Origin of the sequence: Paenibacillus brasilensis (genome assembly GCF_009363115.1) — a bacterium.
GTDB classification, from domain to species: Bacteria; Bacillota; Bacilli; order Paenibacillales; family Paenibacillaceae; genus Paenibacillus; species Paenibacillus brasilensis.
Genome location: NZ_CP045298.1, coordinates 1,347,759 through 1,405,429 on the forward strand (window position 1 = coordinate 1,347,759; position 57,671 = coordinate 1,405,429).

Here is a 57,671-nt window from a genome sequence, read left to right on the forward strand (position 1 = left end):
GCTCTTCATCGTGGAGCTCCCTCCCTATCGGGTGCCGCAAGCTCTTACACTATTTCGCAGCACATGGGAGAAGGTCAAGGGCTTCGTTCGTAAGGCCGGAACGATTATTCTTGCCGGCTCCGTCGGCATCTGGCTATTGTCCAATTTTGGTCCGCAAGGCTTCGGTGCAGAAATGGATGACAGTCTGCTCGCCACGGTTGGAGGATGGTTTGCACCCATATTGGCCCCTCTCGGTTTCGGCACCTGGCAAGCAGGCGCGTCTCTGCTTACGGGCTTTATGGCCAAGGAGGTTATCGTATCCACGATGAATATCATTTACCACGTTCCTGATATGCAGGGACTGGAGCTGCAGGTTAGCCATGCCTTTACACCGCTTGCTTCCTTTAGCTTTATGGTGTTCATTCTGTTGTATGTGCCGTGTCTGGCTACGGTAGCGGTTATTCGTAAAGAGACACTTTCCTGGCGCTGGACCGCATTTTCTGTGATCTATCCTTTGACCGTCGCATATATCATCGCCGTCTTCATTTATCAGTGTGGCAGATTATTAGGTTGGGGTTAAGCTAGACCCTATGAATATAAAAGGAAGTGGATTCCATGATTAATATTATTATTTTATTGGCGATCCTTGGTTATAGCGCATGGGTGTTGGTACGCTTTTTGCGAAAAAGCCGCCAAGGTGCCTGTGCCGGGTGCTCATCGAGTAAGTCATGTCCGGGCTGTGCCGCGAGTACTGTGAATGAAGATCATGCCAACATTAAGAGAAACATCTAATCCGGCTAAGCATCCCATGAAAAAAGCGTCTGCAGGTTGATCCTAACCCGCAAACGCTTTTCCTTTACACTCATAGCTCACCCTATCTAGCGATACTCTGCCAAATGCTCATTGAGTTCGCGCGTGTGCTGGTAAACTTCACGATACAGCTCATACAGGCCTTCATATCGAGCCACACGCTCGGGGTTCGGTGAATATCTCGCCGCCTCACGAAGGAAAGCTTCAGCACACGCTTGCAGCGATTCAAACCAGTCGCTACCGTATGCAGCCAGCATGGCCGCCCCCAGGGCAGGTCCCTGCTCACTCTCCAGCTTGATGATATCCGCATTGAAAATATCTGCCTGCATTTGCAGCCACGCCTCATTACGCGCCCCACCGCCGATGGAGATGACTTCCTTCACCGTCTTGCCTGTTCCTCTGAGAATATCAATGGATTCCTTGAGCGAGAACGTAATTCCCTCCAGCACCGCCCGTGTAAAATGCGCGAGCTTATGTCCCGTATCCATCCCGATAAAGCTGCCTCGAATGGTAGCATCCGGATGAGGGGTACGTTCGCCGACAATATAAGGCGTAAACAGCAGCCCGCGGCTACCCGGCTCAACCGAGTCTACACCTTCCAACAATGCATCAAAGGAATGCTCCGGTGCAAAGGTATCCTTAAACCAGGTCAGGCTGTAGCCGGCCGCGAGTGTAACGCCCATGATATAATAAGCATCCTGCTCGCTATGGTTGAAAAAATGCGCCCGGCCCTGCACATCTATGTCCTTGCGCTCCTCATAGGAAAGCACGACGCCTGAGGTACCGATGCTGCATAAGGTGCGGCCTTCGCTCAAAATACCTGCGCCAATCGCACCGCATGCGTTGTCCGCTCCCCCTGCATACACCTTCGTTGCAGGCGAAAGTCCGCTCTGCTCGGCAATCTCCGAAGTGAAAAGAACATGAATGTCACCGGCGATCAGGCGCTTGTCAAAAAGCTGAATAAATCCATTGTGCTGGAGCGCATCCGCCTCCATGCCCCGCTATCCCGAGCACAATTATCAAGTCAAACCGGGTTAAACAAGGCCACCGTCTCCAATCTGGTAGCAGAGCTGATCACCGAGGGACTTGTATATGAAACGGGTTTAGGTGAATCCAGTGGCGGGCGCAAGCCTTTAATGCTGCTGTTTAACAGCCGTGCTGGCTTTGTGCTTGGCATCGAGGTTAGTGTGCAGTATATCAAGGGTGCTCTGACTGATTTGGCGGGAGCCATTGAGACAGAGCTTTCCCTCCCCCTGAGACAGCATGATCCTGCCTTTGTCATGGAGCAGATTCAAAAGCTGGTTCAGGAGCTTATGCAGGTCACTCCTCCCTCCCCTCACGGTATCGTCGGCATTGGACTGGGGGTGCCGGGTATGGTGGATGAATCAGGAATGGTTTTGTTCGCACCCAATCTGGGCTGGGAAGAGGTCCCTCTGCGGCAGCAGCTTGAGACTGCGCTTGACCTTCCCGTCATCGTGGATAACGAGGCCAACGTCGGTGCGCAGGGCGAGCTGTACTATGGTATGGACGGCGAACATCGACAGCTGGTACGGGATCTAGTCTACATCAGTGCAGGGTCCGGGATCGGGGCCGGAATTATCATTGACGGCAAGCCGTACCAAGGAGCCTGGGGGTACGCCGGAGAGACAGGTCATATGACCATTGACTGGAATGGACGGCTCTGCTCCTGCGGCAGCCGGGGCTGCTGGGAGCTGTATGCTTCGGAGAAGGCATATGCGACATCCACTTTCAAGCTGCCCGCGCGCAGTACAGCGGAATTACTGCCGTTCGCCCGGCAAGGTGACGCGGATACGTTAAGCGTCTTTCATGATATCGGGCGATATTTGGGTGTGGGCATTACCAACATTGTGAACAGTCTCAACCCCGGAATGCTTATTATTGGCGGTCCACTGGCGGAAGCCAGACCATGGCTGGAAGAGAGAATGCGTGAGGTGATTGATGAACGTGCCCTGCCCTATCATCGTCGGCAACTGCAAATCCGTTTTTCCACGCTGGGCAGCCGTTCGACCATGTTAGGCGCTGCCTATGCAGCAACAGCCCCTTTTCTCGGGTGTGTACGGGTATCTCTGTAAAAAAAGGGCGTACAGGAACATTATAGTTCCTATACGCCCATTTATTTTGATTATTCCCCAGTTGATTAAGCGTTCAGCACTTTTTCAAACTTGGTTTTGTTCATACCGGAAATACGTTCTTCCCCGATCAAAGTCAATGGAACGGCACGAATGCCCATATCCCAAACCTCTTGTGCGAACGCTTCATTTGTTTCAATGTTGCGTTCTTCGTACTCCACGCCTTTTTCGCTCAAATAGCTTTTGACTTGACGGCAATGCGGGCAGTTTGTAGATGTGTATACAATTGCTTTTTCCATGATAGATCACCTCATCAATTATTGTTGTAAATAATATATTTATTCATACTTGTAACGAAATATTACAGAGCCAATGCGCTGTGCTCCAGGCTTTCGATATACTTCTCGCTGTCCATAGCGGCCATGCAGCCGCTGCCTGCTGCTGTAATCGCTTGTCTGTAGCGTGTATCCTGTACGTCGCCACAAGCGAATACCCCGGGTACGTTCGTTTCGGAAGTACCAGGATTTACGACGATATAACCGTTCGCATCGGTTGTAATTTGACCCTCGAGGAAGCCTGTGTTCGGATGGTGACCGATGGCCACGAATACACCGCTAACCGTAATGATTTCTTCTTCGCCTGTAGCATTGTTCAGTACCTTTAAGCCGGTTACTCCGTTCTCGTCAGCAATCACTTCTACAGGAGTACGATTGAGCGCCCACTCAATTTTACTGTTGGCACGAGCACGATCCTGCATAATTTTGGAGGCGCGCAGTTCTTCACGGCGATGTATCAACGTTACTTTGGAGGCAAAACGTGTCAGGAAGTTAGCTTCCTCCAGCGCGGAATCCCCACCACCGATGACCACAATTTCCTTGCCACGGAAAAAGAATCCATCACAGGTCGCGCAAGTGCTCACGCCGCGTCCGATGTTATCCTGTTCGCCGGGAATCCCCAGGTATTTTGCAGTTGCGCCTGTGGAAATGATCAGCGTGTCAGTAACCAATTCACCCAAGCCCTCTACATCCAATGTAAAAGGACGAGCGGTTGTATCGACCTTGTTCACCCAGCCTGTACGGAATTCAGCACCAAAACGCTCCGCTTGCTTACGCATATTGTCCATCAAATCGGGTCCCATGATTCCTTCCGGAAAACCTGGGAAATTTTCGACCTCAGTAGTCGTGGTCAATTGTCCGCCTGGCTGTGGTCCTTCGATCACCAATGGGTTCATGTTGGCACGTGCCAGATAGATCGCAGCGGTCAGACCGGCAGGGCCGGTACCTATAATAATGGACTTGTACATATCTTGGTTCCTCCTAAAATATCATAAGTATTATATAGCGAGTTTCGTTACCGGGCGCTGGGCTACTGCATATACTCTAAAAGCAGTTCTTCCAGCAGCCTATCCAAAATGTGGACACCCGGCTGATGTAAAAATGAATCCCTTGTTTAATAACATCCTATGACTTAGACTGATTCTAAATCCTAATTTCATTATGCGGAAATAGCTGTAAACAGTCAAATGAAGTTTTCATGAAGCGACGCTGGAAGATTAATCAGGTATGGAGGGGTTATCCCGATTATGAATGATGTTTTTGTAGGCAGTCTGATTTCCGCCCTGTCCACCGGACTCGGCGCCGTGCCCATATTATTTATGCGCAATATTACCCATCGACTTCGCGATGTTTTGCTGGCTTATGCCGCAGGAATCATGACCTCTGCATCCGTGTATAACCTGATTCCCGAAGCCATCCGGCATTCCAATTGGTTTGTGCTGTCTGCCGGCATTTTGCTCGGCTGTCTCGTATTACTGGTAATGGAAATGTATATCCCCCATGCCGACCTGGAGGACCCGGATTCCAAGACCTTTCAGCTGGAGTCCAAATCTTTTCTCATTATTGCGGCTATTACGCTGCACAATTTGCCGGAGGGGCTTTCCGTCGGAGTCAGCTACGCGAGTGAAACCCAAAATCTCGGCAATTTGATCGCCTTTTCCATCGGCCTGCAAAATGCCCCGGAGGGCTTTATCGTAGCCTTATTTCTCGTGAATCAAAACATCGGTCGTTTCAAGGCATTGGGCATTGCCACCCTCACCGGAGCTGTGGAAATCATTACGAGTCTGGTCGGATTTTATTTGAGCAGCTGGGTCAACGGACTGGTTCCTTACGGCTTAGCTTTTGCCGCCGGAGCTATGATGTTTATCGTCTACAAGGAGCTAATCCCTGAAAGTCACGGGGACGGCAATCAGCGGATCGCCACATTCTCTTTTATTCTCGGCTTGATTACGATGATTGGGCTGACCGAATGGCTATAGCCGGAAACACAAAAAGACTGCCTTCTGCCTGTAAACCAGACAGAAAAGCAGCCTTTTTGGCGTGTTCAATGGAGAACCCTCATTTTTTCCGGTTCATGGAGCGCAATGCCTCACGATACTGCTCGTCCTCGCTTTTCAGAGCCTCATTCTCCCCATGGGTCATTGGAGAGCGTCCATCCTCTTCCTTGCCCTTTCCAGCAAATCCGCGTAAAGCCGCTCGGTAATCCTGATCATCGTAAGTAGCCTGGTGTTTATCTGGGTTACCAGCTAGATTAGTAGCATGTTGATCTTCACGCTCCCTTTCCACCTTCACATCCGCATGTTTACCAGGCACCTTGTGATGTTCCTCGACATGATGTTGTTCGCTGGCATCAACAGCCTTATGCTGTGCCTCTCGCGTATGATCCGGCAACTCTCGTACCTCAGGCTCCACCTGCACAGGATAAGGACGTTTGCTTCTTTGCCGTGAATCCTCATCGGCTTGGCGAGCCTTGGGAGGGGACTTGCGCGCCATCTTCGTATTAAATACCAGCAAAAAGATAAGGGCAACCGCAGCTACTCCGATAAAAGCAATGGTCATGGGCGGCCTCCTATTCTTTTGCAGCGTTACGGTACCGTCCCGCCATCTCAGCGACCCGTTTGCCCAGAGAGCGACCTAATGCAAGATCATCACCTGTTGGAAAATTTGGTGGCCCATTCGGGTCTGTCTCCACCGGACAGGTTATCCCCACGCCATAATAAGAGCCGTAGAGTGCATTTTCCGTAACATTGGCGGGCAGTCCTACAATAACCATGCCTTGATGAAGCATCGGGGTGATCAGATTGAGAAGTGTTGATTCCAGGCCGCCATGAACCGTAGCGGTTGTGCAGAACACCGCACCGATTTTATCCACCAGCTTGCCCTGCGCCCACAGATACCCTAGCTTATCAATCCAGCTTTTCAGACCGCTGCTGATTGTGCCAAAATGGCCCGGGCATCCCCATATGATCGCGTCTACACTCCCTAGTTCTTTCACATCGGCCTCTTTCACATGCTTTAGCAGTACTTCCGTATTCTCCTGGCGCGCGCCTTCTGCGATCGAACGAGCCAGACGCTCGGTATGCCCATTTTCACTGTCATATACAATCATGATTCTGGTTGTCATTATGCGCCTCATCCTTTGTCTGCAAAATCATCCTTTTCGCATGCGCTCTTATCTTCTCCCAAAATCCATCTGAATATTATGAAACATATGGCGCATACTTTGAAAATCCAAGAACTAGGGAGGCATGCAATATGAATTCACGCGCCATATTAGTCAACCTGCTGGTTATTATCATTATTCTGGCAGGAGGCGGAGCCGCCGCCTATTACTACAATCAATCCGCCAACTACATAAAGACCGACAATGCCCAAGTGAGCGGACAAGCGGTTACCGTTGCCTCTCCAGGCGCGGGCAAGCTCACAGGCTGGAATGCCGAGGTTGGTAAAACCTACACCGCCGGAAGTACACTCGGTACGGTAGAGGGAGGCGGAAGCCGGATTAGCATCACAATTCCAACCGATGGTACCATTGTGCAGCAATCGGCGGTTAACAACTCGATTGTTGGGGTAGGTACACCTTTGGCAAAGGCTTTTGATCTAAACAACTTATGGATTACCGCCAATATAGATGAAACAGCTGTAAGGGATCTTCAAGTTGGACAGGCCGTGGATGTATATATTGATGCATACCCGGATACGTCCCTTACTGGCAAGCTCGAAAAGATCGGTCTGGCGACCGCATCGACTTTTTCACTACTGCCCACTTCCAATACCACTGCCAACTACACCAAAGTGACACAGGTCGTGCCTGTCAACATATCCATTCAAGGCTATAAAGGGTTAGGGATTATCCCGGGGATGAGTGCAACCATCAGAGTTCACAAGTAGGAGGCTGTCATGGATCAAAAAATGTCCGTCGGGCGCATTCTGTCCGTACTGTTGTTAGGCGCCTTCATTTCGATTTTGAATCAAACGCTGCTAAACGTGGCCATCCCACACCTGATGAATGATTTTAATGTGTCGGCTACTACCGTTCAGTGGCTATCCACCGGGTATATGCTGACGAACGGGATTCTGATTCCAATCACCGCTTTCTTGATTGAGTCATTCGGAACCCGTGCGCTTTTTATCTCCGCGATGGGGTTGTTCACCGCCGGGTCTGTCGTCTGCGCTGCCAGTACCGGCTTTGCCCCCATGCTGGTCGGACGTGTCATTCAGGCCAGCGGAGCGGGCATCATCATGCCTGTGGTCATGAACGTATTCCTGACGGTGTTCCCCCCGGAAAAACGTGGCGCCGCCATGGGTACGATGGGTATCGCTATGATGTTTGCCCCGGCGGTCGGACCAACTTTATCCGGCTGGATCGTGGAGCATTATAGCTGGAGGCTGCTATTTTTGCTCGTTATTCCGCTGGCGATCATTGATATTCTGTTCGCCGTACGCTGGCTCAAAAATGTGTCCAAGCTAACGAAGCCGCAGTTTGACCTGCTGGGGACTATTTTTTCCACCCTTGGCTTCGGCCTTCTGTTGTATGGCTTTAGTTCTGCTGGAGATAAGGGCTGGAGCAGCAACATCGTCGTACTTTCCCTCGCTGCCGGGATCGTGTTTATTCTATTTTTTGTCGTGCGTGAGTTGAACATGATACAGCCCATGCTGGAGTTCCGTGTGTTTAAATATGATATTTTCACAGTATCAACGCTGGTTGGGGCTACGGTCAATATGACGATGTTCGGCGGGATGCTGCTACTACCGATCTATCTGCAAAATATACGCGGTTTTACGCCGCTGCAATCTGGTCTGCTACTGCTTCCGGGTGCATTGCTGATGGGTGTAATGTCACCGATATCGGGGGCCATTTTCGACCGAATTGGCGCAAGGCCGTTGGCGATTGTCGGACTGATCATTACAGCAGTGACGACATGGGAATTCAGTCTGCTGACCGATGCGACCACCTACGGGCACATTATGGTCATCTATACGATTCGCAGCTTTGGTATGTCCTTGCTGATGATGTCCGTACAGACGGAGGGACTAAATCAGCTTCCTCCCCATCTCGGCAGCCACGGCACAGCCATGTCCAATACGGTGCGGCAAATTGCTGGCTCCATTGGTACCGCTTGGCTTATTACTGTAATGAGCAGTCGGACTACGATTCATTTGGCGGATTATGCGAATGTGGCTACTACAGCCAATGCCTCCGTAGCGGAAGGGGTATCGCAGCTGGGACAAACCCTTGCGCAAACGGCAGGCGTTTCGGCGGAAACCGGCTCAGCGCTGGCACTACAGCAGGTATACCGAAGTGCCGTTACAGAATCGACGATCCATGGCATTAATGATGCCTTTATCATTGCCACAGGAATTGCGTTAGCAGGGCTTGTTTTCTCCCTGTTCTTGCGCCGCTCTACACCACGCCGAAGATAGCGTGCAGTACCTGGGCGAGCCAGATGTCTGAGATGGACAGAAGGAGCATTCACCCCTTGGATTTTAAGAGGGTGGAATGCTCCTTCTTGTTGGTCATCGTGTGATTTATTAGCTTATGAACGCAGCAAGCGCAAGCCGTTCAAAATAACAAGTATTGTGCTGCCCTCATGCCCAATAACACCAAATGGCAGGGCTATATTCTGCACAAAGTTGCTAACCACTAGCAGCAGAATGACACTTACGGCGAAGATCATATTTTGCTTGACCACCCGCTGCGCCTTGCGCGCCAGCGCTATCGTCGGCGCAATCTCTTCAATTCCGTCGTTCATCAGCACGACGTCTGCAACCTCCAGCGCGGCTCCGCTGCCGTGCATACCCATGCCTAGTCCGACGGTTGCCGCGGTCAACGCCGGAGCATCATTTACACCGTCGCCAACCATAACGACATGCCCATACTGCTCCCGCAGCATGCGAATATGGCTGACTTTGTCCTCCGGCATCAAGCCGGCATATACGGCGTCGACACCGGCCTGCGCCGCGATCACGGCGGCGGTTTCTGGCCGGTCTCCTGTAAGCATGACGACCCGGATGCCCTGTGCCTGCAGGCGTTTCACGGACTCCTGCGCCTGTGGACGCAGCTCGTCACGTAGTGCCAGCATCCCGGCAATCCGGTCATCCGCGAGGATGATGGATACGGTTTTGCCCTCAGCCTCCAGTCGGACGCGAGTCTCTATCCACTCCGGCTCTGCCAGAGGACCAGATTCATCCAGCACATTAGTGCGACCGATTTTCCACTTCACTCCGCCGATGATGCCCTCCATCCCCCATCCGGTGATTGCCTGTACCTGCTCGGCTGCGAGAGGCTCTCTCGATCCGAGCTCGGCTTCGGCTTTGGCTACAATCGCCCGGGCCAGCGGATGCAAAGAATAGCTTTCGATCGTGGCGACAATGTGCACAAGCTCATCCGTGTCGTAGTCTGAGGCGGTAATCCAATCGGTGACGACTGGCGTTCCCATCGTTAACGTGCCTGTTTTGTCAAAAGCAACAACAGAAGTCAATGCCATATTTTCCACATGCGCGCCACCTTTAAACAGGATACCCCGGCGGGCACGGTTGGAAATGGCCGACAGCATCACTGGCATGATGGAAGACACGAGGGCACATGGCGAGGCAACAACGAGAAACACCATCGCCTTGTAAAAGGCTGCTGCCCACGTCCAGCCTAATACGATGGGCGCACCTGCAATGACAATCAGCGTGACAACAACTACAATTCGGGCATACACCGACTCAAATGTTTTGATAAACCGCTGGGAATCGGGAACCTCGGTCTGGGCTTCTTCTACCATACGAATAATTTTTGAAAATAAAGTGTCTTCAGCGGACTGGCTAACCTCTACGTACAGCACGCCTTCCCCATTAATGGTGCCCGCATATACCTCGTCACCCGCCACCTTATTCACCGGAACGGATTCCCCGGTAATGGATGCCTGGTTTACCGCCGACATGCCCTTGGAAATTCGGCCGTCTGCTGGTATCAGCTCGCCCGGCTTCACCAGCAGCAGGTCGCCTGGCAGCAGCTGCTCAATGCCGACAGTTTCTGTCCCCTCGGAGGACAAACGCAAGGCCGTCTCCGGCTTCAGAGCCATCAGCTCGGAAATATCCTTGCTGCTGCGCTCGGTTGTATAGCTCTCCAAAGCACCGCTGAGTGCAAAAATGAAAATCAGCATGGCTCCTTCATTCCAATAGCCAATGGTCGCAGCTCCCAGAGACGCTGCAATCATAAGCAGATTAACATCCAGATCACGTTCTCGGATCAGTGTTTCGATCCCTTCTCTGGCCTTGGACCATCCCCCCAAAGCATAGGACACCACATACAGAATGACCGATAGCCATTGCGACCAATGCGAAATGCCCCATGCCATCAGCATCAGCATTCCGCTGCCCAGGGCAGCCTGCATCTCCTTGTTTTTCAGCATGCTTTTAAGCTGAAACTGTGGCTTGCGATTCGGGCCGGGTCGTCCGTTGCCACTTTTTTTTGAACGTATTTGATCAGAAGGCGATAGTGTCTTTTGAATTTGTTGTACAGCTTGCATCATGTCACGTTCCTTTCCATATTTGTTATTTGTGCCTGCATTTCATTGAGAATGATATCCATTGTTAAGGGCCTTAAAATAGCACATGCTGCTTCGGGAGGCCCGAAGCAGCATGTTTGGCAATGAGAATGATAATCATTTTTGCATTAATACAATTATTTTGGTTTAGTGAAACTTTTGCTTTATTATATACCCTTCTTTTCTTGTTGTAAACCCGTAATGGCCCAAATAAAAAAAGAATACCCGCGGCGACAACGCAGGTATTCTTTGTATTTTAAAGCAGTCATTGCTGTGCATTTTTGTGTAAAACGTCGGGAAACTGTTGTTGCTCTGCGTATTGCAAAAGTTTATAACGTGCAGCCGCCAGACGTGCCTTGGAGACTGCTTCGTCTGGACAAATGATACCCGTCAGACCGCTTCCCCAAATCGTATTTCCATCCAGAGACTGGCGAATTTCATCTAACGCCACCCAGATGGAAAGCTCTGGCTTTACACGCCGGATAGCATCTGTTATGCATTTTATCGTAGCATCAGCATTCATATGACCATCAGCGCAAGCTGGATTTAGCCGGTCCTCAGTCTCACTGCTATCGGATGGAATCGGTGCCACATTCAAAATCATCATATCGGCAAAACGTGTCATATCTGCGGCTTGAGTCGCCTGCTTGATCTGTTTCGCTTTCACTTCTGGCATATTATTGGCACTGGCGAACTCCCCGGAACGTACCGCCTGCCCATTCCATGATTGGCTTACGTCAGGCGTTAAAGGCGCATCTACCGTCAAAAGCACGCCTACCCGATATGGAATGCACCGCAAACGTCCGCATAAGGTTTGCTCCGCAACACCATCAATCCAGTCTCGGGTTGCCCGGAATTGATTAGCATCAGCCGGATTGCGTACTATAATCTCCAGCTGTGGTTCTCCCCCTTGGCGTACGTTTCGCAACGCTGCACGCAGCAATGCCTCCAATTGCATATCCTGCAGGCTTCCAATCCCTACTACGTTGGTTTGTTCGAGCAGGGCTATCGTGAGCGGTGATCCGTTGAGAGCCTCCAACAGGCCTTCATACTCTGTTTCAAGCAGGCCGATGATTCTCCGGGACAAATGCTCACACAATCCTGGCAAGCCAGAAGCCTGATTAAAGCTTTTGTAAATGTCTGATGCACAGGCACCGGGAATAAGGATGGGATTGGGCTTCCCGTCAGGGACATACTTCATCTGCCCAGACTCTGCGGCATCCAGGTAGGCATAGCATAATTCCGCTACACGGCTAGGTGTCTGTGACAAGGGGCCGTGCAGAAGGCAGTAGCCGTCAAGACTTTCTACTTCCAGTCTGGATGCTGGCCCTGTACCTATACGACTGACATTTGCAGAAGCATCCGCATAAATTCGTATAGGCGTGCGTCTGTATTCATCGCTCCATTTTAATAGTGAATCTATCGCTTCCCTGCCGTAGGTGTTCCCCTTATTCAGCGTGATTTCTTCAAGTAACTCCGGGTTCGCAGCCAGCAATGCCTCTTCCCGACTGATTAGGCCCTGATCGGCTAAATTGACCAGCCAGTTCAGCGGATCTGCCTCCTGCGAAGCAGAGATTTCATTGTACCCTGCCATAAACGAATTGACGATCAGCCTTCGCGCAGCAGCCTTGCTACCCGACCCTTGATCCTCGCGATCCCGGCTGTTTTGGCTGTCCAGCAGCTCTGCGAATACATGCATCAGTTTAGCCTCCATGCTACTAATCCATCCTTTCTTCCATCAGCAAGTTGGCACACACGAATTCGAGTAAACCACCCAAAAAAAGAGAGCGTTTACTCATTAATGGGCAAGCCAATTTCACATGGACCTTACCTGTAAAGTCCCTACCTTAACGTATTAGGTACACCCTGCTTTTATACATCTCTACACAACGATCAAAAATCATAAAACCACTCCATTACTGCCGACAGCAAACTCCATTCGAAACGTGCTGGTTATAAAAAAACACCCCCGGATTTCACAGGATGCATACATCCAATGTTAGTCCGGAAGTGTTCATTTTTTACTTGTAAGTTTTATTCGTAAGAGCGGGCCTTCAATACACGCATCACATTCAATACGGCCAGTAGTGTTACACCTACATCGGAAAATACAGCCTCCCACATGGTAGCAATACCAAACGCGCCCAACGTGAGAAATACCGCTTTGACACCCAACGCAAATATAATATTTTGCCATACGATACGACGCGTACGCTTGGCGATATGAATCGCCGTAACCAATCTTGAGGGCTCATCGTTCATAATTACGATATCTGCTGCCTCAATCGCAGCATCCGAACCCAAACCGCCCATCGCTACACCTACGTCTGCCAGTGCCAGCACAGGGGTATCATTAATGCCATCGCCCACAAATAAAACCTTGTCGCTCGTTTTCTTAGTTGCAGACAGCTGCTCAATCGCTTCTGCTTTATCCTGAGGCAACAGCTCTGCCCGTACTTCATCCAGACCCAGCTGGCGTCCTATAGCCTCAGCAACCGTCCGATTGTCACCCGTTAGCATGATCGTTTTCACCACACCCAGCTTTTTCAGCGAAGCAATCGTCCTCGCTGCGTCCTCCTTGACCTCATCCGAGATCAGAATGCATCCGGCATAAACTTTATCTACGGCTACATGAACGACCGTTCCTTCATCCAACGTCCCTGACTGCTGTGCTGCGTCAAAAGTAACATGCTCCCGCTCCATCAGCTTCGCATTTCCGGCCAACACCAGACGACCATCAATCTGTGCTTGAATTCCGTGACCGGATATTTCACTATATTGCTGAACCCGCTCTGTCAGAAGCTCTTTGCCATAGGATTCACGCAGAGATGCTGCGATAGGATGCGTGGAGTGCAGCTCCGCCAATGCGGCGGTTTCCAGCAGACTTTCCTTCGTAAAGGCTTCGGCAGGATAAATCCCTGTTACGCGGAAAACACCTTTGGTGAGCGTGCCTGTTTTATCAAAAACAGCGTACTTTACATCATTCAGAGCCTCAAGATAGTTCCCGCCCTTGATCAGCACACCTGAACGTGACGCTGCCCCGATTCCGCCAAAGAAACCCAGCGGAATAGATACCACCAGCGCACATGGACAAGAAATGACGAGGAAAACAAGCGCGCGGTATATCCAATCAGCAAACTGTGCACCCGGTACAACAAGCGGCGGAACGACCGCCAGCAGCAGTGCGACGATAACCACAACAGGGGTGTAGTATCGGGAAAACTTGGTGATAAATTTTTCAGTCGGCGCTTTCTTGGCGCTCGCATTTTGCACAAGCTCCAAAATTTTAGAGACTGTGGATTCGCCAAATTCCTTGCCGACCTCTACAGTCAAAAGCCCGTTCGTATTTATAAAACCGCTCAATACGCTGCTTCCCGGCTCAACGGTACGAGGCACAGATTCACCTGTCAACGCCGAGGTATCCACATGCGATTCACCGTCTACAACCTTACCATCCAGCGGAATCTTCTCGCCCGGCTTAATCACGATCAAATCACCTATGCGCACGTCCTCTGGCGAAACCCTCCGTACAGAGCCAGCCGTCTTCAGGTTGGCATAGTCCGGTCGAATATCCATCAGATCACCGATGGATTTGCGCGAACGGTTGACAGCAACGCCTTGAAACAGCTCTCCGATCTGATAAAAGAACATGACGGCTACGCCCTCAGGGTATTCTCCAATCGCAAATGCGCCTACCGTAGCCAGTGTCATCAGGAAATATTCGTCAAAGGCCATTCCCCGCACTAGACTGCGCGCAGCCTGTAGGACAACATCGCCGCCAACGATGATATATGCCAGCAAAAACAGAGCCAGCTTGCCCACACCCTCCACGGGCAACCACCAGGCAACAGCAGCAATGACTGCACCGGCAGCCAAGCGTGTAATCATAGGGCGCATACCTTCCGTACCATGATCATGGGTATGTCCGGCGTCGTTGTCATCTCCATGCGAATGCGAATGAGAATGAGTGGCATGACTATGACCATCCGCTGTGTGGTGGTCATGAGGCGCGTGTGCATGTTTACCATCTGCATGATCCTTATGGTCATGACCAGCATGCGAGTGATGATGTTCAGCATGCTCATGACCACCGCATGCGCAGTCCGCTGTGCTTCCTGCCTGCGCTGTGCCAGCCTCACTTCGACTGTCTTCACGCAAGCGTCCCCGGGCATTTTTGACAATCATCCGTATGTGAGGCTCCAGTCTGTGAACCTTGCGTTCCGTTTGACGAAGAACCTCTTCTTCTTGGTCCGGGCTTGCGGTCATCGTCAATGTTTTCGTAACAAAATTGACCGAGCAATCAAGAACACCTTCTATTTTACTGACTCCATTTTCAATCTTTAGAGCACAGTTGGCGCAATCTAAGCCTTCCAAAACCCATTCGTGACGTTCCGTTCTTTTCAGAGCATCCATATCATTGGCCTCCTGATAACTATACATGAGCATTTGTTCATATATTATTTGTTAAGGCCATTATATTCAGAATTAGGGGCAGAAGTCAATGATAATAGCCCTTTTTACCAAAAAAATCATTTTCAACGGACAAGCACCAAAAGAGCGCCAACCCTTGGCGCCCTGCTGTTTATTTATCCATAAAACTATTGATGTGAAATGTGCTGGTGGGTTTGCAAAAAGATCTGCTCCACATGATTATCATCCAGCGAATAAAACACCGTCTTGCCTTCCTTGCGCCGTTTGACAATACGCAGGTTGCGTAAGTAACGAAGCTGATGGGATACCGCAGATTGGCCCATGTTCAACACCTGAGTCAGATCATGAACACACAGTTCCTTTTGAGCCAGGGCGTATATTAGCTTAATCCGTGTCGGATCGCCCAGTGCTTTGAACAACTCCGACATTTTGTATGCGATGGAATCCTCAACAAGGGAAGATTTTATGCGCTCAATTTCTTGGTCTGAACCGTGACAAGCCGGCTCGCAATCCAAAGCTTCCGTTTCAGAATTCATCCTTTTCACCCCATGTGTTTCGACTTGATGCTCCTATTATAGCAAATTCGTAGAATTTACGAATAGCTTATATTACAGCTTGCCCTGTAACAGAGAAATTTCAAGCTTAATTTAACGATTTCAAAACTTCATCATTGTAAGGGATAATTGCTTCTATCTGTTGATCCCGCAGCTTGACCGCAAACGCCGGGTCTACCAGTAAAGCCCGCCCAACCGCGATCAGATCAACCTCTTCTCGCTCTACTAGCCCAACAAGCTGTTCTAGTCTCGCCTCAACGCTATTTGATTTATTGCTCTCACTATGATGAGATTTTTCCAGCTCACTCAAAAACGCCTTCTCCAAGCCAATGGAGCCTACAGTAATAACGGGCTTGCCTGTTAGCTTTTTGGTCCATGCTGCTAAAGTTAGATCAGAACCCTCAAACTCCGGTTCCCAGAAACGGCGGCTTGAGCAGTGGAATACATCTACCCCGGCCTTCACTAATGGAGCCAAAAACAGTTCAAGCTCCTGCGGTGTCTGTGCCAGCTTTTCTCCATAATGGTACATCTTCCACTGAGAAAATCGCAGTACAATCGGAAAATCCGGGCCCACTGCTCGGCGACAGGCCTCAATGACCTCTACCGCAAACCGGGTACGCTGAACCAAATTGCCTCCGTATTGATCTGTACGCTTATTCGTTTTGTCCCAGAAAAACTGATCAATTAAATAGCCGTGTGCTCCATGAAGCTCAATGCCGTCGAAGCCGATCCGTTTTGCATCTGCTGCCGCCTGGGCATAGGCTGTGATGATATCAGCAATCTCGGTCTCGGTCAACGGCTCAACTACCTTTTCACCGGCAGGAGAAATACCGGACGGGCCGACAGGCAATGCTTCGGGATTCGGTTGGTTATCCGCACCTATTTGGCGAGCTGTACCCACATGCCAGAGCTGCGGTATAATCTTGCCACCTGCCGCATGAACCTCCTCTACAACCTTCGCCCATCCCTTTAATCCCTCACCATAAAAGTTAGGAATACTCGTGTGCTCTACGGCTGATGGATGATTAATCGCAGTTCCCTCGGTAACAATCAAGCCCACTGCATTCTCCGCACGATGACGATAATACGCAGCAACCTCAGGGCCGGGAACACCTTGAGGGGAAAAATTCCGTGTCATTGGAGCCATAACAATCCGGTTGGGAAGAGATAAATTCCCTGCCTTAAAGGGCGCAAACAATAATTCGGTATTCATTACTTTGTTCCTCCGCTCTCCATTAGTATTATCGTTTTTAAACTTCTGCTATACAATTTTATTCTACACATACGCAAACTAGAGTGCAAGAAGCCACAGTTATATGTCCCGACATGTTTTACACAAAAAAAAGGAATCGGCTTAAAGCCGACCCCTCTTTTATACGGTGCTGCTTACACCATTCTATTAGTGTGCCACCATATTGTATTCCATAATCCATACGGAACCACCAACAATGGTCAACAGGATAACTACACCAAAAATCAAAGTCATGACATTCCAGCGTGGTCCATTGCTCTCACGGATGTGCATGAAGAAAAATAGCTGAACCAGAAATTGCAGCACTGCCGTGGCCAAAATAACGACCAAGGTTGAAGTGCGGCTCAACATATGATTCATAACCACACCGAGAGGAATGATGGTCAGTACGATGGACAGAATGAACCCGATAACATAGGATTTCACTGAACCGTGAGAATCATCATGACCATGCGAACCTGCTCCTGATTGATGCTGTGCCATCTACATCACCCCCATCAAATAAACGACTGACAGCAAGAAAATCCAGACAGCGTCCAAAAAGTGCCAGTACAAGCTCAGTGCTGAGACTTTACCCTTCGTTTCAGGAGTAAGCCCGCGCTTTTTCACCTGCAACATAAGCCCGATCATCCACACCAGACCCAAGGAAACGTGAAGTCCATGTGTACCGACCAGAGTGAAGAATGCCGACAGGAATGCACTGGTTCCATAATTGGCTCCTTCGTGTACCAATTCAACAAACTCGTAAACTTCAAAACCGATAAAACCAAGACCCAGGATCGCCGTCACGATTAACCAGCTGATTAATCCCTTCAGGCTTCCCTTGTTCATGGCCAACACGGCCAGACCACTTGTAAAGCTGCTTGTAAGCAAGAGGAACGTTTCAATAATAACGCCCGTCATGTTAAACAGCTCTGCGCCCCCCGGTCCTCCGGCTGTATTGTTCCGAAGGACGACGAAGGTAGCAAACAAGGTACTGAACAGGATCACGTCCGTTACGAGGAAGATCCAGAAACCAAGCATCTTCAATTCTTGCGGATCGTGATGTCCGTGGTCATGATCATGGCTTTGATGTGCTGCTGCTTGTGCCATTATACAGACCCCCTTATTGCGGCTTCCGTGCGTTTAACTTCATCCGCAGGGATATAGTAGTCGCCATCATAGGAGAAGAACGAACGGCAAATCATACAAATTGCCACACCGATCAGCCCTGGAATATAGAAGAACGACCAACCGAATACGAAGCCGAAGCCTGCGATGAAAAAGAATACCGCCATAATGAACGGAATCGCCGAGTTTTTCGGCATATGAATTGCTTCAATTGGCGGTTGCTTTCTGAAAATACCTTTTGCACGTTTATCTTTCTCTGCCCACCAGTCGTCACGTTCTTCCACTTGCGGGATGGTAGCAAAATTGTATTCCGGTGCAGGTGAAGGAATCGACCATTCCAACGTATGACCACCCCATGGGTCGCCTGTTGTATCCTTCAGCTTACGGAAATTCTTGATACCCAGCAGAATTTGGAGAACCTGGAACAAGAAACCAATCCCCATCAGGAAGGCCCCAATGGTTGAAACAAAGTTAAGCGGCTGCCAGCCAGTATCCCAGCCGTAAGTGCTCAGACGACGTGTCATACCCATTAAACCAAGGGAATATTGCGGAATGAAGCATACATAGAAACCGATGTTCCAGAACCAGAAAGCCCATTTGCCAGGCGTTTCAGGCAGCGTAAAGCCGAACATTTTAGGCCACCAATAGTACAGACCAGCCAGATAACCGAACACTACACCGCCAATCAGAGCGGAGTGAAAGTGAGCGATCAGGAAGTAACTGTTATGGAACTGGAAGTCAGCAGGCGCTACAGACAACATGACGCCCGTCAAACCTGCAATCAGGAAGTTCGGAATAAATGCGATAGACCACATCATCGGAGTTTTAAATTCGATTTTCCCCCGATACATCGTGAACAGCCAGTTAAACACCTTAACCCCTGTTGGGATTGCGATAACCATCGTGGAAATCGCAAAGAATGCATTCACATCTGCACCTGATCCCATCGTGAAGAAGTGATGCGCCCAGGTGAAGAAGGACAAGATCGCAATAATGAACATAGCGTAAACCATGGATTTGTAGCCAAACAATTTCTTTTTCGAGAATACACTGATGACCTCGGAATAAATACCGAAAGCAGGCAATACTACGATGTATACCTCAGGGTGACCCCACATCCAAATCAGGTTGATATACATCATCGGGTTGCCGCCAAGGTCAAGGGTAAAGAAGTGTCCTCCTCCGAAGCGATCAAGGAATAGCAAAGCCAAAGTAACCGTCAGAATCGGAAACGCGAAAATGATAATAACACATGATGAAAATACGGACCACGTAAAGACAGGCATTTTCATCCAAGTCATACCAGGTGCGCGCATTTTAATAATGGTAACAATAAAGTTGATCCCTGTAGCCAATGAACCTATACCGGAAATCTGAATACCCCAGATATAAAAGTTCTCGCCAACGCCGGGACTAAATTGCAGCTCGGAAAGCGGCGGGTAGCTCAACCAACCTGCATCCGGCGAACCGCCAATGACGAAGGACAGGTTGAACAGCATCGCTCCCATAAAGAAAAGCCAGAAGCTTAGTGCGTTCAGGAAAGGGAACGCCACATCGCGTGCACCAATTTGAAGAGGTACCGCGATATTAAACAAACCAAACATCAAAGGCATCGCCATAAACAAGATCATGATCGTGCCGTGTGTTGTAAATATCTGATTGTAATGCTCAGGATGCAGCAGTGTAACATCCGGTGTAGCAAGCTGAATACGCATCAATAATGCATCCACGCCTCCGCGGAATAGCATCAAGATGGACGCGAGGATATACATGATACCGACTTTTTTATGGTCAACGGTAGTCAACCAGTTTTTCCAAAGCCAGCCCCATTTTTTGAAATAAGTGAGCACAAACACGATCCCGATCGTCGCAAGAGCGATAGAAACGTCCGCTCCATAAATCATCGGATCTCCAGTAATGAAGAAAGTGGATGCAAACTCTTTTATTTTCTCAAGCATTGGGGGCCTCCTTCCCTATAATCATTTAATTGTGTCCGCTCATATTCATATGACTCATGTCCATTGCACTTTTATCCTCTGTGCCGGACTTGGAAGAATCCTCAGTGGATGCTCCTTCGCCATGTCCTGCATGCGGGTTAGAAGCACCGTCTACTACATACTTGGTTACGATGTCCTGGAACAATCCGTCAGGAATTGAAGAATACTCATCAGGCTGGGACAAACCTGGTTTTGCAAGTGCCAAATAGCCGTCCTTGGTCAACGGTTTGGACTGTTTCTTGATGTCAGCGACCCAGTTTTTATACTCTTCATCCGACTGGACTTCCACATTAAATCGCATTTGTCCAAAATGCTCACCGCTAAAGTTTGCACCCGAGCCAAAGTAAGTTCCTTCATGATCGGCCTGCAAATGCAGTTTCATAGCCATGCCTGACATGGTGTAGATTTGACCGCCTAATTGCGGAATCCAGAAAGAGTTCATCGGGGCATCGGCAGTCAGTTCAAAACGGACTGGAACACCTTTAGGAATGTGAACTTGGTTCACTGTAGCAATTCCTTCCTCCGGGTACATAAAGAGCCATTTCCAATCCAGTGAAGTCACTTGAATGGTTACTGGCTTTTGTGTACTCGCCAACGGCTTGGAAGGCTCCAGCAAGTAGGTATATCTCGCAGTGATCACTGCAATAATACAAATAACGATAATTGGAATAGCCCACCATACAGTCTCCAGCTTTCTGCTGTCATCCCAGTGGGGTTGATATTTGACCTTATTTGCCGGTGTGTCGCGATACCGCCAAACGATGAAGAAAGTCAAAATCATGACCGGTACAATTATAAGCGCAGACAATGCCGTTGAAAGAATGATCAATTCTTTTTGTGCTTGCCCAATGGGTCCTTTCGGATCGAAAACAACGTATTTTCCGCCAGCATAAAAACACGTCCAAATGAGCAATGCTACCGTGAGCACGGTCAAAACCAACGCAATAATCGCTTTTGGTTTTTTGTTCATGTTGTTCCCCTCTCCTTAAAATAATAAATTACTCAAAACTCTAACGAACTCCTGTAATGTTGCCCCTATATAAGATAGCAGAAAAGCGGCCACTTTTTTTATTGTTAACAGAATTGTCGATTATTTGTCCGTTTTTTGTGAAAAACCTCTCTTAAAATTAAATTTCTCTTGCAAATTTAAAATCTTTTATTACTAAAAAAATGACATAAAATACGCTAATTTTATATCGCAAAGAAGCTATATTAAAGCAAAAAGCGGACCTCCTTACAGTTATCATGTTACACTGCTCGAAGACCCACGATGTTGTTTTCATTGAATATGTTGTTTCATTTCTTGTTTATGTTAACTGCGACCGTTTTCCTGATCTTCCTTCTTACGGGCAATGACAAATGATTTCCCAACGAGAAAAATAAAAATTCCGGCAACTACGCACCCAATACCTACCATTAAATATATATTACGATCACTTAAATTTCCTAGATCAAACAAAATAAGGATAATACCTGCAATGCAGGCGATCCACCCGATAACAGATACCGTGCGGCTCATTTGCCTGTCAGTTGATCCAGATTTCCTAAAATTCGCAGCCATACCCTCCACTCCCCTTGGTTTAAAATAGTTTCAAACGTCCTCGTCAGGTATTTTGGTCAGTATGCACATATCTTCCTTTTTTTATTCCTGTGGCCGCTGCATACTTGGAACAACCTGTAGCACATCCTGACTATTATTACCCCAGGGGGCCTGATGTTCAAACAAAAGGGAGTGAAGACAGAACTAGCTCCGCTATGTCAAAGCAGCTTTTTTAGCGTCTGGTCTCCAGCCAGTTATTACTTACCACATTTTGATACCAATAGTAGCTTTCCTTAGGTGTGCGGACCTGTGTGCGAAAATCGACATGAATCATGCCAAATCTCATATTATATCCTTCTGCCCATTCAAAATTATCCATCAGGGACCATGCCATATATCCTTTGATATGAAGACCGTCATGAATAGCCCGGTGTACCTGTACCAAATGCTGCTGCATGTACGAAATACGGCGGTCATCCTGAATCTTGCCGTTTACGATGTCATCGTTGATACATGCTCCATTCTCTGTAATGTAAATGTCGATGTTGCCGTATTTTTGCAAATAATGTAATACCTCATACAGCCCTCGTGATTCTACTGGCCAGCCGATATCCGTGACAGGCAGCCCCATATTGATCTCCTCGGATTGAAGGAAACCGGCTTCTGGATTAAAGCGATTAACCGACATACTGTAGTAATTGATACCGATCATATCAATCGGTTCTCGAATGATGTCCATATCCCCGTCCTGAATCGGTACGCTGGCTCCCTGCTCCGCAAACCAGTCTACCAAAAACTGTGGATATGAGCCTTGATAGATAGGCTGGAGAAACCAGTCACTGTGCAGGGAAATCGTGCGCGCACAAGCGGCTTTGTCTTCCTCGGAAGTGCTGTAGGGTACAGCCCATGAGACATTGGGCGCGATGCCAATCTGACCACTGGTTCCCAGCTCGCGGAAACGACGCACAGATAGGCCATGTGCAACCAACAGATGATGTCCCACATCAATGGCTGTCTGGAGATTCGTCAGACCTGGGGCGTGAACGCCCAGCATATTGGATAAAAAAGCGATGCACCATGGTTCATTGAAGGTGAGCCAATGATGTATTTTTCCGTGAAACTCGCGGAACATCGTTTCCGCATATTGGACAAATGCCTGAATCGTGCGGCGATTTTCCCAGCCTCCCGCATCCTGAAGCACCTGTGGCAGATCCCAGTGATAGAGTGTGCAAAACGGTTCAATCCCGTTTTCGTTCAACAAATCAACGATGCGATGATAATAGTCCAAGCCTTCTTGATTGACTTCACCGTCACCATTCGGGAATATCCGCGGCCATGACACCGAAAAACGATATGTACGAATGCCCAGCTCCTTCATCAGCCGGATATCCTCCTCTTAGCGATGATAGCTGTCACAGGCTACATTTCCGTTATCTCCGTTGAACACCTTGCCTGACGTATGGGCAAAGGTATCCCAAATGGACAGACCTCTTCCTCCCTCCTGATAAGCGCCCTCGATTTGATAGGCTGCCGTTGCCGTTCCCCACATAAAGTCCTGCGGAAATTGAAAAATAGTCATATTTGATCTTCCTCTCCATGAATAATAATCGTATGTCCGTCTGATATTTCCTGCTCCTTGGTAAAAATCCATGACAGAATGAATCCGCCATGCTCTGAATCAGGCTGGGCCTGCCGGGCATCTGTGCTAAAGGGCTGTGCACTGCGAATGATGCAGCTTCCTGTCGGGACAGATGCAGTAAGTTCCCACGGACGAGCCGGGAACCCGTCCATTCCATGCTGACCGTCATTCCGCCACGCCCCCGTAATCCGTTGACCTTTCCCTGCGACCATGCCGCAGGCAGGGCAGGCAGTAAAGTCAATTCACCCGGACGGCTTTGCAGCAGCATTTCCGCGATCCCCGCCCCCTTGGTTGTCATTTCGTCTCTCCCTCCCTACATGATGCTTTCTTTAGTCAGTTTTTTGAATATACCGTTCGCCGTAAACAACAACAGAATACTGACCAATGAGTTGAAGATACCGATCAATAGTCGAGCGGATCCCCGGCAACGTAATATGCCACATCTGTCTCCAGCGGCTCGCCCCATCCACGCGCGAAACTTCATACTGTTCCTGGTCAATTCCGGTGATGGCGGCTAAGTAAATAATCGTATTCCAGCCTGTTTCCTTCCATATGTCGGAAGCGGTTACAATATACCAGAACCAACTCCCCTTGGCCATGAACTGAATCGGCTCATCCACAATATGCAGCGCTATTAATATATCGTTGACGACACCTCCGTCAATGGACAGCATCTTTGTGACCAATCCGGCAACCACCACCCAGGATACAAAATGCGGAAGGTAGGAGACCGTCTGCACGAAACGCTTGAACATCATTCCCCGCAGCTCATTTAGCAGAATTGCAAAAAAGATCGGTACAACAAAACCAAATACAATGCCCATCAGGCTCATCGCCAGCGTATTGCGTAATACCAGATAAAACCGTTCATCCTGAAAAAGCTCAATAAAGTTGTCCAACCCTACCCATTTCTGATCCAAAAACGATTTGGCCGGCTTATAATTTTGAAACGCCATCGTCCAGCCCCATAGTGGAAAATAACTAAAAACAAACACCCATATAACGAAAGGAATGGACATGAAATAAAGATACTTTTGCTGTTTCACGCTGTCCCACAAGCCTTTTCCACCGCGTTCGGGCTTTGACCCACGAGCCTTGCGCGGTCTTCCCCTATTGGATTCAGGAATCATGCCGCCAGAGTTGGAAACGGTTTCAATTGAAGATCCCATAACAAGCTCCTCCTCGTATGTGGTTACTACTATCACACAGTTATCATACTGTGCTGGATCAAAAGCTGATACCCGACGAATTAGGAGAAAAATCAGTTCAAAATTAGATATACGGGAGCTGGATTGGAAAAACAAATGCCCCCAGCACACAAAAGGTGTTGGAGGCTACAAGTTTACTCTATTCGTATACAAGCTTATTTTACTGTAATAGTCCCATAGAACATGTACATGCCACAATTATACTTATATACACCGGGCTTCAGGTCTTGAGTGTCAAAATAATTATTTTCATGATCCAGAAAAACATCCATTCCGATCTTCAGCGACTGTACTTCATCAATGCAGGTAAAAGATGTAGTTCTCTTGAAATTGATTTTTGTCGGGACACCCGCTTTTATCTCAATATTTTTAGGATAAAAGCCATCATCCTTGACTTCGACCGTTGCAATTTTGTATTTTGTAAGATCCGGTTGCTCTTGAAGTGGCTTGGATTGGCTAGCTGGAAACGACGACACATTCCCCTGAAAATAAAATAAGGCAAAACCGCCCACGATAAGCGCGACAAAACCAATGAGCACAAAGTGCCAGTTTTTTGAAAAGAATGTTTTCATTCTATCCATCCCTTCCAGTTGATTGTCCGCATGTGGCACATCAACTCTACTCAGTATATATAAATAAATCAAAATTTTAAATACCTTGCCCACACATTTTCACAGACGCGGATGATCCAGCTCGTACAGATTACGGTATCGGGCCTGCTCCTGCCAAAGCTGTGCATGACTGCCTCGCATGGAAATTACACCTTTTTCCATAAAGATCACCTCGTCCATATGCTCCATTCCCGTCAGATGGTGCGTGATCCAGACCAATGTTTTGCCCTCCAGCACCCGAAACATCGTCTGCATGAGTGCATGCTCTGTCAGTGGATCAAGCCCCACCGTTGGCTCATCCAGTAAAACAATCGGGTGATTTTGCAGCAAAATTCGCGCCAGGGCAATGCGCTGTCTTTCTCCACCCGAAAAACGTAGGCCCGTTTCCTGCATCCGGGTATCGTAGCCCTCCGGTAAAGAATCAATCAGGGCTCCAAGCCCCACCTGCTCCGTTACTGCACGAACCTCTTCCAGCGAAGCATCGGGGCGCGCCAGCCGAATATTGTTAGCTACCGTCGTATCAAACAAATACGGCTGCTGGTTTAACACCGCAAACAAGCTGGAGTATGCCCCACCGGTATATACGGGTACACCTGCGACAGTTACACTCCCTTCATCCGGCTGCAACGCTCCCTGAATCAGATTCAGCAGCGTGGACTTCCCCGCACCGCTGCGACCAAGCAGCGCAACCTTGCCTCCCTGCGGCACACGCAAGGAAATATGGTGCACGCTCCATTCTTGCGTTGCTGTATAGCGGTAGCTCACGTTGTTCAGCAGCAGCTCACCTGCGTTGCCCGATAGCTGGGCGGTAACATGTTCCGCCTCTATTTGGTCTGCTGTGCCTCCTGCTGCTTGCTGCCCTGTATGCACAGAAGCCGAGGCCGAAAACGGTGCAGATACAGCAGTTATAGGTGTATGTTTTTCCGAATCTTTCAACCGTCGTAGTGAATCCTGATACTCCGGTGCATGCACCACCGCTTCTCCAGCCCGTACAAAGGCATCCAAGAGCGGAAAGGCGACAAGTGCAAAGGAGGCCAGCCATGTTGCCTCAAGACCATTTTGTGCTACCAGTCCTCCGGCCCATACGGTCATGATCACAATTCCGCCGCCTACCACGCATTGTGCAATCCAATGGGAGCGCCATTCGCCCCGCCGAAGCGAATTTTCCACCATAGCAGCCTTGTTTTGACGCTGTGTAAAGGAGCCCAGGAAATGCCCGGTCCGTCCGCTCAACACCAGATCACTCATGCCGAAGATAGCATCGGTCAGCTCCTGATAAGCTTTGCTCCGTTCCTGCTTGAACGTTCGCCGTTTGGCGAGCGAAGCCCACAGTGAGATGGCCGGGGCGATAAAAAGCAGAAATGCACAATACAGCGCCATGAGCAGAGCAAATGTTCCGTCCATCCACCCCAGTGCTGAAATGCCTATTGCATAAATGAGCAATGCCGATAAGGCAGGCAGGACCAGCTTCAAATAGATATTTTGAAGCTGCTCAATATCCTCAGCAAGCAGTCCCAGCAGGTCCCCTGTACGGAATTTGCTGCGGATCATCAGTGCTTGCGGCTCCACTGCCCGATACAGTCTTACCCGCATACGGGACACCAGGCGCAGCGCTGCCTCATGTCCTACCAAGCGCTCCAGGTATTGAATGACCGCTTTACTAAAGCCGAAGGTTCGTACAAGCACTATCGGCACGTACACCATCAATATATTTTCCGGTTTTAACGCCGATCGGGTAATCAGGTGACCGGACGTAAAGAGCAACGCGCCTGCACATCCAATCGCCAGTGCGCCCAAAATCGCCGCCGCCAGAAAAGCCCAGAAATATTGTCTCAAATAAGACACAAACCAGCCTTGACCGCTATTGTCCGTCGCTCTCATATCGTCCGTCCCCTCCTTGCGCTGTTCCTGTAAGTAGCCGGAAATACATTCCCTTCTGGGCAACCAATTGCTCATGCGAGCCCGCTTCTTCCAAACGACCTTGATTCATCACCCAAACACAGTCCATATCCGGCATCCAATGAAGTCGATGGGTTGCGAGAAGCATTTTTTTGTGCTGCAAAACGGACAAAATCGTCTGCTTCAGCTCCCATTCCGTCTCAATATCCAGATGTGCTGTTGGCTCATCCAATAAAATGACCGGACGATTGCTCAGCAAAGCACGCGCCAATGCAATTCGCTGCGCTTGACCTCCGCTCAGCGTCCGTCCTGCTTCACCGATAGGCTCTTCCAGCCCACCTGGAAGTCCATCCACCAGCTCGCGAAGTCCTACCGCGTCAATCGCCCATTCCACCTGATCATTGGATGCCTCCGGCTCATAGAAGCGGATATTATCTGCCAGAGAAGCGCTGAACAGATATGGATGCTGTGGAATATAGGCAATATGCCGCTGCCATTCAGCTTTGGCATCACCGGCCAAAGGGCATCCATTCAGACTCAGCTCGCCCGAAGTCGGGTCGACAAAGCCGCCCAGTAAGCTGAGCAGCGTTGTTTTACCTGCACCGCTGGCTCCGACAATGCCGATCATGTTCATGTGCGGCTCGATGTTTGCAGATACATGGTCAAGCCTCGCGGAGCCGTCCTCATTGAGGAGGCACACATCCGACAGCCTCAGGGTTTCCTGCCCTGTGATGGCTGGACCATTATCTCTGCCGCCATTACCTTCGCCCTTAGCATGAACCTCGTTGTCTCCACTCGTGAATATCTCTGCGGTATGGATATTTCGCTCATCTTTGGTCAGAATAGAGCGCATCGCCCCCCAAGCCTCCTTGCCATCCAGTGAGGCATGATAGTCTGATCCCAGCTGACGAATCGGCATAAAATAATCCGGGGCCAAAATAAGTATCATAAGCGCTGCCTCCAGGCCGACCGATCCACTAATCAGGCGCAGACCCAAGCCTACCGCTACAAAAGCAACCGACAGCATGCTAAAAAAGTCGAGAGCAAACGAGGAAAGAAACGCTACTCGCAGCGTACGCATCGTTGCCGCCCGGTACTGGTCACTGACCTTCCCGACAGTCTCCCCATGCTCTCGACTGCGGCCCAGAAATCGTAAGGTCTGTAGCCCACGCAGCGAATCCGTGAAATGGTGCGATAGCAGACGATAGGAACGCCACTGCTTGTCTGCCTGCTTCCGCGCCGCCAAGCCGAGCAAAATAAAAAAGCCCACCAGGATCGGCATCGTAGTCGTCAAAATGATACCTGAAATGACATCCAATGTGAAAACATATACAAGCACAAGTAAAGTTACAGCCATCATGTCAATCATACGAGGGATGGACAGCTCCAAATACGTGCGAAAACGATCCACACCGTCCAGCGCCAGCGTTACCAGCTTGCCGCTGCCTTCCTTCGCCGCAAAGCCCGGCCCACGCTCGAACAAACGTGCAAGCAGACGCTCCCGCAAGGAAGCGCCTGCTGCTTCGGCGAAACGGCCTGCTGTTCGACGTTGCAGCCAGATCACCGTATGCCTTGCTGCAAAAGCCGCCAAAAACAAAGCCAGTGACGGCCAGGCCATCACCAGCGGATTTTTATTAAATAAAATCGTCACTGCCTTCGCCAAAAAAGTCGCTTGTGCAATCACAGCGGCCCCCTGGAGAAGGGAAAAGGCGGCCAGCAGCAGCATTACCGGCCGAATGCCCTTTAATTCAAACCATGCTTTATCCATTAATATTCCAAATGATCCTTTTCACTAAGACGCTTATGGAAAACAAAGTAGCTCCATGCCTGATAAGCCAATACAAAGGGTAAAAGCGTTGCTGCAACAATCGTCATGGCTTTCAGTGTGTAATGACTGGAGCTTGCATTATAAATCGTCAGATCAAATGCACTGTTGATTGAACTCACCATAAATCTCGGGAACAAGCCGACGAATAATGAAACGAAGGTCAGCAAAATCAAGGCACCCGTCATCCCGAAGGCCCAGCCTTCGCGGCGCTGCTTCAGGAAATACCAGGCCAGCACATAAGCGACCATTCCGACTGCGACCGCCGCATACATAAAGGGACCACGACGTGCGAATACATCGGTTGCAAAATAAGTCCATACCACCATTCCGGCGAGTAAAACACCTAATATCGGCAGGAATTTGGACGCGATCACACGAGCACGATCCCTCACCTCTCCGACCGTCCGCAGAGAAACAAACGTCAGTCCATGCATCAGGCACATCCCGACCACTGTCAGTCCGATCCATACCGTATATCCATTGAACACATCGGAAAATCCGGCTTTTAAATCCATGTTTTGCTGGATAGGTACACCTCTCACCAAAGCTGCAAAAGCCACACCGAACAGCATAGGCGGCAGGAAGCTGCCTATCAGAATGCAAGCATCCCACGTTCCTGTCCACCACTTGCCTTCTGCCTTGCCACGGAATTCAAAGGAAACCCCGCGTAAGATCAAACCTAGCAGAATGAACACAAATACCAGGTAATATCCGCTAAACATGGTCGCATAAAAGTGTGGGAAAGCGGCAAACATCGCACCGGCCGCTGTGATCAGCCATACCTCATTGGCATCCCAGAACGGACCAATCGTATTGATCATCAAGCGTTTTTGCTGGTCGTTACGGGGGACTAAACCTGTAGCCATCCCTACGCCAAAATCGAAGCCCTCCAGAAAGAAAAAGCCTGTAAATAGCACAGCAATCAACAAAAACCATAAATCATTTAGCGACATTGGTGTCACCTCCTTGAGCAAATGGATCATGAATTACCGTATGCTGATGCGGCTCGATATCCGGACCTTTGCGAGCTGTACGAACGAACAGGAATGCCAATACACCTGTCAAAACGACATACAGCGTCGTAAACGCAATCAGTGAGAACAGCACTTCTCCTGCCACAACGGTAGGTGAAACAGAATCCTTCGTTTGAAGCAAACCAAACACAGTCCATGGCTGGCGCCCCATTTCAGTCATAATCCAACCCGCCGTATTCCCAATGAATGGGAGCGATATCCCCCACAGCATAAGACGGAAGAACCACCGATGCGAGCCCTCCAATTTTTTGCGAAAGCTCAGGTAAGCACCGTATAAAGCGAGTGCGATCATGGCACATCCGGCCGCAATCATAATACGGAAGCTCCAGAAGGTAGTGCGTACTGGCGGAATATAATCACCCGGACCGTAGGTTTTTTCATACTGCGCCTGAAGCTCCTTCATACCAGGCACAGAGCCGGAAAACTTACTATACGACAGAAAGCTCAGTGCAAAAGGGACTTTAATTTCAAAGGTATTTTCCTGCTTTTCCGGATCAATACCTGCAATAACCGTCCAAGGCGCCGGGTCGCCACTTTTTCCCCACAAGGCTTCACTGGCAGCCATCTTCATGGGTTGTGTTTTGATCAAATATTGAGCCTGTCCATGACCAAACAAAGGAATAGCAATAGCACTGATTAGTGCAACAACAATACTCAACTTAAAAGAAGGCTTAAAAAAGTCCATATTCTTTTTATGCATCAGCTTCCATGCACTAATACCCGCTACGAGGAAAGCCCCGGTTGCAATGGCAGCAAATATGGTGTGAGGATACTCCCACAAAAGCTGCTCGTTCGTTAACAAAGCAGCGAAATCCTGCATTTCTGCACGTCCATTTTCGATCACATATCCTACGGGACGCTGCATGAATGAATTGGCAGCCAGAATCCACAAAGCCGAGAGCATCGTACCGATGGAAACCAGCCACATACAAGTTAAATGGACACCCTTGGACAACCTTTCCCAACCGAATACCCATAAGCCGATAAAGGTGGATTCCAGAAAAAAGGCAAGCAGCGCTTCAATCGCCAGCGGCGTACCAAATACATCTCCAACAAAACGGGAAAAGTCCGACCAGTTCATCCCGAACTGAAATTCCTGTAAAATCCCGGTGACCACGCCGACTGCAAAGTTGATTAGCAGAAACGTCCCCCAAAATTGAGCCATTTTTTTGTACAAATCATTTTTTTTGATTACATACATGGTCTCCATGATCGCCACCAACAATGACAATCCAATGGAGATCGGCACGTAAACAAAGTGCAGAATCGTCGTTGTCGCAAACTGCATTCGTGCCAATTCTAATACGTCCATGATGTTATTCCTCCCCCTGTACTTCTCCTAAGAACGATTGATAAATGAGTCTCCGAAGCCAATAATCCATCTTTGTGATAATATTCACATTTTTGCATATGAACTGATCATTTTTTAAGAATGGCTTGCCCAGTCACTTTCGCCATTGATTTCATGACCCGACTTCAGAATAACAACATTATATAGAATAGATTTGAATGAAATAGAATCGAAAGTGTGAACATCGTGTCAAAGTTGTGTCGTAACGATGGCGAATTTTTGAAATCAGCCCAAAACCACTAATAAGTGTGACTTTTTCGATTGATCTGCATATTTTCTGCGCAAAAAAATCTCTCGTGCAGATGTCAGAGAACCTTCTTCGACATCTGCACGAGAGACTTTGTAGAGTGCAGCCTAGAGAATCTATTAGCCATCCGTTCCTCCGTTCTTCTGAACCCGATTACGGTAGGAGGAAGGCGACATGCCTGCATACTTTTTGAATTTGCTATGGAAGTAATCAGCATTCGCATACCCCACACGACCTGCTACCTGATGCACCTTAATCCCCTGTGCAAGTAATTCCCTGGCTCGCTCAATCCTTAATTTATCCAGGTAGGCATTAAAAGCCTCGCCGGTATGGCTTTTGAACAGTTTACCTAAATAACCACTGTTGTAGTTGAACATGTCTGCCAATAACTCCAGCCGCAAATTTTCATTATAGTGACTATGTATGAAGTCCAGCATTTGCTTCATAATGATCTCCTTGCCGCCCGAGTCCGTCTGACCTATCCATTGTAATATATGCTCCACCGAGTGATCGACCAGTTCGCCCAATGTAGAATAGGCATATACATCGGTAATCAAGCTGGAATGGTCCTCCAACACCGCTCGGCTCTGATCCTGTCCAGCCACATACTTGTTCAGTGCCAATGTAAATGTCTGGGCAAATGCCGCCTTGATTGCAGCTTCTGTACCATAAGCCTGTGGAAATTGAACAGCCATTTCCTTTAATACACGCAACGCTGCTTCCCGGCTTGCCATATCCAGCGCATAGTAAAGCTTCTCTGCGTAACGCACGGGATCTGCTGTTTTATTGGACGCTTCGTCCATTCCGGTATTCATTGCTTCCAATGGGTGCAGATCACTGGGGAGCATCACTCTCTCCATCCCAAACAGAAAAGTACGCTCCAATAACCTCAGTGCCTGTTCAAAAGAGCGGGAATATCGGTTAATTCCGCCACCGGATCACCGGCTGCCACGTAAATCTCTGTTGCCCACGGCTTCAGCTTTTGCCGCCAGGATGCCAGCATCTGAACAGCGTTTTCCTTCGTTTTGACCGTAGCGGGAAGCAGCAGGCCCGTATAGATTCCGGTCTCAAATACCACACCTCTGCCCTGCTCCCGGTACATCTCCGCCAGATGCTGTTGGCTGCCGCTTGCCGGGCTTGGCGATCCCAGTCAGGTATCCGCAGATCCAGCAGAATGACTTGATAGCTGCCCCAATCCAAAGCAGGCAGCACCTGATGCTGCCCGTGCTGTTTGGCTTGTCGCGTCCATTCATCCAGAGGACTGCCGAATTCTATTGCATCGCGTTTAGCTAAATTCTCTTGAACTGAAAATAGCAGTGCCTCGATCCAATCACGCCCATGATGAGAAGCACCTCCCCACTTGCCGTTTTCTTTTTCGTCCTCAATGCTACGGCGTACCCGTTTCAGCTCTGTTGTCATTTCTTCCTCATCAACAGGCTTCAATAAATAACTATCTACCCCGAAGCCCATGGCTTGCCGGGCATAATCAAAGTCTGCATATCCGCTTAATATGAGAAAATGGAACGGTAACGTTCACCATACATCAACGTTAGACGTTGGTGGACATTACGCAGACCAATACTACTTCCTTCCGGCTCATCCGTTCCCTTGATACGTGCCAGTAAGCTGGCCAGTAAGCTGCTTCCATGCCAATTCCATCATCCGCTACTTTAATGTGCAGCTCCCGCAGTTCCATCGTAATATCCACTTCTTACCGTAACCGGCTCTCCTTGTTTTCAAGGCCATGAATAACTGCGTTCTCCACCAACGGCTGTATGTTTAAAGGAGGAATAGACATGTCCTCAGCCTGTTCTTCCAGATTCACTTCATAGATCAAACGATTTCCGAATCGGAACTGCTGAATTTGCAAATAGGAGCGCACCATATCCAGTTCCTGACGTATCGTCGTTTTACCGCTGCCAATCTCCAGATTCCGTCGCATCAGCTTGCCAAGCAAACGCACCGTCGTTGCAATCTCGGCTTCCCCGTTCAGGTGTGCTTTCATTCGGATCGACTCCAGTGCATTAAACAGGAAGTGGGGATTTATTTGACTGGCCATCATTTTGAGCTTGATGTCCTTTTGTGCCAGCTCGAGCCTGTTATTATGCTCACTCGCTTCATAGACCTGCGTCATGAGTTGGCGGATGCTGCTCACCATATAGTTGAAACGGCGGGATAAATCCCCGATCTCGTCCCTTCCCTCCACACTTGACACCACATGGAAATCGCCTGAGGCTACTTTACCCAATTCATAGCTCAACCGTTGTAGTCGTTTGGTAATAAGCCAGGAAATGATGGTAATTAAAATCAGCGCCATGATCAGTACCGCAAGAACACACAAAGCACCAATCAGGCTGATCCGGTTCGCCCCCTGTACGATATGTTCCGTCGAAAACACCGAAATAATTGTGAATCCAGTCACACTTGAGGTTGGCAGTAGCTCATCTACAATAATGTTCGAGGGCTTTCCGTTTATTTTTGCCTCATATATACCCTTACCCGCACGCTGGACGTCAAAGCCCAAATGCAAATCCGCCAACGTCTGACCCACCGACTGCGGATCAGTTGCTGCAACCACAATCCCGTTGTGATCGGCAATCAGTGTTTCAAACGGCTCCTTGCTCAGCATATGATTCAGCTCCGTCTGACTCAACGCTATCATCAGAACTCCCTTGGTATTGTATTCGGGAAACGGAATTTGCCGCACCAGACTCAAGCGATGGACCGGATTATCCTCCTTATCCTGAATATAAAACCAGTTAATCGCCGTCCCCTCCAAGGCGGCCTGGAACCATTGGCGCTGCTCAGTGCTGGATTCCACAGGAATAAATTCCAGATTATTGACAAGCGTCGGATTGTACGAATAAAACCGAATAGTAGCAATTTCTCGATACTGCTGTGTATACTCATTAAAATCCTTGTATTGATGGTACGCATTCATTAGCTCAACCATGCCCGAATAACGACGGTTCGCCATTTCCTTCAGCCTTTTATCGAACATGAGTCCATTTGAATTATCCGTTGGCACGCGCAGTAAATTTGCAGTCTGGCTCTTGATTTTTTCCACATTGTTTACCGCCTGGGCAATCGCACTGTCCAGTGCCTGCTGACGCAAATAAAAAGTAACACAGCCGCCCACCACCAGCACCGGATTATGACAATTAACACGTAGGAGAAGAGCAGCTTATTCCGCATACGCATATTGTTCATCAGATGCCGTACTCCACGATACATGCCATCCCTCCAGTAAGATAAGCGCTTACATTTTCATGTATACCTCAAATTCCATCACGACGTATATGGTTCCAGTTTAAAGCTTCGCAACATGTATATCCATATTTTCTTGCAAATTAAAAATGTGGCGAACGAAGTCACCACACTTTACGGATCATGAACTATTTACGCGCAAAAGGTTCAATATGCACTCCCTGCGGAAGCTTATGCGGATCTTCCGGGTTGATGCGGTCATAGAACATAATACCGTCCAAATGGTCCATTTCATGCTGTACTACAATCGCTGCATAACCTTTGAAGGTCAATAGTTCCTGGGTTCCATCCGGCAAATAGGCCTTAACGCGAATTTTTTCATAACGCGGAACATATCCGGCTATGTAACGATCCACTGACAAGCATCCTTCACCCTGTTCCAAATAAATCATGGATGTGGAGTGGCTGACCAGCTTCGGATTAAACAGCGCATACTCTATCGTTTGGTCTCCATCCTCATAATAGATAGCGCACATTCTTTTATTCAGACCTACCTGGTTAGCGGACAGCCCTACACCCGGGCGCAGCTCATAGCGGGTGGCCAGTTCTTCATTTTGGCTATTTTTCAGATAATCCAGCATCCATTGCATCTGTTGCAGGTCCTCTTCAGACAGCGGCAAGCATACCGGATCAACCTTCGTACGCAAAATTGGTTCCCCTTCACGCACGATATCCTTGGTAAGAAGCATGTCTATAGATTGATTGCTCATTTGTCAGCCTCGATTCATTTAAATAAATATATGATCATATGATGTACTGCAAAAGCCGGGAAATTCCCCGGTTTTCCGCAAGTTTTGTCCCATAAATTATATCTATCTATGAAATGAATTGTCAAAATAAAGCGGTAGGAGAGAGATTGGCGCAATAGCGGTCGCTACGCGGACGGATCATTCTTCCGATTGCTGTTGCCCCCGGATTTCCCGATTAAAATTTTCAAGGTAGAACTCCGGGGGCAAAGGCAAACGCTGACGCTTCTTCAGAACGATTCCGCCCTCTCCGCTGCTGTATTCGTTACACGATCATATTAACACTTGTATTGAAAATTTATTGTCAACTTACTTCTCTAAGCTATAGTTCGTATCTTTTTTTCTGAAATTCTAGCCATTAAATATTCATGAGCTTAATTGTTCACCAGCTTAACTAAATAATTTATATCACTTGTTTATGATAAAATACTATTTTTTTCTTGTTGCACAAATTTTTTATATAGACACTTCTTTTGAAAGTAAACCTGTGAAGCCTAGAAAGAAGCAATTTGAAGAATTATATAAACGGGATACAGTGCGGTTAGAAAATGATTTTAAAAAAAGCTTTGATGAGGAAGGCGCAGAAGGGAAAAAGGAAAAAAAAGAGGGAACTCGCATTATTAATGAGGCTCTTAGAATGTACTTTAAGGAAAATTGATATTTAATTTATGTAAAAGGCTCCCCAGAGTTTATTTAACTTGGAGGAAGCCTTTTCTGTTTCAGATCCTCCTGAGGCATATCCCCCTGAAACATCATTTGGAGTAATAACATGTTCTTCCTTTATTTTCGCGTTTGTAAGATCTATTGTTGACTGGATTACGGAACCATCAGGAAATGTGGTTCTTTGTATTTTCAAACCATCTGATGATTCTATTTCACTTGTAATACCAGTACCTTTTTTTTCTGGATTGTCAGAATCAGGAAGTTCACCTGCTTTAATCTTTTCTATTAGACTTTGTTGTACCTCTTTAGAAAGACCCAAATCATTTAAATGATCAGATATCTTATCTAAATCCTGACTTGAAGATGTAACAGAAGGGACCCCACTTGCAAAACTAACGGGTGCCACTGAAAGTAAAAGAGAAGCGGACAATATTGCAGATGCTAACTTTTTTCATGTTCTTCCTCCTCTAATATGGTATGATGCTATTGAAAATTAACATATTATAGCTTTATATGTCAAATATTATTAAAATTGGAGGTAATCTCTATGTTCGATGAATTATTTTTTCATGAAATGTCTCTACTTTTTCTCTTAGGAAGTGAAATACTGCTCTTAATTTTTGCGCTTATTTTTATCATTAACATTTTTAAAAAAAACAAAGCTATGCATCAATTAGATGAGATTTTAGCAGAAACAACCCAACTAACAAAATCGAAGTAAGGAGAGGATTCTAATAGGGACCTGGACTATATCTGTAACCATAATCTACTGGTTCTGCTTTATTCATATTTTTATATGTTCATGTGCGTTGATCTACCTCTTTAAAATAAGAAAAACAAATAAATTATTCCAAAGAAAAATAGAATTGCTCAGTAAGCATATAGAAATACTAAAAGAGCAGATAGACAAAAAATATTAAGTTGCCAGAGAGGTTATAATTTCCCGTTTAATTACATTTACTTTGCGGGTAGTGTCAGCTTCGCTGGTACTACCCATATATCATTGTAACCTCATATTCATACAAAAAAGAGTTGTAGATTTCTGTCAACAACATCAAATTAAAAATGTCTACGTAAACGTAGTTAATTACGTTTACGTAGACATTTTTAAAATCCAATATACCGTGATTAAGATTCATTAAAATGAAAACCCAAATGTTTACAATTACATTTATGTAAACATTTTTCCAATCATCTTCTTGTTTCTTTGATTATTATACATTTTTTCACATCACGTCTATAAGAGCACCAAGCTAAAACCCTCCTATACCACAAAGGGTCAGGAGGTTTTTTTAGAGTTTCCGTACGTTCAAAGCGACATTTCAATAATAATATTGCCTACCTTTAAGACAGCTGCTCCAGTGCGTCAGGTGCATCGTTAAACAGCCTCGCTTTGGGATTTGGCTGAGTCCAGGTATTATAATATTGCGAATTTTTTCCATAAGAATTATCAATGACTACATGCGGCATATCGAGCAGACAGGCCAGAATATGACCGTGCAGCCGTGAGGTGCGAACCTCGCGGTAAGAACTGAACAGCGTGACCGCCTTGTTCATAAGATGGTCAGTGTACTTGTACCAGAATGTACGCGTTGGCAACGGTCCACCGATCCTTTTGTTCAAACGGTAAAACTTCTGAAAGTAGACAATTCCCTTTACCTCCAGCGGAGTGAACAAAGTATCCCAATCCAGACGATGGGCTGCATCGGCCTCGTCGTCGAATTTTTTTTGTCCCCCTACCGTTTCAATATCCGTACGCAGGAAGTACAGTACATCCTTCACTGTTACTGTAGTCGGCTTTAACGGCCAGAGCTGGTGCGCCATATCAGGACATAACGTGATATGGCATTGATTCAGTTTGTCCTTGGCCCACTGATAAGAGCGTGTATCCCGCACAAACATATGTAGATCGGGGTGGGCGTTGAACAGAGCAGCGACCTCATTGGCCTTCTGTTCAGACTGAAAATGGATTGTCTGCGGCATGATTACAATCCGGTGATTAGGAAAATCCCGCACGATACGTTCTCGTAAGTTTTGATGATTTAAATACAGATCGCCGAAATTACCGCCGCCGTGGCATACGATAATCCAGTCGCCCGGAATGTGGAGCTGATCGGGAATGTCCATAGCGCTGTAACGGGCACGGACATGAATGCCGTTATCCTTGAAGAACGCCTCGGTGCCTTTCATGATGAGTACATCTCCACCGTTATTATAAACGGGATAATCGACATAAATGATATTCGAACCTTGAGGGACTACGTCGAGAATGACGCTCAGCTTATTTTTCAGTTTAGCCATGGGATGCGAATTCGGCATTTTTCAGTTCTCCCTTCCTGCGCTTCTTTTGTATAGTCTGAATGACAAACGTGATGTCACTTTTATCAAAAATGATCCGTGATAGCGGAACATTGAAAAACATAGGGAACGAAAACAATGAGAATGCCAACCGCACACAAGCACCTACGAGCAAAGCAATGGCGATGCCGTCCAGACCGAAAATCGGTGTACAAATAAAAAACAATCCGACGGTGATCGCATAGGCTACAAGTTGTCGGAACAATACAAGCCCCGGACGCCCCAGCGCGTTGAAGGCTGAAGCCAGAATCCATGAACCGCCACCGATAATACATTCCAGTGACAGCAGGTAGAACGTTAGCGACGCTTCCAGAAAAGCCGGCCCGTACAGCAAACCCAACATATATCGTCCAATGAAGAGGGCAGGTACGATGACGATCAACATGGCGGCCATCGAGATGCGGAAGGCACGGCCGACCGTTTCGACAATCTTGCTGTGCTCCATCCCGGTTACCTTGGGAAAAGTGACGTTCGTGACAGCGTTTTGCACCACATTGAATACGCGCGACAAGGCGTAAACAACAGAATATAAGCCGAAAGCTTTGGGAGACAGCAGCGCCACAATCACAATTTTGTCTGTTTGTGTCGACAGGGTCCCCATCAACTCCATCCCGTAGACTCTTGCCCCATAGCTATAATAAGGGCGAAGCACCTGGCGACGGGTAAACGGACGAAAAGCACGCAAATTCATATGCTTGCGCAAACGGAGGAACGCCCACACCAACGCAAGGAAACTCGCGACAAAATTCACAGCCCCTGCCAGCTGCACATTGAGCAAGCCCATCAACCACAGGGTCACCAGCCCGATGAAGTTCAGCAACGGGTAGTAAAACAACAAGCCGTTGTAGACGCTAAAGCGATCGAGCCCTTGCGACAGAGCCGTCGTCAGTGCTGTAAGCACCGCGAGCGGTACCGCTGCCGCACAATAGAGCTGAGACAGCTGGATAATATCCGCACCATAGCCATTCAGCCACATGGGCATGCATATCCAGGCCACAGCCCCTGCCAACAAGCTGGCAGGCAACTGAATCCACAGCGACAGCGACAGCAATTCTTCTGTCGTACCTGTTTTTTTCTTAATATTATAAATGAGTGACGTTGGCAAACCGAAGCTCAATACGCTGCCGATCAGCGTTGGCCAAAACAGAACCGCTGCCAGCTCCCCTTTCCCCTCTACTCCGAGCATACGCGCGGTCAGAATAGAAGTCAGAGTTGTAACGATCAGTATAAAAAAATTGTTAAAGCTCGTACGCATGATCGTTTTGGCAAGACTGTCACCCGTGAATACTTTCCTTGCTGCTGTCCATGTGCTCATGTCACGTCCAACTCCCATTCCTTATTAAGCCTTTTTTCCGCTCACATCGCGCCTTTCGCCGCACCTCCATTAACCTGCCATTTTTTTGGAATGGCGTTCAGATAGCCGCCCTCCGCCAAGAGGCTCCTCCTGACTTGAAAAAATCGCCTTTAGCGCTCTTTTGTAGCCTTGAATGGCAGCATGGTTTTTCCGGGGCTTCTCTCTCAAAATCTGATACAGTGTCGTCCAGTACAACGCTGCATAACCAATCGGTCCGGAACGCTCGTCCCGCAGCAGATGAATATGATTCATCACCCGCATATAAGTGACCTGCTCCATATTGTCGCGCGAGGACGGCGATTCGTGATGAAGCAACGTGAGCGCTGGATTGATGTACAATGGGCCGCTTTTCATCGCGATACGCGAAAGCAACAGATCCTCTCCTACGCTATAGCTTTGCAGCCAGGGTACGGGCTCCAGACCACGAATGGCCTCTCGGCGAAATGACATATTACACCCATGGAAAAACTCGGTTTTGAACGTCCTTTTCGCCTTGTGCCAGTTGTACATTGAGCCGGACTGACGGCTGAGGGACAACCTGCCTTTGGACCAAGACTGCTGGAATGACAGCAGACAACGAATCGTCCCCATGAAGCTGTTGCTCATTCCCTCTGCAATGCCGCCAATACCAGCGGCTTGCGGATAAGCTTCATAGGTACTCATTAACTCAGTCAAATAGTTGTTCGGCAACTCTACATCATCGTCAAGGAACAAAATAATGTCACCCTGCGCAAGCTCAACCGTCTTCACACGCGATAACCATAAGCCCGGCTGCTCCTTGCGATGATATCGGTAGGTAATACCCGCTCTGCCCAACTGACGCTCATAACGCTCCAGCACATGCTTCGGCAGTTCTCCATCGTCGATAACCCACAGCTCGGTTTCACATCCCTCCGGTGCTCCGCCAATCGCAATTGAATTGATGCATCGGGTCAGATCGTCAATCCGATTTCGGGTACACAGGGCAATGGACAAGCTTAACATCATACTCCCCCTTTATCCTGTAAATGTCTGTAGAACAGATTACTGAACCGCCGGGCCTAAATACTCGTTGTATTTTTGCTTGCGCGGATTCAGAATGAACAACACCCCCTGCATGTATCCGTCTGCGGCATTAAAATTGCGGCGCAGCGTTTCTTTGAGCATCAAGTAGGATAAGGTCCATAAAAGGGCTCCATACTGGATGGCTCCCGCCTTTTTCAGAGCGAGAAAATAATAGTGGTTGATCGCTGTAGCCTTGGCTACCTTGCCCGCCTTATCACGCGAGCTTGGAGATTCGTGATGGATGATGGTTAAGTCGGGATTTATAACGAGCTTGCCGTAACGACTCGCCAACTGACACATATACAGATCGTCAGCCACAGCATAGCTGGTCATCCACGGGTAGGGCTTCATATCCCGAAGCGCATCTTTTCGGAATGACATATTGCAGCCATGAAAAAATTCGGTGTCAAATATCTCCGTTGCTTCGTTCCAACGCAGTAACGAACCTGCCAGACTGCTGGGTGAAAGTTTGCCGAGGGATGGAGACATCTGAAATGTCAAAACGCCCAGCAGCTTTCCTGCCCGGCTCGAATGTAGTCCCTTTGCAATCCCTCCAACACCCACAATCGTTTCATCCTGGTCATAGGTATCGAGCAAGCGCCGGATATAGAGTTGATCGTCCAGTTCAGCATCATCGTCAAAATACAGCACAATCTCATACCGCACGAGAGACAAGGCTTCATAGCGGGATAGCCAAACACCGGGACGAGTTTTTTTATGATACTTGAGCACGCCTTGGGGCAAGCCGGAAACCATGTCACGATACTGCTCGACTTGTTGGCCGGAAATATCACCGTCATCAACAATCAGCAGTTCTACAGCCGTATGCTCCAGCTGCTGCTGTGCTGCAATAGACTGTATACAGCGTGTCAGGTCTTCGATCCGGTTGCGGGTACAAATGATGATGGAGACATCGGACATGCCATTACCTCCTGTGTGTGTATCCAAAGCTTTGGAAGGGATATTTAAAGTTTTTCCAATTGCTGGATTATATATGTTTATTGTATCTTTGACAGCGTTTGAGTGTATATACCTCTTTTGTATACTTTTTGAGTCTCCAAAAGGGTAGACTATACTCGAAAAAGGGCAAAAAAAAGAGGATCGGCTTCTAATGCCAATCCTGATCTAACCTTGAAAGTCCAGAAACAACGTCGCATTTACATACCGGCGTGCCATGGACAAAAAATAACTGTTTTGCACCGATACCGCTGCTACCAGCAATGTATTACGTACCGCCTCACGCTGGCTGGAGTTCAAATACGGTAAACGACGGGTGTATTGATCAGCTGCCTGAATCAGCAGTTCCTCTGTGGCACCTTCCTGACGCTGCTGTCCTGTAGTAAAATTCCCGTTTTCTTTTGCATGCCCGACCCCTGTCACATCCAGCAGTTGATCTCCGTTCGCATCCAGCTCCTCAAACAAGGTTGAATACGCAGCGTACAAATCCACTGGCTGGATCAGATCATCTGCATCATCTTCAGGCTGTTGGAACAGGATATGAAATAGCTGTCGGATGGATTCAAAATCAAGGCATGATTTTAAATCCTCCACAATGAGCAAAATAGCTGCCTGGTTAACCGAGTATTTTTTGCCGATCTTAGGGGCGCCGAGAAATTCCTTGAAATCACGTTTGACCCAATTTTGCATGGAGGCCAGTGAAACATGGCTATATTCGACCAATTGACCTAGCGAAACGATCTCCTGGAGCGAAAAGGCGGCACTGTGCTTGCCCTTGATGATTTTATCCAACACAGGCGTCACTTCTGTGTACAAAAATGCTGGCATCGTGCTGCCGGAACGGTCCAGTTGACTATGAGTCCGTCTCCAGGCATCCTGAAGAACAGCCAAAGGCTGCAATTCGCGGCGACCTTCCATGGCCAGCAGCAAATGGGCCATATCACGGCGAGTGAGGGTAAAAGACTCCATCTGCTTTCCTCCCTTTAAACCATTTCAAGTTCATTTGAACCCATCATACGCCCTCGAACTAGGCTTGTAAAGCAAAGCAATGTGCCGTGCGGGTTCTATAATGCCTTGTTTTCTGATCAAATTGGAGGTAGGTGACCCGCCACACTTCCATATGAACCTTGTATATTTTCTTTTAAGTTCTTAAAATAAGTTCAAGTGAACTTAAAATGGAGTTCCTTAAAAATTTGAACGAAAAAGGGATGAGTGAAAATTATATGGGTATAGGTGTCAGTCTATTTTTGTTTGCGGTGTTGATTTTATTTAGTGCTTTCTTCGTGGCTACCGAGTTTGCGATTATTAAAATCCGTTCCAGCCGGGTTGATCAGCTGGTAGTGGAAAACCGTAAAAATGCACTGGCGTTACAAAAGGTCGTCAATAATCTGGACGGCTACTTGTCCGCCTGTCAGCTTGGTATTACGATTACAGCCCTGGGACTCGGCTGGCTCGGTGAACCGACCGTGGTCAAATTGCTGGAGCCTCTCTTTCAACAGCTCAACATCAATGGGGATTTTTCACATATCCTGGCCTTTATTATTTCATTTGTCATTGTAACTTACCTGCACGTGGTGATCGGTGAACTGGCTCCCAAAACATTGGCTATCCGCAAAGCGGAAGCAATCAGCCTCTTAACCTCTCCCGTTATCGTGTGGTTTAATCGGATTATGTATCCGTTTATCTGGCTCCTTAACGGCTCTGCCAACCGTCTGGTTCGTCTGTTCGGTCTTCAACCGGCAAGCGAACACGAAGAAGCGCATTCTCAGGAAGAAATTCAAATCATTTTGTCCGAAAGCGTGGAAAGTGGTAAGATCAATAACACCGAATATGGCTACGTGAATCGGATCTTTGCTTTTGACGAGACCGTTGCCAAAGAAATTATGGTACCACGTACAGATATGGTATGCTTGTTTACGAATCGCTCGCTGAAAGAAAACATGCTGACTATTCATGAAGAGCAGTATACCCGTTTTCCAGTGGCGACAGATAGCAAGGATCAGATCATCGGTATGATTAATACCAAGCAGCTGTTCCTTCAGTATGATCGCAACCAGGAGCTTGATTTCAATAGTTTGATTCAGCCGATCCTGACCGTTCCGGAAGTTATACCCGTTAACACGCTGCTGAAACGCATGCAGAAGGAGCAGGTCCATATTGCTCTTCTCGTCGATGAATACGGCGGAACCTCCGGTCTCATTACTATTGAGGACATTTTGGAGGAAATTGTTGGCGAAATCCGAGACGAATTTGATAAGGATGAACGGAAGGAAATCGAGAAACTGACGGAGAACAGTTATTTGATGGATGGTAAAGTACTGCTTTCCGAGCTGAGTGATTTGACTGGCTTGACATTGGACGATGAAGACGTGGATACTGTCGGAGGGTGGGTGTATAGCCGGGTTCCGGAACCAAGACAGGGCAAGGAATTCATAGAAGATGATGTAAAATTTATCATTCGTGAAATGGGTAAAAATCGTATTCGTCGGGTGGAAATTATTTTACACCAGAAATCCCCGATATCGGAATTAGAAACGGAATCGGACTCTTCTTCCCGGGAGTGAACCGTTGTGACCTGAGCGACCTGTATTTTGCACTTGCCACTAGCGTTCACTCCTACTGAAATGACATATTTTTAGGGCAAATGACTCAGGTCGTTTGCCCTGCACGCGTGTAAGGAGGAACTAGTAAAGTGGATATTTTATCATCTATTATTATGGGAATTATTGAAGGGCTGACAGAGTTTTTGCCGGTCTCTTCGACGGGTCACATGATCCTGACGGCTGATCTTCTCGGGCTAAACACAGAGAATGATACGGTCAAAACGTTTGAGGTTATCGTGCAATTAGGTGCTGTGCTGGCAGTTGTGGTATTGTATTGGCGCAGATTTCTGAGCCTGTTTGATTTCAGACGCAGAATCTCAACCCAGCCACGTCTAAATCTGCTGCATATTATTTTAGCCATGATTCCTGCGGGGTTGATTGGCGTACTGTTCCGTGATGTAATCAAGCAATACCTGTTTGGTCCTGAGACCGTTTTGTACAGCTTGGTTATCGGGGGCCTGCTGATGATCGCCGCTGAGAAATTTCATCCCCCCATTAAATCGCAAACCATTGATGAAATTACGTATAAACAAGCATTTACGATTGGTTTGTTTCAGGTTCTGGCGCTATGGCCAGGCTTCTCCCGTTCAGGCTCAACCATGTCCGGGGGCCTATTTGCACGTGTAAGTCATACGGCAGCTGCGGAATTTACATTCCTGGTGTCCGTTCCGGTTATGCTGGGCGCCTCGGGCATTGATATGATTAAAAGTATGGATCATCTGTCTATGAGCGATTTTCCGGTATTCGCGGCCGGCTTTATTACCGCCTTTATCGTCGGGATGCTGGCAATCAAAACATTCCTCGGTCTGCTCAAACGCTTGAGCCTGACTTCATTCGCCATCTATCGTTTCGTACTGGCGGCTGTGTTCTTTTTCATTATTTTGTAAGCCTTTGTTTGTTGCTTTATAACCAAAAAGGGATATCCGCACGGCATGAACCATCTGCCCTCGGATATCCCTTTTTTGACCATACTGAAACCATATCTACTGAAATGATAAATAACCTCATTCCATTCTTGAATCTGCGTTCAGATTATTGTTTGGATTCCAGTGTAGTCAGGTACTCAGAAACTTGAGCTGGCGTTTTGGCAAATTTGCTGTGCAAATGGGCAATTTTTTCACCGTTGCGGAAAACGAGCAGGCTTGGAATGCCTCGTACCTGATTTTCCTCGGCAATCGGCTGGAATTTCTCGGCGTCAAGCGCAAAGAAACGCTTATCTGCGTTTTCCGCGATAATGCCGTCCATGAATTTATCCAGTGTCTTGCAATCCGGACACCAGGTTGTATCAAATTTTACGACGGTCAGGCCGTCACCATTAATCAAATCCTGATATTGCTGCTGTGATTCAATGCGTTCCATGGGTATTTCCCTCCTAGGGTATATTTATGAACGTCTCCATACTCAAGTACGGATGATAAACCTGAGCTTATTCTTATATTGTAATGATTCTTTCATATATTGCAACTGCAGCGAGTACACGTTAGCATATCAGCGGTACTGCGCATCATAACGATTGGCCCGGCTTATTTGCTGTAGCGCCTGCCGTTCTTGTTGGGTTAAGGGCGGGATCTTCGCTGCTGCGGTATTATGCTCCAATTGCCGCAATGAGCTTGCACCCGGGATGACAGCAGCGACAGCTGGATGAGACAGGCTGTAACGGATAGCGGTCTGCTCCATGCTGCAATCTGCCCCTGCGAATGCCCTTAATTGCTTTCGTACATCCAGCAGCTCAGCTTCTTCATAGTCCAGATATCCCTTCGCTGCCTTTCCTTCCCCTCCATCGGCCAATACGCCGCTGGCGACAGGCCCGCGTGCAATCACACTAATTCCCCGCTCCTGAAGCAACGGCAGCACCTCTTCCTCTGCACGCCGATCCAGCAAACTATACTGATTCATCACACTGACGATATTTGAGCGTTTGACATATTCCCGAATGACGTGAGGACGAATCGAAGAAATACCATAATAACGGATGACGCCTTCTCTCTTGAGCTGTTCAAAAGCCTCAATCGTCTCGTCGATAGGATCATCTATCGTTCCTCCGTGAAGCTGATACAGGTCGATATAATCCGTTCCAAGGCGGCGCAGACTCTCTTTGACTGCAGACAGAATGTATGGCTTGGACGTGTCCCATCCCCAGCCCTCTTGTCCCGGTAGACGCCGATTGCCAACCTTGGTTGCCAGGATGACATCCTGCCGTCGCCCGCGGATCGCTGCGCCCACAATTTCCTCATTACGCCCATGATGGTACAAATCGGCTGTATCCAGCAGGTTTACGCCCCTGTCTAACGCTTCATGTATCAGGTAGACCCCTTGCTGCTCCTCCGTACCAATCGACATACATCCCAAGCCAATCTCGCCCACCAGTAATTCCGAAGATCCCAGACGGTTTTTTTTCATTTATGTTCCCCCTTGCGTCTATTTTTGTGTAACATCAAGTATGAATTCTCTTTATTATACGTATTCAAGTGCCCTGAACCAAACTTGAACCTAGCCTATCCAGACAAAACACGAGTTTCAGTCAGTATAAAAATAAACGCCAAAGGATCGAGATATCACAAATATAAAAGCTTTATCCAAGCAACCACTCAACAGCTTTGGGAAATTGGCGCCGAAAGTGGTTTATGTTATGAACTGCTCCCTTATCCTTTACCAACCGTACCTCACGCTCCGTCAAACCATAGGCAAGCAGTGTATCACATACCTGGAGCGTCAGCGGAACCATATCTTTTTGTACATTCGTTTTCCCTTCACCTTCACAGGTGCCGACAGATACATAAAAGCGGTGTATTCCAGCCGTTACAGCGGCATTAGATGCTGACTGCACGTACTCAATCATACCCGGATACCAGTAGGAGCCTGAAATCGAGCCGATGCGTCCAAACACGTCCGCATATCGAAAAGCGGCATACATGGAAATCAGTCCACCCAGCGAGGCGCCGATGATTCCTGTATGCTTCGGTCCGGTTTGAACCGGATATCCCGCCTCAACGTGTGGCATTATTTGGGTAACCATAAATTCCAGATAAGCATCGCCGCCCCCGCCAAAAGCAGGTCTTCCTTCTACTAAAGCTGCCGCCTGCCAAGGTGTATAGTCATCCAGCCGATTTACTGGCTGAATGCCCACCAGTACTACACGGGGCAGCTCCCCCGTAGCAAAACACCGCTCCAGCTCATCCAGGCTGCCTAGAAATAATGAACTGCCATCCTGTACATATAGTACAGGACACAGCTCATTGTCGATCACGGAGACGGGAGGCGTATAGATGTGGACAAGATACTCATCTAGTAAAACTTCATCTATATGCCCTTTCATTTCAACGCAGCGTCAATTTCCTTGATCATTTCAGATACGGATTCCAGACCATTACCTGACAGGTACCAGTAGTTAGGATCAAGGTATACAATAAACACGAAAGCAGCAATCAACACAAGCGCGGCAGCGGCTAATATGCCAATTTTTAATTTAGGATTCATAAGCCCTTCTCCTCAGCAGCAAATACAAGAACAACGCGCTCCCGATCACACCAACCGTAAGCCCTACAGAAATTTCATACGGATAAATAATCACCCGTCCCAAAATATCGCAAAACAGCACAAAGACGGCGCCCAGGATCGCTGTATGAGCCAGGATTTTTTTTAGATTATCCCCCATATACATACTGACGAGATTAGGTACAACCAGTCCCAAAAAGGGAATCGTCCCGACCGTTAAGATGACAACAGAGGAAACCAAAGCCACGATCACCAAACCGACATTGACGGTGCGCTTGTAATGTACGCCCAAATTGGCCGCAAAATCCTCACCCATGCCTGCAATTGTAAAACGATTCGCATATATGTACGCCAACGCAACCAAAGGAACACTAAGATACAGCATCTCGTAGCGTCCGCTCATGATCAGTGAAAAATCACCCTGCATCCACGAAGAAATGCTCTGGATCAGATTGTATTTATAAGCAAAGAAGGTCGTCACTGAATTCAAAATGCCTCCGAACATCAAACCAACCAACGGGATAAATACCGGGTCCTTGAAACGGATTTTATCCAGTATCTTCATGAAAATCAGTGTCCCCGCCAGGGCAAATCCGAAAGCCGCCAGCATCTTCGTCCAAAATCCAGCCGCTCCAAATACCATAATTGCAGTCAAGACACCCAAGCGTGCAGCATCCATCGTTCCTGCGGTAGTAGGCGATACAAATCGGTTCTGGGTAAGGTGCTGCATGATAAGTCCACAGATACTCATACTCGCTCCAGCGATAATAATGCTAACCAAACGTGGAAGCCTGCTAATTAGGAGCACCTGCGCCTGATCATCGGTAAGGTGGAACAAATCAAGTGGAGTGACATCATGAACACCGATAAAAACCGAGGCAAAGCCCAGTAGCAGAAAAGCCAGTATTAAATAACGCAATTTCTTCATGTTCTAACCAAGGGAGCCTGTTCTCCATAAACCTGTACCAAGCTTCGGCCCTGTCCTCCCTTCAATAATGATAATCATTATCAAAATAAACTAGCATAAATTATATCAGTGATATTGTATCTGTCAAATTTTTTGCAATGACGGATTGTCAAGCCAAGTGCGACAGTTCCTGTGTGAAAGATTCGTGAGCGGTTTTCCACCCCAGGCATTTTCGGGGGCGATGGTTGATTAAATCTAGCGAGCGCTCCAATGCCACATCGGATACTTGGGCAAAGTCTGTGCCTTTAGGAAAGAACTCTCGAAGCAAACCGTTCGCATTCTCATTCGATCCTCTTTGCCAGGAAGAGTATGGGTCAGCAAAGTAGATCTGCACGCCATGTGTGGTTTCCAGGTTCGCGTAACAGGCGAACTCTTTGCCTCGATCTGCAGTTGCTGTTTGAAACACCCCAACAGGGTACTGAGAAGCCGCTACGCCAAAGGCAATCTCCATCGACAATGCCGTTCGATCGGGCATTTGAATCGCGGTGTACAAACGGGTTTTCCGTTCAATGAAGGTTGCCACACAGCCTTTGCTTTTCCCACGACCAGACACCACCGTATCTAGCTCCCAGTGTCCAAAGGTGTCCCGGGAACGGATCTCCTTGGGGCGTTCGGAAATCGACTTACCCACGGCAAACTTCCCTCGTTTTTCAGCAGGCTGTTGCCGTTTACCTTTGTGCCGTAGCACCTTCACGTCCGCTTGGGCAAGGCGGCCTGCATAGAGCCAGCGATAGATGGTTTTGCAGCACACGGTGGGCTGGCCTTCTGCTCTAAAACGCTCCACGATCTGCTCAGGTGACCATGTCGCATGCAACTTCTCTTCGAGCTCTACCGCTTGTTCCTCTGTCCATTTGCCTTGGGGTACAGAGGCTCTACGGCGCTGCTCGTAAGCATGTTGGGAGCGCTGTGCATCGTAGGGCTCTAGCTCAGCATTCCGACGAATTTCCCGGCAAATGGTCGCATGATGTCGCCCCAGCTCCTCAGCGATGGCTCTTGAACTTTTCCCTTGCTGGTGCAGGATTTCTAGCTTGCTTCGTTCGATTATGCTAAGATGTGAGTAGCTCATGGTGGATTCTCCTTGTGTGAATGTGGGTGTAGGAACTTTCATTCTACACGAATCCGGCCATGGGCCCTTTTTTATTTATTTCCAGCAGGTGTCGCACTTCATATTACAATCCGTCCAATGAATAAACCATGTCAAAAAAGGTGCTAGCAAAACCTGAATAGTCTGAAGAGCGAATGAGCAGATAAGAGCAATATCCTGTAAAATAGAGGTGGAAGATTTGAGGCCCCTCTTTTCCATTTTTACTGTAAGCAGTTCTTGGAATTCGGGATTCATTAACTTGATAATCAAAAAAACAGGAGGAACATGATGAATCACATACTAATCGTCGAGGACGATATCGCCTTGAGTAACGGTATTGTTCTTGCTCTTAAAGAACCTAACAACGTATTTGTGCAAACGTATGACATAGCTGCTGCAAAAGAACAATTGAACGTCACTGCCTTTGACCTAATGATTCTTGATGTAAATTTGCCGGATGGAAGTGGACTCGACCTTTTAACCCATATACGAAAAAAAACAACTATACCCGTCATCGTCCTGACTGCGAATGATATGGAAACAGATGTCGTCACTGGTTTTGAACTGGGGGCTGACGACTATATCACAAAGCCTTTCAGTCTTATGGTACTGAGAGCAAGAGTCGGCGTTCAGCTAAAGAAATCCAGATACTCGCTTGCAGACTCCATTCAGCTCGACAATTTTTCCTTTTCATTCGAGAGGATGGAATTTATTAAGAATGGTACGCCCATTGAACTAAGTAAAACTGAACAAAAATTGTTGCGCATCCTAATCAACAATCGAGGAAATACCGTTTCGCGCGATCATTTGATAGACAGCATCTGGACTGACGGAGCTGAGTATGTAGGTGAAAATGCCTTGTCGGTTACGATAAAAAGGTTGCGGGATAAATTGGAGGATCATCCCTCCTCCCCACAATATATTAAAACGGTGTATGGGCTGGGCTATACATGGGCGATAAAATAAGATGACAACACTCCTATATATAGGTATTGGAATTGGCGTCGCTGCTGTATGCACTGCTGTGGTTGCTATTATGCTGTATCGCAGGAGCGTCCAAAGAACAATGAAAACTATTGAGAACATGCTGGATGCCGCGATAAATGGCAGCTTCTCAGAAGATGTCTTTGATGAATCCGTTCTCTCTGCAATAGAAGCGAAATTTGCCAAATTTCTTTCTATTTGCTCCGTGTCTTCCGAAAAACTGCTTGCCGAAAAGAATAAAATAAATGAGCTGATTTCCGATATTTCACATCAAACGAAAACACCAGTGGCCAACATCCTGCTTTATTCCCAACTACTTAGCGAATACGAACTACCGCAGGATACCTCCACTTGTGTGAAAGCTTTATCTGCACAGGCCGAAAAGCTTAACTTTCTGATTCATGCATTAGTGAAAACTTCACGGCTTGAAACGGGAATTATCACAGTATCGCCAAGGCGGGAATCTGTTCAAAAGCTCCTTAATGCTGCATTGGAGCAAATAACGCCAAAAGCAGATGCCAAAGGGATTTCAGTTGTTATGGAGGATACCTCTATTCATGCTAATTTTGACCTAAAGTGGACGATTGAAGCTGTCTATAACATTATGGATAACGCTATAAAATATACAGAGACAGGCGGAAGAATGACTATAAAAGTGATGGCATACGAATTGTTTTGCCGAATTGATATTACCGACAGTGGTATAGGGATTGCAGAAGAAGAGCAAGGTAAAATCTTTACCCGCTTCTATCGCTCTCCCACTGTTAACACGAAGGAGGGTGTCGGGATTGGACTGTTTTTAGCTAGAGAAATTATCGCTGCGGCGGGTGGTTACATCAAGGTACGTTCACACGACGGCTGTGGCTCTACCTTCTCTATTTTTCTTTCTATGGATACTTAATCCTTTCAGTATTGTTAGATTCCAGAAAGATTGTAGAAAGATTAGTGTGTTAGTGTCTGTACTGTAGATGACTACGGTCCAGACATTTTTTTGTGAAGGAGAACGTATATGGCTCTGTTAAGAACACAGGAATTGAAAAAGTATTATGGTAACGGGGATACTGCTGTTCATGCCCTAGATGGAGTTAACCTGGAGGTGGAATCCGGAGAGTTTGTGGCCATTGTCGGTACATCCGGGAGCGGCAAATCTACCCTTCTCCATATGCTGGGTGGACTTGATCGTCCAACCAGTGGAAACGTTACGATTGACGGCAAGGATATTTCTACATTGAAGGACGAAGAATTGACCATTTTCCGCAGACGAAAGATTGGCTTTGTTTTTCAAAATTACAACCTGGTGCCTGTCTTGAATGTCTACGAGAATATTGTGCTTCCTATTGAACTGGATGGTAAAGAGCCAGACAAAACCCACATAAATGAAATTGTACATACTTTGGGTCTAGATCAAAAGTTGAATAACCTACCCAACCATCTATCGGGAGGCCAGCAGCAGCGTGTAGCCATCGCCAGAGCATTGGCAGCGAAACCTGCAATTGTTTTAGCAGATGAACCCACCGGGAACCTGGACAGTAAAACCAGTCTGGATGTGATGGGATTGATCAAAGTATCCAGTCAACAGTTCCGCCAAACGATAGTGATGATCACCCACAACGAGGAAATCGCGCAAATGGCAGACCGGATCATCCGGATTGAGGACGGTAAAATAGTTGGCGGTGAAGGTAAATGATCAAGGTAAAGAACAAAAAAGTAATCCGCAAGCTGGCAGATAAGAGTTTCAAAGTAAACAAAGCCCGCAACTTCTTCGCTATTGTTGCCATAGCACTAACCTCATTGCTATTTACAACACTGTTCACTATGGGGATTGGCGCTGTGGAAAGCTTACAACGGGCGACCATGCGCCAAGCTGGTGGAGATGGACATGCCGTACTTAAATATATAACGGATGACGAATTTAATCATGTCAAGGATCATCCGTTAATCAAGGAAATAGCTTATAACCGTATATTAAGCGACGGAGTTATGAACGATAACTTTCTAAAGCGGCACACAGAGTTCTGGTATTACGATGATGTAGGGATGAAGCTTGGTTTTATTGAGCTTAAAGAGGGACACAGGCCTGTGGCGGAAAATGAAGTGATTGCAGACTCCAAGACACTGCAGCTATTGGGTGTTCCACTGGAGCTTGGAGCACCTTTGAGGCTGAAGCTTAACATACGAGATAAAGAAGTACAGCGTGATTTTATCCTCTCCGGCTGGTGGAAAAGCGATCCTGTGTTTAACGCAGGACAAATATTCGCCTCTAAAGCCTATGTCGATGCTCATGCTAAGGAACTACAAAGCAACTATAAAAAGGATCACTTCTATACTGGCACCATTAGTGCGTATATAATGTTCGACAATAGCCTTGATTTGAAGGGAAAGCTCAGTACGGTGATTACCGAAAGCGGGTATTCGCTTGACGAAGATGCACCGAACTATATCGCGAATAATGTAAATTGGTCATACATCTCGACCAATTTTAGTGTGGATACAGAGACAATCATAGCGTTAACTTCTGCCCTGTTGCTGATCATGTTTACCGGCTATTTGATCATCTATAACATTTTTCAAATATCGGTGATGCGAGATATTCGTTTTTATGGTCTTTTAAAGACGATCGGCACAAGCGGCAAGCAGATCCGCCGGATCATTCGCAGACAGGCGTTAGTTCTTTCAGGGATAGGAATCCCGTTTGGGTTAATAGCAGGTTTTTTTGTCGGTAAAGCACTTATACCACTTCTTATAAACCACACTGCTTTTGCTGGTACCGAGGTATCGGTATCTCCCAACCCATGGATTTTTATAGGATCGGCTTTATTCGCGCTCATTACCGTAATGATCAGCACTTTCAAGCCAGGCAGAATTGCGGCAGCTGTTTCGCCAGTTGAGGCAGTAAGATACACAGACGGAAATACCAAGGGCGGCCGTAAGCTGAAAAAATCCACTGAAGGCGCTAAAATGATCCACATGGCTCGCTCCAACTTGGGGCGCAATACAAAGCGTACCGTGTTGGTAGTCATCAGTCTTTCGTTGAGCCTTGTACTTCTTAACACGGCCTTCACCCTGTCTCAGAGCATTGATATGGATAAGTATGTATCCAAATTCAATGACACTGACTTTCTCATTGCTCATGCTGAATACTTTCATAGCCCCTTTTTTAGCGGCCCTGAAAATGAAACCTCCGAGAGTTTTATTCAGGCTGTACAGACACAGCCCGGCTTTGAAGAGGGCGGTCGCTTGTACGGCGGCAAATTAGTGCTTACTGTCGAGAACGGGAAAGACACCGATAAGGACGATGTGACTGACTCTCGCGGCAACTTCACTGCGACAGTGTATGGGCTGGAAGATTTACCACTGCACCAATTGCAATTGCTAGACGGTGAGCTTGATTTTGAAAAGCTAGCCTCCGGTAAGTATATATTGGAAGGAGTGGATTTAGATGACCATAACATCCCCTATATGGAAAAAGCTCTTTATAAGGTAGGTGAAAAGGTCACGCTTCACAGTTATATGGGAGCAGCAGAAGCTCCGCTGGATAAAGAGTATACTACGCATGCACTCACAGTGCTTGGTCATGTTGCAATTAAATCGACCAATTCTGATCGCCTTTCAGATAAGTATAACTTTTATCTTCCGGCAAATATTTACAAGCCGCTTGCGGAGCAGCCTGCTGTGATGAGCTATGCCTTTAATGTATCCCCTGATCAGGAAGAGGCCATGGAGAGCTTTTTAAAAAGTTACACCGAAACTACAGAGCCGGTAATGAACTACACATCCAAATTCACTTCAATGAATGAGTTTTCCGGTATGCAAAACACCATCATGATGATCGGTGGCACGCTCAGTCTGATTATCGGCCTAATTGGTATCCTCAACTTTGTAAACGCAATTCTGACGAGTATATTGACACGACGTCAGGAGTTTGCCATGCTGCAAAGTATCGGCATGACCAAAAAGCAATTGCGGGGTATGCTGATCTATGAAGGGCTATATTATGTTCTCGGCACCGCCCTATTCTCCATTTTATTAGGGATCATATTCTCTATTTCAATTGTGAAACCCCTAAGCAGTATGATGTGGTTTTTGAGCTATCACTTTATAATCTGGCCACTTCTAGTCCTATTACCTTTACTATTATTGCTTGGGATACTTATTCCAGTAGCAGTCTATTCTATGAACGACAAACAAAGTATTGTAGAACGACTTCGGGAATCAGAATAGATTTACCGAGAAAGTCCAAAATACCAGTGTGGATTATAAAAAGATGACTCCTGATCAATTCAGAGGTCATCTTTTTATGCATAGAAAGGTTCTTATTTGCAGAACAACTATCCCCGCCACTCTTCCCGCAGTAGCCCCATTCGGATCGAATCATAATACTCTCCATTATAATATCTGCACTTGCGAAGCCTGGCTTCGAGGGTCATGCCCAGCTTCTCCCCCACCTTCATCATCCGACGGTTTCCTGACCAGGTTGTAAAGCCTACTCTTACTAAAGGCAATGTATTAAACAAATGGTCGATCCACAATCGAAGTGCTCTCGTACCATAGCCACCACTCCAATACTCCGAATCATAGATACCTATCCCCATTTCAAGCCATTGGGAAGGTTGATGCTCCCAATAGTAGCTTACGGTTCCAATGATCTTGCCTTCCACCTCAATGAGCCAAAAATCATCTTGTTCGACTCGATCTTCTTTACCTTGTAAATAATCCTCCCAGGAAAGCGCCCTATGTTCGTAATAAGGCGCATCCCATTGCTTCCATTCTGGAGCTTCTTCTTTATAGGTTAGCGTCCAAAGAGCATGTAAGTCTTCTTCTTTTACAGGCCTAATGGTTAAATCCTTGTCCGTGTAGATGGAGATCACCCCTGACCATCATGGTTTTACTACTGGGCTCGCACCTGATTTGCACCGGGCTGGATTTCCGGTGGGATCGGGCATACGAAAGGCTGATCGTCAAGTCTGGCCCGTAAGTCGGCCTGCGCCTTCGCTACCAGCTCCGGCTGCTCCAGCAGCTCGGCGGCCGTAGCAGCCATGACCTTGGCTGCATGCAGCATGCCCTTGTGCCCGATGGATGTCGCACCTGAGGCAACCCACTGCCACGTATGCGCCTGTGTTCCTACAAGAAAACAAGCAGTCGTGCACTGTACGGTCGGTGTAATCCAGCTTACATCACCGACGTCGGTTGATCCGTACAGCGGTTCGGTTCTCGTATAAGGCTGAAGCATATCAGCCATATCCTTATCGCGCAGGCCCGGATATTTGACCACAATCCCTGCGCGTTCCTGCTTATCCAATGTCGTCCGTATTTCGGCGGCATAGGCTAGTTCTTCCGCCGTAAATTCCGGCACGCCCAGCCGCTCGAACACGCGGTACATGGTTTGCTCCAGCACCGGACTAGGCATCAGGTTGGAGCAAGCCTTGTCGAATACGATTTCGACCTCGGTACCTGTCATCAGTGCCGCCCCGCGAGCAATATCGCAGACCCGCTTGTAAATAGGCTGCACCTGCGATGCATGCGGTGCCCTGATCAGATAGAGCACCTCCGCATCTGCCTGTACAACATTAGGAGAAAAGCCTCCGCTGTTCGTGATTGCATAGTGTAGACGCGCATCCTGCACAATATGTCCCCGCAAATAATTCGCGCCGATGTTCATCAACTCGACGGCATCGAGTGCGCTGCGGCCCAGATGAGGAGCGGCGGCGGCATGTGCGCTTTTGCCTTTAAAACGAAAATAAACCTGCACGTTGGCTAGTGTGCTCACAGGCATAATGCTGTTATAGTCCATCGGATGCCAGCACAGCGAAAAATCCACATCGTCAAACAATCCTGCACGCGCCATAAATGTTTTGCCTGAGCCACCCTCTTCACCGGGACAGCCGTAGTAACGAATCGTTCCTGACTGTCCGTTTTTCTCCATGTGATTTTTAAGCGCAAACGCTGCTGCCAAAGAGGCCTACCCGAGCAAATGATGACCGCAGCCGTGACCGTTGCCTCCCTTTTCTACCGGCTCCTGCCGAGCAATGCCTTTAAGCTGGCTGAGTCCCGATAAAGCGTCATATTCCCCGAGAAATGCAATAATCGGTTTCCCGCTGTCATAGCTCCCAATGAAGGCTGTTTCGATACCGCCCACACCACGCTCTATAGCGAACCCTTCCTCTTCCAGACTGCGGCATAGCAGCTCAGCAGATTGATATTCCTCGAAGCGCGTCTCCGCATATTGCCATATTTGCTCGCTAATGCGAATGATTTTATCCCGATGTCGTTCAATATCTTTGGACAATAGCTCTATATGCTTCATGACTGGTGTTCCACCTTTCTCAGCGAAGCGTCCGCTTGGCCAGCCGCTCCAATAGCCCCACGCTGCGTGGCAGCACCTCTTCCTGAATATCAAACTCCGGATGATGGTGAGGGGCGGGCAGGTCGCAGCCGATAATCATATAAGTCCCTTTTCCTCCCAGCTCCTGCACACGCCGAATCATGTAGCTGGCATCCTCACTCCCTAGCGAGCTGGTTTGCCCCATCGCTTTCTGGTTCACGAAGCCCTCAATATGCTGTGCCTCCTCTGCTGCCATCTCCGCCAATTCCGGGCTGCATACAATCGGGATTGCGCCGCCGATGACACGAATTTCATGCTCAAGCTCGTGCATTCCTGCACTGTGGGCTATGATATTGCGTACCCGTCTCTCCAGT

48 protein-coding genes and 7 pseudogenes (2 of these 55 cut by a window edge) are annotated in these 57,671 nt (G+C 47.8%); 14 read left to right on the forward strand and 41 right to left on the reverse strand.

Translation table 11 applies throughout. From position 1 onward, the window contains the following. Positions 1-559 carry the end of a ferrous iron transport protein B gene (gene feoB, locus GCU48_RS06360; protein WP_152379450.1) on the forward strand. The gene continues 1,451 nt to the left of window position 1, outside the view, so 559 of the gene's 2,010 nt are visible here — the last part of the coding sequence; its start codon lies off the left edge, out of view; the stop codon is at positions 557-559. A gap of 35 nt (positions 560-594) precedes the next feature. After that, on the forward strand, positions 595-771 hold the full coding sequence (locus GCU48_RS06365; RefSeq protein ID WP_152379451.1) for a FeoB-associated Cys-rich membrane protein: 177 nt from the start codon (positions 595-597) through the stop codon (positions 769-771). 86 nt (positions 772-857) lie between these two features. On the opposite strand, the pseudogene GCU48_RS06370 reads toward GCU48_RS06365, so the two are convergent. Continuing rightward, positions 858-1,694, reverse strand: a pseudogene (locus GCU48_RS06370) (FGGY-family carbohydrate kinase); the annotation flags it as partial. Positions 1,695-1,709: 15 nt separating this feature from the next. Here GCU48_RS06370 and GCU48_RS06375 point away from each other — a divergent pair. Beyond that, positions 1,710-2,882, forward strand: coding sequence for an ROK family transcriptional regulator (locus GCU48_RS06375; RefSeq protein ID WP_152379452.1), 1,173 nt, complete (start codon positions 1,710-1,712; stop codon positions 2,880-2,882). A 65-nt stretch (positions 2,883-2,947) separates the two neighbouring features. Here GCU48_RS06375 and GCU48_RS06380 read toward each other — a convergent pair whose 3' ends face one another. Together GCU48_RS06380 and trxB are read right to left on the reverse strand one after the other, a co-directional pair. Further along, a complete protein-coding gene (locus GCU48_RS06380) occupies positions 2,948-3,178 on the reverse strand; it encodes a glutaredoxin family protein (protein WP_007432162.1) in 231 nt (76 codons plus the stop codon). 62 nt (positions 3,179-3,240) lie between these two features. Beyond that, positions 3,241-4,182 carry a thioredoxin-disulfide reductase gene (trxB, locus tag GCU48_RS06385; protein WP_025718015.1) on the reverse strand — a complete coding sequence of 314 codons (942 nt, stop codon included), beginning with the start codon at positions 4,180-4,182 and terminating at the stop codon, positions 3,241-3,243. Positions 4,183-4,461: 279 nt separating this feature from the next. Between trxB and GCU48_RS06390 the strand changes: the two genes are divergently transcribed. Further along, the gene (locus tag GCU48_RS06390; RefSeq protein WP_152379453.1) at positions 4,462-5,193 is read left to right on the forward strand and encodes a ZIP family metal transporter; all 732 of its coding nucleotides are present in this window, start codon (positions 4,462-4,464) and stop codon (positions 5,191-5,193) included. 79 nt (positions 5,194-5,272) lie between these two features. On the opposite strand, the gene GCU48_RS06395 is transcribed toward GCU48_RS06390, so the two are convergent. Together GCU48_RS06395 and GCU48_RS06400 are read right to left on the reverse strand one after the other, a co-directional pair. Next, positions 5,273-5,773 (reverse strand): hypothetical protein, encoded by a 501-nt coding sequence (locus tag GCU48_RS06395; protein WP_152379454.1) that lies wholly within the window; start codon positions 5,771-5,773, stop codon positions 5,273-5,275. A 10-nt stretch (positions 5,774-5,783) separates the two neighbouring features. After that, positions 5,784-6,338, reverse strand: a complete 555-nt coding sequence (locus GCU48_RS06400; protein ID WP_152379455.1) for an NAD(P)H-dependent oxidoreductase — start codon at positions 6,336-6,338, stop codon at positions 5,784-5,786. A 131-nt stretch (positions 6,339-6,469) separates the two neighbouring features. On the opposite strand from GCU48_RS06400, the gene GCU48_RS06405 reads away from it, so the two are divergent. Both GCU48_RS06405 and GCU48_RS06410 read left to right on the forward strand, forming a co-directional pair. Then, positions 6,470-7,105 (forward strand): HlyD family efflux transporter periplasmic adaptor subunit, encoded by a 636-nt coding sequence (locus GCU48_RS06405; RefSeq protein ID WP_152379456.1) that lies wholly within the window; start codon positions 6,470-6,472, stop codon positions 7,103-7,105. A 9-nt stretch (positions 7,106-7,114) separates the two neighbouring features. Then, positions 7,115-8,638 carry a DHA2 family efflux MFS transporter permease subunit gene (locus tag GCU48_RS06410; RefSeq protein ID WP_025718009.1) on the forward strand — a complete coding sequence of 508 codons (1,524 nt, stop codon included), beginning with the start codon at positions 7,115-7,117 and terminating at the stop codon, positions 8,636-8,638. Between the two features lie 113 nt (positions 8,639-8,751). Here the strand turns inward: GCU48_RS06410 and GCU48_RS06415 are convergent, their stop codons facing one another. The 21 genes and pseudogenes from GCU48_RS06415 to def all read right to left on the reverse strand — a co-directional run bounded on the left by GCU48_RS06415 (position 8,752) and on the right by def (position 35,430). After that, a complete protein-coding gene (locus GCU48_RS06415; RefSeq protein WP_244316251.1) occupies positions 8,752-10,734 on the reverse strand; it encodes a heavy metal translocating P-type ATPase in 1,983 nt (660 codons plus the stop codon). Between the two features lie 283 nt (positions 10,735-11,017). Then, positions 11,018-12,466 (reverse strand): PEP-utilizing protein, encoded by a 1,449-nt coding sequence (locus GCU48_RS06420; protein WP_152379458.1) that lies wholly within the window; start codon positions 12,464-12,466, stop codon positions 11,018-11,020. Between the two features lie 320 nt (positions 12,467-12,786). Beyond that, positions 12,787-15,165, reverse strand: a complete 2,379-nt coding sequence (locus GCU48_RS06425; RefSeq protein ID WP_152379459.1) for a heavy metal translocating P-type ATPase — start codon at positions 15,163-15,165, stop codon at positions 12,787-12,789. Positions 15,166-15,350: 185 nt separating this feature from the next. Further along, entirely contained in the window at positions 15,351-15,719 is a 369-nt protein-coding gene (locus GCU48_RS06430; protein WP_007432172.1) for an ArsR/SmtB family transcription factor, read from the reverse strand. Between the two features lie 106 nt (positions 15,720-15,825). Beyond that, positions 15,826-16,950 (reverse strand): NADH:flavin oxidoreductase, encoded by a 1,125-nt coding sequence (locus GCU48_RS06435; RefSeq protein ID WP_152379460.1) that lies wholly within the window; start codon positions 16,948-16,950, stop codon positions 15,826-15,828. A gap of 186 nt (positions 16,951-17,136) precedes the next feature. Beyond that, a complete protein-coding gene (cyoD, locus tag GCU48_RS06440; protein ID WP_025718003.1) occupies positions 17,137-17,472 on the reverse strand; it encodes a cytochrome o ubiquinol oxidase subunit IV in 336 nt (111 codons plus the stop codon). Then, complete coding sequence (gene cyoC, locus GCU48_RS06445) at positions 17,473-18,081, reverse strand: cytochrome o ubiquinol oxidase subunit III (protein WP_025718001.1); 609 nt, start codon at positions 18,079-18,081, stop codon at positions 17,473-17,475. Next, positions 18,081-20,057, reverse strand: a complete 1,977-nt coding sequence (locus GCU48_RS06450) for a cbb3-type cytochrome c oxidase subunit I (RefSeq protein WP_025717999.1) — start codon at positions 20,055-20,057, stop codon at positions 18,081-18,083. Before GCU48_RS06450 ends, cyoC begins: the two co-directional genes overlap by 1 nt. Before the next feature lie 25 nt (positions 20,058-20,082). Further along, positions 20,083-21,066, reverse strand: coding sequence for a ubiquinol oxidase subunit II (gene cyoA / locus GCU48_RS06455; RefSeq protein WP_025717998.1), 984 nt, complete (start codon positions 21,064-21,066; stop codon positions 20,083-20,085). 342 nt (positions 21,067-21,408) lie between these two features. Beyond that, entirely contained in the window at positions 21,409-21,657 is a 249-nt protein-coding gene (locus tag GCU48_RS06460) for a hypothetical protein (RefSeq protein ID WP_152379461.1), read from the reverse strand. Between the two features lie 211 nt (positions 21,658-21,868). After that, positions 21,869-23,215 (reverse strand): annotated as a pseudogene (locus GCU48_RS06465) (GH1 family beta-glucosidase). Further along, a pseudogene (locus tag GCU48_RS06470) lies at positions 23,212-23,558 on the reverse strand (glycoside hydrolase family 95-like protein); the annotation flags it as partial. The pseudogenes GCU48_RS06465 and GCU48_RS06470, both read right to left, overlap by 4 nt. Before the next feature lie 30 nt (positions 23,559-23,588). After that, positions 23,589-24,444 (reverse strand): annotated as a pseudogene (locus GCU48_RS06475) (ABC transporter permease). A 194-nt stretch (positions 24,445-24,638) separates the two neighbouring features. After that, on the reverse strand, positions 24,639-25,055 hold the full coding sequence (locus tag GCU48_RS06480; protein WP_152379462.1) for a cupredoxin domain-containing protein: 417 nt from the start codon (positions 25,053-25,055) through the stop codon (positions 24,639-24,641). A gap of 99 nt (positions 25,056-25,154) precedes the next feature. Then, positions 25,155-26,975, reverse strand: coding sequence for a thiol reductant ABC exporter subunit CydC (gene cydC, locus GCU48_RS06485; RefSeq protein ID WP_152379463.1), 1,821 nt, complete (start codon positions 26,973-26,975; stop codon positions 25,155-25,157). Further along, a complete protein-coding gene (gene cydD / locus GCU48_RS06490) occupies positions 26,956-28,761 on the reverse strand; it encodes a thiol reductant ABC exporter subunit CydD (protein ID WP_152379464.1) in 1,806 nt (601 codons plus the stop codon). The genes cydC and cydD overlap by 20 nt, the downstream gene beginning before the upstream one ends. After that, positions 28,761-29,774 (reverse strand): cytochrome d ubiquinol oxidase subunit II, encoded by a 1,014-nt coding sequence (gene cydB, locus GCU48_RS06495; protein ID WP_152379465.1) that lies wholly within the window; start codon positions 29,772-29,774, stop codon positions 28,761-28,763. Before cydB ends, cydD begins: the two co-directional genes overlap by 1 nt. After that, the gene (locus GCU48_RS06500) at positions 29,761-31,167 is read right to left on the reverse strand and encodes a cytochrome ubiquinol oxidase subunit I (protein WP_025717988.1); all 1,407 of its coding nucleotides are present in this window, start codon (positions 31,165-31,167) and stop codon (positions 29,761-29,763) included. Before GCU48_RS06500 ends, cydB begins: the two co-directional genes overlap by 14 nt. A 405-nt stretch (positions 31,168-31,572) precedes the next feature. Next, positions 31,573-32,980: pseudogene (locus GCU48_RS29485) on the reverse strand (response regulator transcription factor); the annotation flags it as partial. Further along, a pseudogene (locus tag GCU48_RS06510) lies at positions 32,980-34,687 on the reverse strand (cache domain-containing sensor histidine kinase); the annotation flags it as partial. The pseudogenes GCU48_RS29485 and GCU48_RS06510, both read right to left, overlap by 1 nt. 161 nt (positions 34,688-34,848) lie before the next feature. Then, positions 34,849-35,430 carry a peptide deformylase gene (gene def, locus GCU48_RS06515; protein WP_025717987.1) on the reverse strand — a complete coding sequence of 194 codons (582 nt, stop codon included), beginning with the start codon at positions 35,428-35,430 and terminating at the stop codon, positions 34,849-34,851. Between the two features lie 523 nt (positions 35,431-35,953). Here def and GCU48_RS26785 point away from each other — a divergent pair. Further along, positions 35,954-36,124, forward strand: a complete 171-nt coding sequence (locus tag GCU48_RS26785) for a hypothetical protein (RefSeq protein ID WP_208811967.1) — start codon at positions 35,954-35,956, stop codon at positions 36,122-36,124. 3 nt (positions 36,125-36,127) lie between these two features. On the opposite strand, the gene GCU48_RS06520 is transcribed toward GCU48_RS26785, so the two are convergent. Then, positions 36,128-36,559 carry a hypothetical protein gene (locus tag GCU48_RS06520; protein WP_244316100.1) on the reverse strand — a complete coding sequence of 144 codons (432 nt, stop codon included), beginning with the start codon at positions 36,557-36,559 and terminating at the stop codon, positions 36,128-36,130. A 117-nt stretch (positions 36,560-36,676) separates the two neighbouring features. On the opposite strand from GCU48_RS06520, the gene GCU48_RS26790 reads away from it, so the two are divergent. Beyond that, complete coding sequence (locus GCU48_RS26790) at positions 36,677-36,850, forward strand: hypothetical protein (protein ID WP_167518655.1); 174 nt, start codon at positions 36,677-36,679, stop codon at positions 36,848-36,850. 623 nt (positions 36,851-37,473) lie between these two features. Here GCU48_RS26790 and GCU48_RS06525 read toward each other — a convergent pair. The 5 genes from GCU48_RS06525 to GCU48_RS06545 form a co-directional block, all read right to left on the reverse strand. Continuing rightward, positions 37,474-38,448: a polysaccharide pyruvyl transferase family protein gene (locus tag GCU48_RS06525; RefSeq protein ID WP_152379466.1), complete on the reverse strand. Its 975-nt coding sequence runs from the start codon at positions 38,446-38,448 to the stop codon at positions 37,474-37,476. Further along, the gene (locus GCU48_RS06530; RefSeq protein ID WP_152379467.1) at positions 38,423-39,802 is read right to left on the reverse strand and encodes a lipopolysaccharide biosynthesis protein; all 1,380 of its coding nucleotides are present in this window, start codon (positions 39,800-39,802) and stop codon (positions 38,423-38,425) included. Before GCU48_RS06530 ends, GCU48_RS06525 begins: the two co-directional genes overlap by 26 nt. 69 nt (positions 39,803-39,871) lie before the next feature. Next, on the reverse strand, positions 39,872-40,825 hold the full coding sequence (locus GCU48_RS06535; protein ID WP_152382118.1) for a glycosyltransferase family 2 protein: 954 nt from the start codon (positions 40,823-40,825) through the stop codon (positions 39,872-39,874). Positions 40,826-40,864: 39 nt separating this feature from the next. Continuing rightward, positions 40,865-41,806, reverse strand: a complete 942-nt coding sequence (locus tag GCU48_RS06540) for a glycosyltransferase family 2 protein (protein ID WP_152379468.1) — start codon at positions 41,804-41,806, stop codon at positions 40,865-40,867. Between the two features lie 204 nt (positions 41,807-42,010). Next, a complete protein-coding gene (locus tag GCU48_RS06545; RefSeq protein ID WP_152379469.1) occupies positions 42,011-42,811 on the reverse strand; it encodes a DUF1836 domain-containing protein in 801 nt (266 codons plus the stop codon). Between the two features lie 224 nt (positions 42,812-43,035). On the opposite strand from GCU48_RS06545, the gene GCU48_RS06550 reads away from it, so the two are divergent. Both GCU48_RS06550 and bacA read left to right on the forward strand, forming a co-directional pair. Next, entirely contained in the window at positions 43,036-44,406 is a 1,371-nt protein-coding gene (locus tag GCU48_RS06550; RefSeq protein WP_152379470.1) for a hemolysin family protein, read from the forward strand. A gap of 152 nt (positions 44,407-44,558) precedes the next feature. Next, a complete protein-coding gene (gene bacA / locus GCU48_RS06555; RefSeq protein WP_049825175.1) occupies positions 44,559-45,332 on the forward strand; it encodes an undecaprenyl-diphosphate phosphatase in 774 nt (257 codons plus the stop codon). Positions 45,333-45,477: 145 nt separating this feature from the next. On the opposite strand, the gene GCU48_RS06560 is transcribed toward bacA, so the two are convergent. The 6 genes from GCU48_RS06560 to GCU48_RS06580 all read right to left on the reverse strand — a co-directional run bounded on the left by GCU48_RS06560 (position 45,478) and on the right by GCU48_RS06580 (position 49,973). Continuing rightward, positions 45,478-45,804 (reverse strand): thioredoxin family protein, encoded by a 327-nt coding sequence (locus tag GCU48_RS06560; protein WP_025717978.1) that lies wholly within the window; start codon positions 45,802-45,804, stop codon positions 45,478-45,480. Positions 45,805-45,933: 129 nt separating this feature from the next. Further along, positions 45,934-46,845, reverse strand: a complete 912-nt coding sequence (locus GCU48_RS06565) for an aldo/keto reductase (RefSeq protein WP_152379471.1) — start codon at positions 46,843-46,845, stop codon at positions 45,934-45,936. A 172-nt stretch (positions 46,846-47,017) separates the two neighbouring features. Then, positions 47,018-47,761 (reverse strand): alpha/beta hydrolase, encoded by a 744-nt coding sequence (locus GCU48_RS06570; RefSeq protein ID WP_152379472.1) that lies wholly within the window; start codon positions 47,759-47,761, stop codon positions 47,018-47,020. Further along, positions 47,758-47,922: a hypothetical protein gene (locus GCU48_RS26795; protein ID WP_167518656.1), complete on the reverse strand. Its 165-nt coding sequence runs from the start codon at positions 47,920-47,922 to the stop codon at positions 47,758-47,760. Before GCU48_RS26795 ends, GCU48_RS06570 begins: the two co-directional genes overlap by 4 nt. After that, positions 47,912-48,868, reverse strand: coding sequence for an ABC transporter permease (locus GCU48_RS06575; protein WP_152379473.1), 957 nt, complete (start codon positions 48,866-48,868; stop codon positions 47,912-47,914). Before GCU48_RS06575 ends, GCU48_RS26795 begins: the two co-directional genes overlap by 11 nt. Positions 48,869-49,016: 148 nt before the next feature. After that, positions 49,017-49,973 (reverse strand): IS30 family transposase, encoded by a 957-nt coding sequence (locus GCU48_RS06580; protein ID WP_152379474.1) that lies wholly within the window; start codon positions 49,971-49,973, stop codon positions 49,017-49,019. A gap of 306 nt (positions 49,974-50,279) precedes the next feature. On the opposite strand from GCU48_RS06580, the gene GCU48_RS06585 reads away from it, so the two are divergent. The 4 genes from GCU48_RS06585 (at position 50,280) to GCU48_RS06600 (ending at position 55,196) form a co-directional block, all read left to right on the forward strand. Beyond that, positions 50,280-50,957 carry a response regulator transcription factor gene (locus tag GCU48_RS06585; RefSeq protein ID WP_152382119.1) on the forward strand — a complete coding sequence of 226 codons (678 nt, stop codon included), beginning with the start codon at positions 50,280-50,282 and terminating at the stop codon, positions 50,955-50,957. Between the two features lies 1 nt (position 50,958). Further along, on the forward strand, positions 50,959-51,876 hold the full coding sequence (locus GCU48_RS06590; protein ID WP_152379475.1) for a sensor histidine kinase: 918 nt from the start codon (positions 50,959-50,961) through the stop codon (positions 51,874-51,876). 108 nt (positions 51,877-51,984) lie between these two features. Next, positions 51,985-52,662, forward strand: a complete 678-nt coding sequence (locus GCU48_RS06595; RefSeq protein ID WP_152379476.1) for an ABC transporter ATP-binding protein — start codon at positions 51,985-51,987, stop codon at positions 52,660-52,662. Then, positions 52,659-55,196 (forward strand): ABC transporter permease, encoded by a 2,538-nt coding sequence (locus GCU48_RS06600; RefSeq protein ID WP_152379477.1) that lies wholly within the window; start codon positions 52,659-52,661, stop codon positions 55,194-55,196. The genes GCU48_RS06595 and GCU48_RS06600 overlap by 4 nt, the downstream gene beginning before the upstream one ends. Positions 55,197-55,303: 107 nt before the next feature. Here GCU48_RS06600 and GCU48_RS06605 read toward each other — a convergent pair whose 3' ends face one another. From GCU48_RS06605 to GCU48_RS06615, 3 genes and pseudogenes are all read right to left on the reverse strand, one after another. Continuing rightward, on the reverse strand, positions 55,304-55,834 hold the full coding sequence (locus tag GCU48_RS06605; RefSeq protein WP_025717966.1) for a GNAT family N-acetyltransferase: 531 nt from the start codon (positions 55,832-55,834) through the stop codon (positions 55,304-55,306). A 29-nt stretch (positions 55,835-55,863) separates the two neighbouring features. Further along, positions 55,864-57,279, reverse strand: a pseudogene (locus tag GCU48_RS06610) (M20 family metallopeptidase). Positions 57,280-57,298: 19 nt separating this feature from the next. Beyond that, a protein-coding gene (locus GCU48_RS06615; protein WP_244316104.1) for an amidohydrolase crosses the window boundary here: on the reverse strand, positions 57,299-57,671 show its 3' portion. It continues 881 nt past the right edge of the window; the window shows 373 of its 1,254 coding nt (coding positions 882-1,254); the start codon falls outside the window, past its right edge — the gene reads right to left on this strand; its stop codon occupies positions 57,299-57,301.

Bases quoted from the DNA above. Each gene is read 5' to 3' on its own strand.
- GCU48_RS06415 (WP_244316251.1), bottom strand. From the start codon at position 10,734: ATGCAAGCTGTACAACAAATTCAAAAGACACTATCGCCTTCTGATCAA.
- GCU48_RS06390 (WP_152379453.1), top strand. From the start codon at position 4,462: ATGAATGATGTTTTTGTAGGCAGTCTGATTTCCGCCCTGTCCACCGGA.
- GCU48_RS06590 (WP_152379475.1), top strand. From the start codon at position 50,959: ATGACAACACTCCTATATATAGGTATTGGAATTGGCGTCGCTGCTGTA.
- cydD (WP_152379464.1), bottom strand. From the start codon at position 28,761: ATGGATAAAGCATGGTTTGAATTAAAGGGCATTCGGCCGGTAATGCTG.
- GCU48_RS06405 (WP_152379456.1), top strand. From the start codon at position 6,470: ATGAATTCACGCGCCATATTAGTCAACCTGCTGGTTATTATCATTATT.
- GCU48_RS06530 (WP_152379467.1), bottom strand. From the start codon at position 39,802: ATGAGCACATGGACAGCAGCAAGGAAAGTATTCACGGGTGACAGTCTT.
- def (WP_025717987.1), bottom strand. From the start codon at position 35,430: ATGAGCAATCAATCTATAGACATGCTTCTTACCAAGGATATCGTGCGT.
- GCU48_RS06435 (WP_152379460.1), bottom strand. From the start codon at position 16,950: ATGAATACCGAATTATTGTTTGCGCCCTTTAAGGCAGGGAATTTATCT.
- GCU48_RS06375 (WP_152379452.1), top strand. From the start codon at position 1,710: ATGAATGTCACCGGCGATCAGGCGCTTGTCAAAAAGCTGAATAAATCC.
- GCU48_RS06500 (WP_025717988.1), bottom strand. From the start codon at position 31,167: ATGGACGTATTAGAATTGGCACGAATGCAGTTTGCGACAACGACGATT.
- GCU48_RS06410 (WP_025718009.1), top strand. From the start codon at position 7,115: ATGGATCAAAAAATGTCCGTCGGGCGCATTCTGTCCGTACTGTTGTTA.
- GCU48_RS06395 (WP_152379454.1), bottom strand. From the start codon at position 5,773: ATGACCATTGCTTTTATCGGAGTAGCTGCGGTTGCCCTTATCTTTTTG.
- GCU48_RS06480 (WP_152379462.1), bottom strand. From the start codon at position 25,055: ATGAAAACATTCTTTTCAAAAAACTGGCACTTTGTGCTCATTGGTTTT.
- GCU48_RS06595 (WP_152379476.1), top strand. From the start codon at position 51,985: ATGGCTCTGTTAAGAACACAGGAATTGAAAAAGTATTATGGTAACGGG.
- GCU48_RS06570 (WP_152379472.1), bottom strand. From the start codon at position 47,761: ATGAAAGGGCATATAGATGAAGTTTTACTAGATGAGTATCTTGTCCAC.
- GCU48_RS06460 (WP_152379461.1), bottom strand. From the start codon at position 21,657: ATGGCTGCGAATTTTAGGAAATCTGGATCAACTGACAGGCAAATGAGC.
- bacA (WP_049825175.1), top strand. From the start codon at position 44,559: ATGGGAATTATTGAAGGGCTGACAGAGTTTTTGCCGGTCTCTTCGACG.
- GCU48_RS06400 (WP_152379455.1), bottom strand. From the start codon at position 6,338: ATGACAACCAGAATCATGATTGTATATGACAGTGAAAATGGGCATACC.
- GCU48_RS06565 (WP_152379471.1), bottom strand. From the start codon at position 46,845: ATGAAAAAAAACCGTCTGGGATCTTCGGAATTACTGGTGGGCGAGATT.
- GCU48_RS06420 (WP_152379458.1), bottom strand. From the start codon at position 12,466: ATGGAGGCTAAACTGATGCATGTATTCGCAGAGCTGCTGGACAGCCAA.
- GCU48_RS06540 (WP_152379468.1), bottom strand. From the start codon at position 41,806: ATGTCCGATGTCTCCATCATCATTTGTACCCGCAACCGGATCGAAGAC.
- GCU48_RS26795 (WP_167518656.1), bottom strand. From the start codon at position 47,922: ATGAATCCTAAATTAAAAATTGGCATATTAGCCGCTGCCGCGCTTGTG.
- trxB (WP_025718015.1), bottom strand. From the start codon at position 4,182: ATGTACAAGTCCATTATTATAGGTACCGGCCCTGCCGGTCTGACCGCT.
- GCU48_RS06535 (WP_152382118.1), bottom strand. From the start codon at position 40,825: ATGTTAAGCTTGTCCATTGCCCTGTGTACCCGAAATCGGATTGACGAT.
- GCU48_RS06430 (WP_007432172.1), bottom strand. From the start codon at position 15,719: ATGAATTCTGAAACGGAAGCTTTGGATTGCGAGCCGGCTTGTCACGGT.
- GCU48_RS06545 (WP_152379469.1), bottom strand. From the start codon at position 42,811: ATGGAGTCTTTTACCCTCACTCGCCGTGATATGGCCCATTTGCTGCTG.
- GCU48_RS06425 (WP_152379459.1), bottom strand. From the start codon at position 15,165: ATGGATGCTCTGAAAAGAACGGAACGTCACGAATGGGTTTTGGAAGGC.
- cydB (WP_152379465.1), bottom strand. From the start codon at position 29,774: ATGTCGCTAAATGATTTATGGTTTTTGTTGATTGCTGTGCTATTTACA.
- GCU48_RS06580 (WP_152379474.1), bottom strand. From the start codon at position 49,973: ATGAGCTACTCACATCTTAGCATAATCGAACGAAGCAAGCTAGAAATC.
- cyoD (WP_025718003.1), bottom strand. From the start codon at position 17,472: ATGGCACAGCATCAATCAGGAGCAGGTTCGCATGGTCATGATGATTCT.
- GCU48_RS06525 (WP_152379466.1), bottom strand. From the start codon at position 38,448: ATGCCGAATTCGCATCCCATGGCTAAACTGAAAAATAAGCTGAGCGTC.
- GCU48_RS06600 (WP_152379477.1), top strand. From the start codon at position 52,659: ATGATCAAGGTAAAGAACAAAAAAGTAATCCGCAAGCTGGCAGATAAG.
- GCU48_RS06450 (WP_025717999.1), bottom strand. From the start codon at position 20,057: ATGCTTGAGAAAATAAAAGAGTTTGCATCCACTTTCTTCATTACTGGA.
- GCU48_RS06365 (WP_152379451.1), top strand. From the start codon at position 595: ATGATTAATATTATTATTTTATTGGCGATCCTTGGTTATAGCGCATGG.
- GCU48_RS26790 (WP_167518655.1), top strand. From the start codon at position 36,677: ATGTTCGATGAATTATTTTTTCATGAAATGTCTCTACTTTTTCTCTTA.
- GCU48_RS06585 (WP_152382119.1), top strand. From the start codon at position 50,280: ATGAATCACATACTAATCGTCGAGGACGATATCGCCTTGAGTAACGGT.
- cyoA (WP_025717998.1), bottom strand. From the start codon at position 21,066: ATGAACAAAAAACCAAAAGCGATTATTGCGTTGGTTTTGACCGTGCTC.
- cyoC (WP_025718001.1), bottom strand. From the start codon at position 18,081: ATGGCACAAGCAGCAGCACATCAAAGCCATGATCATGACCACGGACAT.
- GCU48_RS06380 (WP_007432162.1), bottom strand. From the start codon at position 3,178: ATGGAAAAAGCAATTGTATACACATCTACAAACTGCCCGCATTGCCGT.
- cydC (WP_152379463.1), bottom strand. From the start codon at position 26,975: ATGAGAGCGACGGACAATAGCGGTCAAGGCTGGTTTGTGTCTTATTTG.
- GCU48_RS06575 (WP_152379473.1), bottom strand. From the start codon at position 48,868: ATGAAGAAATTGCGTTATTTAATACTGGCTTTTCTGCTACTGGGCTTT.
- GCU48_RS06560 (WP_025717978.1), bottom strand. From the start codon at position 45,804: ATGGAACGCATTGAATCACAGCAGCAATATCAGGATTTGATTAATGGT.